The sequence below is a fragment of the Agrobacterium sp. ES01 genome, assembly GCF_050320885.1.
Classification (GTDB): domain Bacteria; phylum Pseudomonadota; class Alphaproteobacteria; order Rhizobiales; family Rhizobiaceae; genus Allorhizobium.
On the sequence record NZ_JBNQTH010000004.1, the window covers coordinates 397174 to 454426 of the forward strand.

49 protein-coding genes and 1 tRNA gene (2 of these 50 running past the window's edge) are annotated in these 57253 nt (G+C 57.0%); 25 read left to right on the plus strand and 25 right to left on the minus strand.

Features of this window, described 5'->3' with window-relative positions; translation table 11 throughout:
* The 3 genes in view from ACQQ2Q_RS14730 to pcaF are tightly spaced (at most 10 nt apart) and all read left to right on the plus strand, a layout consistent with a single transcriptional unit that may run on beyond the window.
* Positions 1-420, plus strand: the 3' portion of a protein-coding gene (locus tag ACQQ2Q_RS14730) for a 3-oxoacid CoA-transferase subunit A (protein WP_428187852.1). 288 nt of this gene lie to the left of the window's left edge; 420 of the gene's 708 nt are visible here — the last part of the coding sequence; its start codon lies off the left edge, out of view; the stop codon is at positions 418-420.
* Positions 417-1103 carry a 3-oxoacid CoA-transferase subunit B gene (locus ACQQ2Q_RS14735; protein WP_428187853.1) on the plus strand — a complete coding sequence of 229 codons (687 nt, stop codon included), beginning with the start codon at positions 417-419 and terminating at the stop codon, positions 1101-1103. The genes ACQQ2Q_RS14730 and ACQQ2Q_RS14735 overlap by 4 nt, the downstream gene beginning before the upstream one ends.
* A gap of 10 nt (positions 1104-1113) precedes the next feature.
* On the plus strand, positions 1114-2319 hold the full coding sequence (gene pcaF / locus ACQQ2Q_RS14740) for a 3-oxoadipyl-CoA thiolase (protein WP_428187854.1): 1206 nt from the start codon (positions 1114-1116) through the stop codon (positions 2317-2319).
* A gap of 149 nt (positions 2320-2468) precedes the next feature.
* Here the strand turns inward: pcaF and ACQQ2Q_RS14745 are convergent, their stop codons facing one another.
* The 4 genes from ACQQ2Q_RS14745 to ACQQ2Q_RS14760 all read right to left on the minus strand — a co-directional run bounded on the left by ACQQ2Q_RS14745 (position 2469) and on the right by ACQQ2Q_RS14760 (position 9820).
* Entirely contained in the window at positions 2469-3812 is a 1344-nt protein-coding gene (locus ACQQ2Q_RS14745; RefSeq protein WP_428187855.1) for an HlyD family type I secretion periplasmic adaptor subunit, read from the minus strand.
* Between the two features lie 12 nt (positions 3813-3824).
* Positions 3825-6008, minus strand: a complete 2184-nt coding sequence (locus tag ACQQ2Q_RS14750; RefSeq protein WP_428187856.1) for a type I secretion system permease/ATPase — start codon at positions 6006-6008, stop codon at positions 3825-3827.
* A gap of 11 nt (positions 6009-6019) precedes the next feature.
* Positions 6020-8020, minus strand: coding sequence for a hypothetical protein (locus tag ACQQ2Q_RS14755; RefSeq protein WP_428187992.1), 2001 nt, complete (start codon positions 8018-8020; stop codon positions 6020-6022).
* A 126-nt stretch (positions 8021-8146) separates the two neighbouring features.
* Complete coding sequence (locus ACQQ2Q_RS14760) at positions 8147-9820, minus strand: hypothetical protein (protein ID WP_428187857.1); 1674 nt, start codon at positions 9818-9820, stop codon at positions 8147-8149.
* An 807-nt stretch (positions 9821-10627) separates the two neighbouring features.
* Here ACQQ2Q_RS14760 and ACQQ2Q_RS14765 point away from each other — a divergent pair.
* From ACQQ2Q_RS14765 to ACQQ2Q_RS14805, 9 genes are all read left to right on the plus strand, one after another.
* Complete coding sequence (locus tag ACQQ2Q_RS14765) at positions 10628-11449, plus strand: LuxR C-terminal-related transcriptional regulator (RefSeq protein WP_428187858.1); 822 nt, start codon at positions 10628-10630, stop codon at positions 11447-11449.
* Positions 11442-11924: a hypothetical protein gene (locus tag ACQQ2Q_RS14770; protein ID WP_428187859.1), complete on the plus strand. Its 483-nt coding sequence runs from the start codon at positions 11442-11444 to the stop codon at positions 11922-11924. Before ACQQ2Q_RS14765 ends, ACQQ2Q_RS14770 begins: the two co-directional genes overlap by 8 nt.
* A 412-nt stretch (positions 11925-12336) precedes the next feature.
* Positions 12337-13095: a hypothetical protein gene (locus ACQQ2Q_RS14775; protein ID WP_428187860.1), complete on the plus strand. Its 759-nt coding sequence runs from the start codon at positions 12337-12339 to the stop codon at positions 13093-13095.
* Entirely contained in the window at positions 13083-13568 is a 486-nt protein-coding gene (locus ACQQ2Q_RS14780) for a hypothetical protein (RefSeq protein ID WP_428187861.1), read from the plus strand. Before ACQQ2Q_RS14775 ends, ACQQ2Q_RS14780 begins: the two co-directional genes overlap by 13 nt.
* 187 nt (positions 13569-13755) lie before the next feature.
* The gene (locus tag ACQQ2Q_RS14785; RefSeq protein WP_428187862.1) at positions 13756-14307 is read left to right on the plus strand and encodes a hypothetical protein; all 552 of its coding nucleotides are present in this window, start codon (positions 13756-13758) and stop codon (positions 14305-14307) included.
* 11 nt (positions 14308-14318) lie between these two features.
* Positions 14319-14858, plus strand: coding sequence for a hypothetical protein (locus ACQQ2Q_RS14790; protein WP_428187863.1), 540 nt, complete (start codon positions 14319-14321; stop codon positions 14856-14858).
* Between the two features lie 100 nt (positions 14859-14958).
* The gene (locus tag ACQQ2Q_RS14795; RefSeq protein ID WP_428187864.1) at positions 14959-15930 is read left to right on the plus strand and encodes a head maturation protease, ClpP-related; all 972 of its coding nucleotides are present in this window, start codon (positions 14959-14961) and stop codon (positions 15928-15930) included.
* A gap of 12 nt (positions 15931-15942) precedes the next feature.
* Positions 15943-16317, plus strand: a complete 375-nt coding sequence (locus ACQQ2Q_RS14800) for a head decoration protein (protein WP_428187865.1) — start codon at positions 15943-15945, stop codon at positions 16315-16317.
* Between the two features lie 3 nt (positions 16318-16320).
* On the plus strand, positions 16321-17370 hold the full coding sequence (locus ACQQ2Q_RS14805; protein WP_428187866.1) for a major capsid protein: 1050 nt from the start codon (positions 16321-16323) through the stop codon (positions 17368-17370).
* A 378-nt stretch (positions 17371-17748) separates the two neighbouring features.
* Here the strand turns inward: ACQQ2Q_RS14805 and ACQQ2Q_RS14810 are convergent, their stop codons facing one another.
* Together ACQQ2Q_RS14810 and ACQQ2Q_RS14815 are read right to left on the minus strand one after the other, a co-directional pair.
* Positions 17749-18288, minus strand: coding sequence for a HEPN domain-containing protein (locus tag ACQQ2Q_RS14810; protein WP_428187867.1), 540 nt, complete (start codon positions 18286-18288; stop codon positions 17749-17751).
* Positions 18281-19360, minus strand: a complete 1080-nt coding sequence (locus tag ACQQ2Q_RS14815) for a DUF262 domain-containing protein (RefSeq protein ID WP_428187868.1) — start codon at positions 19358-19360, stop codon at positions 18281-18283. The genes ACQQ2Q_RS14810 and ACQQ2Q_RS14815 overlap by 8 nt, the downstream gene beginning before the upstream one ends.
* Before the next feature lie 488 nt (positions 19361-19848).
* Here ACQQ2Q_RS14815 and ACQQ2Q_RS14820 point away from each other — a divergent pair, with 488 nt between their 5' ends.
* Positions 19849-22995 carry a type ISP restriction/modification enzyme gene (locus ACQQ2Q_RS14820; protein ID WP_428187869.1) on the plus strand — a complete coding sequence of 1049 codons (3147 nt, stop codon included), beginning with the start codon at positions 19849-19851 and terminating at the stop codon, positions 22993-22995.
* A gap of 365 nt (positions 22996-23360) precedes the next feature.
* On the opposite strand, the gene ACQQ2Q_RS14825 is transcribed toward ACQQ2Q_RS14820, so the two are convergent.
* Positions 23361-23717, minus strand: coding sequence for an Arc family DNA-binding protein (locus ACQQ2Q_RS14825; RefSeq protein ID WP_428187870.1), 357 nt, complete (start codon positions 23715-23717; stop codon positions 23361-23363).
* Between the two features lie 106 nt (positions 23718-23823).
* Between ACQQ2Q_RS14825 and ACQQ2Q_RS14830 the strand changes: the two genes are divergently transcribed.
* Both ACQQ2Q_RS14830 and ACQQ2Q_RS14835 read left to right on the plus strand, forming a co-directional pair.
* Positions 23824-24012, plus strand: a complete 189-nt coding sequence (locus ACQQ2Q_RS14830; RefSeq protein ID WP_428187871.1) for an Arc family DNA-binding protein — start codon at positions 23824-23826, stop codon at positions 24010-24012.
* A gap of 183 nt (positions 24013-24195) precedes the next feature.
* Entirely contained in the window at positions 24196-25338 is a 1143-nt protein-coding gene (locus ACQQ2Q_RS14835) for a site-specific integrase (RefSeq protein ID WP_428187872.1), read from the plus strand.
* Between the two features lie 66 nt (positions 25339-25404).
* On the opposite strand, the gene ACQQ2Q_RS14840 is transcribed toward ACQQ2Q_RS14835, so the two are convergent.
* Both ACQQ2Q_RS14840 and cpdR1 read right to left on the minus strand, forming a co-directional pair.
* Positions 25405-25479 (minus strand) — tRNA-Val (locus ACQQ2Q_RS14840).
* A gap of 96 nt (positions 25480-25575) precedes the next feature.
* Positions 25576-25938, minus strand: coding sequence for a response regulator CpdR1 (cpdR1, locus tag ACQQ2Q_RS14845; protein ID WP_428187873.1), 363 nt, complete (start codon positions 25936-25938; stop codon positions 25576-25578).
* A 209-nt stretch (positions 25939-26147) separates the two neighbouring features.
* Here cpdR1 and ACQQ2Q_RS14850 point away from each other — a divergent pair, with 209 nt between their 5' ends.
* Positions 26148-27023: an N-formylglutamate amidohydrolase gene (locus ACQQ2Q_RS14850; RefSeq protein WP_428187993.1), complete on the plus strand. Its 876-nt coding sequence runs from the start codon at positions 26148-26150 to the stop codon at positions 27021-27023.
* Positions 27024-27293: 270 nt separating this feature from the next.
* Positions 27294-28070 (plus strand): histidinol-phosphatase, encoded by a 777-nt coding sequence (gene hisN / locus ACQQ2Q_RS14855; protein ID WP_428187874.1) that lies wholly within the window; start codon positions 27294-27296, stop codon positions 28068-28070.
* Here the strand turns inward: hisN and ACQQ2Q_RS14860 are convergent.
* Positions 28059-29039 (minus strand): alpha/beta fold hydrolase, encoded by a 981-nt coding sequence (locus ACQQ2Q_RS14860; RefSeq protein WP_428187875.1) that lies wholly within the window; start codon positions 29037-29039, stop codon positions 28059-28061. The two genes, hisN and ACQQ2Q_RS14860, sit on opposite strands and share 12 nt — an antisense overlap.
* A 264-nt stretch (positions 29040-29303) precedes the next feature.
* Here ACQQ2Q_RS14860 and ACQQ2Q_RS14865 point away from each other — a divergent pair, with 264 nt between their 5' ends.
* Positions 29304-29771, plus strand: coding sequence for an Hsp20 family protein (locus ACQQ2Q_RS14865; protein ID WP_428187876.1), 468 nt, complete (start codon positions 29304-29306; stop codon positions 29769-29771).
* 106 nt (positions 29772-29877) lie between these two features.
* Here ACQQ2Q_RS14865 and ACQQ2Q_RS14870 read toward each other — a convergent pair whose 3' ends face one another.
* A complete protein-coding gene (locus ACQQ2Q_RS14870) occupies positions 29878-30924 on the minus strand; it encodes a threonine aldolase family protein (RefSeq protein WP_428187877.1) in 1047 nt (348 codons plus the stop codon).
* A 531-nt stretch (positions 30925-31455) separates the two neighbouring features.
* Here ACQQ2Q_RS14870 and gltB point away from each other — a divergent pair.
* Both gltB and ACQQ2Q_RS14880 read left to right on the plus strand, forming a co-directional pair.
* Positions 31456-36180, plus strand: coding sequence for a glutamate synthase large subunit (gltB, locus tag ACQQ2Q_RS14875; RefSeq protein WP_428187878.1), 4725 nt, complete (start codon positions 31456-31458; stop codon positions 36178-36180).
* A 178-nt stretch (positions 36181-36358) separates the two neighbouring features.
* Positions 36359-37813, plus strand: coding sequence for a glutamate synthase subunit beta (locus ACQQ2Q_RS14880; protein WP_428187879.1), 1455 nt, complete (start codon positions 36359-36361; stop codon positions 37811-37813).
* Between the two features lie 39 nt (positions 37814-37852).
* On the opposite strand, the gene ACQQ2Q_RS14885 is transcribed toward ACQQ2Q_RS14880, so the two are convergent.
* Both ACQQ2Q_RS14885 and ACQQ2Q_RS14890 read right to left on the minus strand, forming a co-directional pair.
* Complete coding sequence (locus ACQQ2Q_RS14885; protein WP_428187880.1) at positions 37853-39049, minus strand: DUF459 domain-containing protein; 1197 nt, start codon at positions 39047-39049, stop codon at positions 37853-37855.
* Between the two features lie 73 nt (positions 39050-39122).
* The gene (locus ACQQ2Q_RS14890) at positions 39123-40334 is read right to left on the minus strand and encodes a lytic murein transglycosylase (protein WP_428187881.1); all 1212 of its coding nucleotides are present in this window, start codon (positions 40332-40334) and stop codon (positions 39123-39125) included.
* Between the two features lie 211 nt (positions 40335-40545).
* On the opposite strand from ACQQ2Q_RS14890, the gene galU reads away from it, so the two are divergent.
* Entirely contained in the window at positions 40546-41433 is an 888-nt protein-coding gene (gene galU, locus ACQQ2Q_RS14895) for a UTP--glucose-1-phosphate uridylyltransferase GalU (RefSeq protein WP_428187882.1), read from the plus strand.
* Between the two features lie 27 nt (positions 41434-41460).
* Here the strand turns inward: galU and ACQQ2Q_RS14900 are convergent, their stop codons facing one another.
* Positions 41461-42942, minus strand: a complete 1482-nt coding sequence (locus ACQQ2Q_RS14900) for an outer membrane beta-barrel protein (protein WP_428187883.1) — start codon at positions 42940-42942, stop codon at positions 41461-41463.
* A gap of 196 nt (positions 42943-43138) precedes the next feature.
* Between ACQQ2Q_RS14900 and ACQQ2Q_RS14905 the strand changes: the two genes are divergently transcribed.
* A complete protein-coding gene (locus tag ACQQ2Q_RS14905; protein ID WP_428187884.1) occupies positions 43139-44134 on the plus strand; it encodes a KpsF/GutQ family sugar-phosphate isomerase in 996 nt (331 codons plus the stop codon).
* Here ACQQ2Q_RS14905 and ACQQ2Q_RS14910 read toward each other — a convergent pair whose 3' ends face one another.
* Both ACQQ2Q_RS14910 and ACQQ2Q_RS14915 read right to left on the minus strand, forming a co-directional pair.
* The gene (locus ACQQ2Q_RS14910) at positions 44135-44593 is read right to left on the minus strand and encodes an NfeD family protein (RefSeq protein WP_428187885.1); all 459 of its coding nucleotides are present in this window, start codon (positions 44591-44593) and stop codon (positions 44135-44137) included. It abuts the gene before it with no gap.
* 3 nt (positions 44594-44596) lie between these two features.
* Positions 44597-45616 carry an SPFH domain-containing protein gene (locus ACQQ2Q_RS14915; RefSeq protein ID WP_428187994.1) on the minus strand — a complete coding sequence of 340 codons (1020 nt, stop codon included), beginning with the start codon at positions 45614-45616 and terminating at the stop codon, positions 44597-44599.
* Positions 45617-45810: 194 nt separating this feature from the next.
* Here ACQQ2Q_RS14915 and queC point away from each other — a divergent pair, with 194 nt between their 5' ends.
* The 3 genes from queC to queE are packed head-to-tail and all read left to right on the plus strand — an operon-like array spanning position 45811 to position 47599.
* Entirely contained in the window at positions 45811-46521 is a 711-nt protein-coding gene (queC, locus tag ACQQ2Q_RS14920; protein ID WP_428187886.1) for a 7-cyano-7-deazaguanine synthase QueC, read from the plus strand.
* Positions 46521-46877, plus strand: coding sequence for a 6-carboxytetrahydropterin synthase QueD (gene queD / locus ACQQ2Q_RS14925; protein WP_428187887.1), 357 nt, complete (start codon positions 46521-46523; stop codon positions 46875-46877). Before queC ends, queD begins: the two co-directional genes overlap by 1 nt.
* Entirely contained in the window at positions 46874-47599 is a 726-nt protein-coding gene (gene queE / locus ACQQ2Q_RS14930) for a 7-carboxy-7-deazaguanine synthase QueE (protein WP_428187888.1), read from the plus strand. The genes queD and queE overlap by 4 nt, the downstream gene beginning before the upstream one ends.
* 27 nt (positions 47600-47626) lie before the next feature.
* Here queE and hemH read toward each other — a convergent pair whose 3' ends face one another.
* The 9 genes from hemH to ACQQ2Q_RS14975 form a co-directional block, all read right to left on the minus strand.
* Positions 47627-48661 carry a ferrochelatase gene (hemH, locus tag ACQQ2Q_RS14935; RefSeq protein ID WP_428187889.1) on the minus strand — a complete coding sequence of 345 codons (1035 nt, stop codon included), beginning with the start codon at positions 48659-48661 and terminating at the stop codon, positions 47627-47629.
* Positions 48662-48789: 128 nt separating this feature from the next.
* Complete coding sequence (locus ACQQ2Q_RS14940; RefSeq protein ID WP_428187890.1) at positions 48790-50703, minus strand: 5'-nucleotidase C-terminal domain-containing protein; 1914 nt, start codon at positions 50701-50703, stop codon at positions 48790-48792.
* Positions 50704-50902: 199 nt separating this feature from the next.
* Positions 50903-51274 (minus strand): outer membrane lipoprotein Omp10, encoded by a 372-nt coding sequence (omp10, locus tag ACQQ2Q_RS14945; RefSeq protein ID WP_428187891.1) that lies wholly within the window; start codon positions 51272-51274, stop codon positions 50903-50905.
* Positions 51275-51463: 189 nt separating this feature from the next.
* Complete coding sequence (locus tag ACQQ2Q_RS14950; protein WP_428187892.1) at positions 51464-52906, minus strand: homospermidine synthase; 1443 nt, start codon at positions 52904-52906, stop codon at positions 51464-51466.
* Between the two features lie 152 nt (positions 52907-53058).
* Positions 53059-53934, minus strand: coding sequence for a heme-dependent oxidative N-demethylase family protein (locus tag ACQQ2Q_RS14955; RefSeq protein ID WP_428187893.1), 876 nt, complete (start codon positions 53932-53934; stop codon positions 53059-53061).
* A gap of 42 nt (positions 53935-53976) precedes the next feature.
* On the minus strand, positions 53977-54261 hold the full coding sequence (locus ACQQ2Q_RS14960; RefSeq protein ID WP_428187894.1) for a YciI family protein: 285 nt from the start codon (positions 54259-54261) through the stop codon (positions 53977-53979).
* Positions 54261-54890: an aminotransferase class IV family protein gene (locus ACQQ2Q_RS14965; RefSeq protein WP_428187895.1), complete on the minus strand. Its 630-nt coding sequence runs from the start codon at positions 54888-54890 to the stop codon at positions 54261-54263. The genes ACQQ2Q_RS14960 and ACQQ2Q_RS14965 overlap by 1 nt, the downstream gene beginning before the upstream one ends.
* On the minus strand, positions 54875-56029 hold the full coding sequence (locus ACQQ2Q_RS14970) for an aminodeoxychorismate synthase component I (RefSeq protein WP_428187896.1): 1155 nt from the start codon (positions 56027-56029) through the stop codon (positions 54875-54877). Before ACQQ2Q_RS14970 ends, ACQQ2Q_RS14965 begins: the two co-directional genes overlap by 16 nt.
* Positions 56030-56060: 31 nt before the next feature.
* On the minus strand, positions 56061-57253 hold the 3' portion of the coding sequence (locus ACQQ2Q_RS14975) for a M3 family oligoendopeptidase (protein WP_428187995.1). It continues 628 nt past the right edge of the window; only the last 1193 of its 1821 coding nucleotides appear in the window; its start codon lies beyond the right edge, outside the window — the gene reads right to left on this strand; the stop codon is at positions 56061-56063.

Consider the following 57253-nt stretch of genomic DNA (forward strand, 5'->3'; position numbering starts at 1 on the left):
TTGGAAATCGTTCCGCAGGGAACGCTGGCGGAGCGTATTCGCGCCGGCGGTGCCGGTATTCCAGCCTTTTATACGCCCACGGCCTACGGAACGGATCTCGCCGACGGAAAGCCCGTTCAGGAGTTCGAGGGCAGGCACTATGTGCAGGAGCGCTGGTTGAAGGCCGATTTTGCGCTGATCAAGGCGGAACTTGGCGATCGGCTTGGAAATCTCACCTACCGGATGGCTGCGCGCAACTTCAATCCACTGATGGCGACGGCTGCGACCCGAACGATCGCTCAGGTGACAAAGATCGTTCCCCCTGGCGGCATTGACCCCGAACACGTTGTCACGCCGGGTATCTTTGTCGATGCCGTTGTCGAAGTGTCCGATCCGAAGCAGGAAGAAATCCTCAACCGCGAGGGAGCTGTCTACCCATGAGCGAAGCACTCGACAACATCAAGCTGTCCAACGAACAGATCGCCTGGCGCGCCGCGCAGGACATTCATGACGGTGCCTATGTCAACCTGGGTATCGGTTTTCCGGAAATGGTGGCCAAGTTCCAGCCCGAGGGCCGTGAGGCGATCTTCCATACGGAAAACGGGGTTCTCGGCTTCGGTGAGGCACCTGCTGCCGGCGAAGAGGACTGGGATCTCATCAATGCGGGCAAGAAGGCGATCACGCTGAAGCCGGGTTCGGCCTTCTTTCATCATGCCGACAGTTTCGCCATGGTTCGCGGCGGCCATCTGGATGTGGCCATCCTCGGGGCGTATCAGATCGCGGAAAATGGTGATCTGGCCAATTGGTCGACGGGCAAGGGCGGCGTGCCAGCGGTCGGCGGTGCAATGGATCTCGTCCAGAGCGCCAAGCGTGTTGCGGTTATCACCGAGCATTATACCAAGAAGGGCGATCCGAAGCTGGTCAAGCGTTGCTCCATGCCGCTCACAGGTGTTGGCTGCGTGACGCGTGTCTACACCTCGCTCGCAGTCGTCGATATCGAAGATGGTCGCTTCGTATTGAAGGAGAAACTGGCTCAAATTTCGCTCGAAGACTTGCAGGCCGTCACCGGGGCCGAGTTGCTGGTCAAAGGCGATATTGCCGAACTCAAAGTGCCAGCACTTTAAGGAGACACGCATGGCTGACGCTTATATCTGCGACTATATTCGCACCCCCATCGGCCGCTTCGGTGGCGCTCTGTCCTCCGTCAGGGCCGATGACCTTGGCGCCATTCCCCTGAAGGCGCTTGCCGAGCGCAATCCGGATCTCGATCTGGAAGCTGTCGCGGACGTGATCTACGGCTGCGCCAATCAGGCAGGAGAAGATAACCGCAATGTTGCGCGCATGTCGTTGTTGCTGGCCGGTTATCCGGTCTCTGTCACCGGTACAACCGTCAACCGGCTTTGCGGCTCCGGGATGGATGCCGTCATCATGGCTGGCCGCGCCATCAGGTCTGGAGAGGCTGACCTGATGATTGCCGGTGGCGTGGAAAGCATGTCGCGTGCGCCCTTCGTCATGCCGAAGGCAGAGAGCGCTTTCTCGCGCAATGCCGAAATTTACGACACCACCATTGGCTGGCGTTTCGTCAATCCCCTGATGCAGAAGCAGTATGGCGTCGATTCGATGCCTGAAACGGGCGAGAATGTCGCCGAAGACTTCAAGGTCAGTCGCGAAGATCAGGATGCCTTTGCCGTACGCTCACAAGCCAAGGCTTCTGAAGCGCAGGCCAACGGGCGTCTGGCGCAGGAAATCACCCCGGTGACCATTCCGCAGCGAAAGGGCGATCCTGTGGTGGTGGATCGGGACGAACATCCGCGCGCAACCACACTTGAAACACTGGCCAAGCTGAAAACACCCTTCAAGAAGGAAGGCGGCACTGTGACGGCCGGTAATGCATCGGGTGTGAATGACGGCGCAGCGGCGCTCATCATTGCATCCGAGACAGCCGTCAAAAGACACGGTCTGACACCGATTGCCAGGATTCTGGGCGGGGCCACGGCTGGCGTTCCACCGCGGATCATGGGCTTCGGTCCGGCACCGGCCTCGAAGGCGCTGATGACGCGGCTTGGGATGACGCAGGACCAGTTCGATGTGATCGAGCTCAATGAGGCGTTCGCCTCTCAAGGGCTCGCAACTCTGCGCGATCTCGGCATTGCCGACGACGACGCTCGCGTCAACATCAATGGTGGCGCCATTGCCCTTGGTCATCCGCTGGGCATGTCGGGTGCCCGCATCACTGGCACAGCGGCCCTCCAGCTTAAACTGGGCGGCGGGCGATATGCATTGTCGACCATGTGTATCGGCGTCGGGCAAGGCATTGCCATCGCGCTTGAACGGGTCTGATCCCCGATCCGGCGCTTCGGCGCCGGATACTGCTTCCACCGACGGAGATAACAGCAACCGCAGGACCGGTGTCATTCAATATTACCCTGCTGCTGTGACCATCTCCCGGTGACAACCATGTCAAATCAGCGGCGTCCCCCGCCGCGTTTTCACTGTTCCGAAAATGCGCGTGACATGCTGTCGGCAACGGGTTTTGCGATGTAGTTGAAGAAGGTCCTCTCATTGGTCTGGATCATCACTTCGGCCGGCATGCCAGGGGTTGGCGTGAAGCCATGCACCCGCGCCAGTTCAGCCGGTGCAATGTTGATCCGTGCCAGGTAAACATCATGCGGGGCGGATGATGCATTGCCCGATTGCTGAAGCGCGTCGGCGGAAAGATACAGGACTTCCCCCTTGACCACGGGTGTCGTTCTCTGGTTCAGCCCGACCAGCCGGATGGTTGCCTGTTGTCCAAGCTTGACACTGTCTATGTCGTTGCGCGAGATCTGGGCCTCGATGATCAGTGGCACGCCGGCCGGCAGGATTTCAAGGATAGCCTTGCCACTTTCGATAACGCCGCCATTTGTGTGATAGTGGATACGGACGACGGTCCCGGCAACCGGTGCGTTGATGGTTGCGCGCTCCAGGACATTGGTCGCTTCCCGCAACTGCTCACGCACCATGTCGCGCTCGCCCTGGATGGATTGCAGGCGCTCCAATGCATCTTCCCGATAGGCGCTTTCCGCGCGCAACACCTCTTGCTCGCCTTTCGTCCGCTGTGCCTGGGTCTCGGCGATTTCTGCCTCCAGTCTACCGATCTGACCGTCCGCCTCGGCTATGGCCCTGAGAAGGGCTTTGACGTCGTTGGCGCGTGCGACGCCTTTTTTTAGCAGGATCTCCTTTGCCTCGAATTCATCCTTCAGAAGATCGAGTTGGCGGATCGTCGCATCGCGTTGCCGTGTATAACCCATCTCGCGAAATTCGAGCGCGCGGATATTCTGCTGCAACAGGGCAACCTCGCTGGACAGTTTTTGTTGCTGACTTCTGAAGTTGAGTTGCTGGCTAACCAGAATTGCCCAGACATCGGCATCGCCGCGATGTTCTTTCAAAAGCAGTGAGAAGTCGAGTTTTTCAACGGTCTCGAACTGAGCCGTCAGCCGTGCTGCGGTGACATCCAGTCGCATGCGGCGCAAGAACAGTTCACGCTTTTTCGCCATTGCAGCGGTCTCGTCCAACTGCACGAGAGCCTGACCTTCGACGACCTGATCGCCCTCGTTGACAAAGATCTGCTTAATTATACCGCCTTCCAGATGCTGCAGGACCTTGTTCTGGCCGGTGGCAACGAAGCTGCCCTGGGCGATGACGGCCGCCGCCAGCGGGGCGGTGGAGGCCCATGTGCCGAAACCGCCAAAAGCGACCGCCATCAGAACAAGACCGACAATCGTCTGCTTGCTGATCGATCGTGGCACTTCGGAATACCACTCGATGTCGTGGACCTTGGCGATGTCTGACATGCCCGTCGCCTCCTACTGCAACTGATGACCGAATGAGCCACCCTCGATATCGATGCCTCGGGCTTGCAACGCATTGAGCACATCCGTGCGCATGCCGAACAAGGCAACCGTGCCGTTGACCAGCAGGAGAATCCTGTCGACGCTGGTGAGCAGGGAAGGGCGCTGGGTGACGGTTATCATCGTGATTTTCTGATCCCTGGCATGCTGCAAGGCGCGCATCAGGGCCACGTCGCCGGCACTGTCGAGGTTGGAATTAGGTTCGTCGAGAACCACCAGATGGGGATCGCCGAAAAAGGCGCGCGCCAGTGCTACGCGCTGTTTCTGACCGCCTGACAGTGGTGAACCATCGGCTGCGACCATGGTCTCGTAGCCATGCGGAAGACCTGCGATCATTTCGTGCACGTCGGCCAGCATCGCTGCTCGGTAGATCTGTTCGTCGTCCGCATCCGATCTCATCCGGGCGATGTTGGCCTTGATCGTGCCGGGGAACAGTTGCACGTCCTGCGGCAGGTAACCGATGTTTTCACCGAACTGTCGCTGGTCCCAGTTGCGCAGGTCCATCAGGTCCAGACGCACATTGCCGGAGGTGGGAAGGATCGATCCGACCAGCATCTTGCCGAGCGTGGTCTTTCCCGCACCGGAATTGCCGATAACAGCGAGCGACTCGCCCGGTTGCAGGGAAAAGGAAATGCCGTTGAGTACCACCCGCTTGGTGCCCTGCGGCACATAGAGCAACCGCTCGACATCGAGCCGGCCCTCTGGCTTGGGCAGGTTGAGGCGCTCGAAATTGAGTGGCGAGGATTTGAGCAAAGCGGCGATCCGACCATAGGCGGCGCGCGACTGGCTGAACTGGTTCCATCCCTCGATCGCACCTTCGATTGGTGCGAGAGCGCGTCCCGCAATGATCGAGGAAGCAATGACCATCCCGCCGGTGAGTTCACCGCGGAGCGAAAGATAGGCGCCCCAACCAAGCATGGTCACCTGCGTCAGAAGACGGACACCCTTCGATATCGCGGCAATGGCGATGTTCCGGTCTTGGGCAATAACCTGCGCTTTCAGCGATGTGGCCGTGTCCTTGCCCCAAATGTGCACTGCCTCAGGGATCATTGCCAGGGCATTGATGATCTGGGAATTGCGGGTCATCGAATCCAGATGCAGGTTCGCCTTGACTTGCGCTGTGTTGGCCTCGGCGAATGGTTCTGCCGTGATGCGCTGGTTTATCTGGGTGAAGATCAACAGCAGGATTGCCGTGACCACGACGATGAAGCCGAGATGCGGATGAATCAGGAAAACCGCCAGCAGGAAGATGGGCGCAATCGGGGCGTCCAAAAAGGCGAGCAGCGTGCGCGAGACGAGGAACGAGCGAACCTGTTGAAGGTCTCCGAGCGTCTGGTATTCACGACCATTGCCCTGCAAAGATGCCCGCGCCGCCGCACTGAGGATCGGCGACCCGAGCTGGGCTGCAACCTCCACGGCGGTTCGCATCAGGATGAAACGGCGCAAAGCGTCGAAGGCGGCCTGCAGAATGATGGCACCGACGATCACGATCGTCAGCATAATCAGCGTATCGGTGGACCGGCTGGTCAGGACCCGATCCGAAATCTGAAACAGATAGATCGGTATGGCCAGCACAAGCACGTTGCTGGCAACGGTAAACACCATGACGATCATCAAGTTACGTTTGACGGCGTGAATCCCGGCCTTCAGGCTGGCATTGAAATCGACCTGCCCAAGTCGCTTGTGGAAGGTGCCGCCCCCGCCAACGCCGCCGCCATTTCCGCTCTTCGATTGCGGTCTGTCAGTGGTTGACGTTTCGATCCTGGTCGGCCCACATTCGCCATCGATCACCTTCATGCCATCCGGCGCTCTGGATTTTAGCGGCTGGATTCGCGGCTCCTCGGAGTCCGGCGCGGGCTCTTGCCTGGCCTCCGCCGCCGGTTCGGCTTCGGAGCTTTCTGTCCTGGGCGGTTGGCTGTAGGCAACGCGCAGGTTGTTGGGGGGCTGGACCGATTTTGCGGCCTCGGATGGTCGCGCTGCGGGGTTGCCGAACACGCCTCTGATGTAATCGTCGACGGCTCGTCCGAGCCTGGCATAGGTGCTGCCCGTGTCATTTGACGCTTCCAACCTTGACGCTCTTGGAGCCGGAGCTTCCACGGGCTCGATTGCCCGGTCAAGGTGTTTGCGGAATTCCGACATTAATGCCCCCTTCAGTGGCCAATCATGCTGTTTACGCCGTCACACGCATGGCCGTCGTAGTCCGACGGCAGACACGAGGCGTCGGATGTCATTGCGTGATCGTCCCGATCGAGCATGGAATCATCGAGAAAGAGCACGGCTTCATTGACCAGTGCATCCGGGTTCGGGTTACCAAAGTCGGGATGGGTCGAGATCATTTCCGCCTGAAAGAGTGTTTCCTGCGAATATTGTTGCCCGCCGATATAGGTCTTTCCCACGGAATCGAGATCGATGATCGTTGCATTGTTGAGCAGAGCATTGGATCCCGTTTCGATCGTCCAGGTGGCGTCGAGATTGGGCGCTATGGCATCCATTGCCAGAGCGATCTGATCGCTGTCGCCGAGGATATTCGTCTGCCGAATGTATTGAAGGTTGATCAGGTCACCGCTGACATAAAGGACCCGCAGACCCTGCAGCCCTGCAAAATCTTCGCTGGACAGGAATTCGGATGCGATGTCGCCCTTGCCATTGGCAAATGATCCCAGGGTGTCGCTCTGCGCCTGCGACAGACTGTCGAAACGGTCGGGATCGCCAAGCGTGGCTATACGCGCCTGGTTCCAGAGCAAGTTGCCTGAGGAAGAAAAAGAACCTTCGCCGGAAGTCTGAAAATCGTCCGTTGCGCCGACAAGATCATTGTCGAACAGGATGTTCATCTGATGGATGATGTTTGCGTCGAAGATGGAGCCGCCTACGATGATCATATCGTAGAAAAATCCCAACTCGAAGACCGAGGCATGGTTGACCGCGAAATTGTCGCCAGCGACCACGCTGGTGCTCACGCCGGAGGCCGACAGAATGCCGACGTCGTTGTCGCTCATGAAAATGATCTGCTCGAGCCAGTTGGTGATCATCAGATCGCCATGGATTTCCGTGACCGCCCAGAATGCAGGATAGCCGTCGTTGGCCCCTTCACCAGATTCGGAACCCCCGGCGGTATCCAGATGCTCGAAGGTTGCAATATTGAACAGCTCGTTTGCGGCTGCGTCCGCAGTCAGATTGCTGACGGATGAGGTAATCGAGTCGGTATCCCACAATGCATTGATCTGGACGATCGCATTGACCTCGATGTGGTCCTCGGCAACCAAAGTGACGGTTCCGCCTGTCCAGAAGTTTTGCAGCACCGCATTGTTAATGAGTGTGTTGCCGCCGGTATGAACCTCCACTGAAACGTCTATGGAGACCGCACCGTTGTCGGATGTCCACGTGCTGGAACTTTCGTCGGTGGCGTCAGTTCCCTCTTCATCCTCGTCGAACGAGTGATAGTCCTCGACTAAAGGCACTTCCTCGACCATTTCGCCGTTGACATAAATCCCGTCAATCGATTTCGCGCTGATGTGGAGCTGAACGGCGTCACTGCCTTCGGGCACATCCTGCAGTCTGTCCATCACCGTGTGGATCACATTGATGAAGTCTTCGTTTGAGCCCGGGCGGACAAGGTCACCCAGAGGCGACAAAGCAAGGGTCTCTTCCACTCCCTGCAGCACAGCCGCGTCATCGATGGCTTGCGGATTGAATGTCAGTCCATGTCCGCCAACGCTGAAATAGTCGTCGTCCGACAGGGAGATTGCCTGGTTGAATTGATTGACGACCGATCCGGGCGGTTCAATCTCTGGAGAGAGATAACGCACCGCATTGTTCGATATATTGAGATCCTGGTCAGGCGCAGCGCGAAATACCCGACTATCGAGCTGGTCGCCGACCAGTCTTCCACCTGTCGAAAGTTGCGTTTCAAAAGGTCTGTTGACGACATACCAGTGATCGGGGGCAGGGGAGCGATAACCAAAGCCTGGCTCAAACCCGAGAAGATCGAATGGTGCTGCAAAATCACTGGTGTGGATTGGCAATTTGTCCAAGGTGACATCGGCCTTGTGGAAGGCGAATTCGTTATAAGCGTCCCGGGCCCGTACAGTCTCGACGTTGATATGGAAGAAGCCGATAAAATGACTGATCTCTTCGGTAAATTTGTCCATCATCGTCAAGGCCGTATCTCCTTGTTTCCAAGGTGCCGCCATGACGTCATGTCATGAGGCACAAGGGAGCTGCGCAGGAAGCCTGCGCAGTTCCAGAGTGTTTGTTATGTCGCTAAGTCCGGTCCCGGCTCACACGCCGTCGTCGCCGTCCTCGCCCACAACCGTGCTGGTCAGGCTGCCGCCGACAATCGTCATGTCGATGGCATTCTGCTGCAGGTTGGCGCCCATGACGATTTCCTGGTTGAAGGCGCTGGTGTCTATGCCGGCATCCGCACTGGCGGAACTCGTGCCGGTGACATATCCGTCATCACCGTTGTCAGACCCCCAGGAACCACCGTCGCCCTCGCCACCGTAACCGGTCGAGGCAGTGCCGCCCATGCCCCCGAAGGAACCGTCGCCGCCATCTGCCCAGCCGCCGACTGCGCCGCCACCGGTGCCGGATGTCCAGGCACCGCTAAGAGCTGCGCCACCATCTCCACCGGTCGCCCAGGCATCACCGCCCCAGGCATCACCGCCGGCTGCATTCCCTGAAGCGCCACCGGCACCATTGCCGGCAGCACCATTGCCGCCGTCACCGCCGACGCCAAATCCAGCGCCATTGCCAGCACCGAGACCGAGGCCCATACCGCCGGCGTCGCCACCGCCACCGCCATTGCCAGCATTGCTGGCCGCACCACTGTTGCCGCTGTCACCACCGGCACCACCGCCAGTCGCCGCGCCGCCTGTGTTGTCGCCGCCGTTGCCACTGCCTCCGGCATTGCCTCCCTCATTGTCGATGAGGATCGGATTGATCAGGCCGAGAGAAAGGCCCAGACCATTGCCGCCGTCACCGCCCGTGGCTTCGCTGTCGCCAGCGTCATCGGCATCGCCACCCTCTGCGTCACCGCCGGCGCCACCGCTTCCGGTGCCACCTGTGGAGTTGTTGCCTGCGGCGCCGGTGCCGCCCATTGCCAGACCGGCACCAAGGCCGAGACCCAGACCGAGGCCGAGGCCCGTGCCGGAACCACCGGTGCCGCCATCGCCGCCGACACCAATGCCGCCGAGCGCTGCGCCAGAGTTCGTGTTGCCCGATGTGGCGCTTGCCCCATCGGCATCGCCGCCTTCGCCTTCGCCACCGTCAGCACCGCTCAGTGCCAAACCACCAAGGCCGATACCGCCGAGAGCCGTGCCACCAAATGCCGCGGCGCCGTCGCCACCATTGCCGCCGTCGGCGTCGGCATTGCTCCCTCCGTTGCCGCCTTCGCCGCCGCCGTTAATGCCATCTTCGGCTTTGGCTGTTCCGCCGTTCGCTTTTGCATTTACCGTGAAGCCGGCTTCATTTCGGACTTCGGCATTGTCCAGCCTGTCGTTGTCTTGAAGATTGGCGATCTGGTTAAAGACATTGCCGACATCATTGCCCGCGCCATCGAGGGCATCATTCATTACATCGTCGAACTGAACGTTGAACATGCCTTCGACCGACGAGCCGCCGGAGACATCGACATCGGCGAAGTCGTCATCGGTGGGGATCAGGTTTTCGATACCGGGATCGACGGTCACGCCAACAGAGACCGTGGTGGTGCTGACATTCTCGTTGTAATTCAGATTGCCGTTCAGGTTTCCGTTGCCATTCAGATTACCGTTGAAGTTGTCAGATTCACTCGATTGGGACTGCTCCTGGCCTTGTCCCTGTCCCTGTCCCTGAGCTTCCATCTGCGCCTGCAGCTGGGCCTGGGCCTCAAGCTGGGCCTGGGCCTGAAGTTCACTCTGATGCTGGTCGTCATCGTTGTGGTGATAATTGTGATGCCTTGAACTGCCTGACATAGTCGTATCCTCCGTTGCCGGATTCCGCGACTGCTTGACCGTTATTCATCTTCTATACGGTCTTCACATGCGAATTCCGGATTTGTCTGCGGTTAAAAGACGAATTGCCTCATGGGGCCACTATTCGTGTCGCCATTCCGGCGATTGTTGATGCTCCTCCAACTGTTCCCCATGAATGCGGTTGAGAGGTGTCGAACTCCGTTCGGGCCGTGTCCTTCAGAGAATCATGCCCAACGCGAACAACAAGGTCGGCGCCTCGAATCTGAGTCTCTACTTGTTGGGGGCCGGAGATAAGCTGATAAATAGAGCTAGTAATGTGCGCTGCGGCATTGATGCTCGGCGATCTAGATTGGCAATGCCGTCGTCATGACTCGCCCTCTCCACGGTCAAGTTCTTGCTGTCTGATCATCGGCTCGAAATGAAACAGTCGATGGCACTGTTGGGCTCAGCCTCGATGTATCAGGCTGGTGCTCATCCGAAGGGGACTGTTCTGGTACGATCATTGGCAGCGCGGATGAAATCGTGCCGTCCACCGCTTGGCAATGAAGTGGTGTAAAGAGAGTAGTTTACCGTCAGAATATCATTCGTTGTGTGTAGACGATCTAGACCTTTGGTTGTGTATGCGACGGTAAAAGGGCTTCGTTTGAAATGTGCTGGAACAATGATCTCGCCCATCATGTCTATGAGCGCGTCCTTTAGATCATTCGGACTATTCCCAATCTTTATTGTTTGGTTTACGTTTTTCTAACGGACCGTAGATTGCATTCGATAAGTGCACTCTGGGATTGTATCGGGGAGGGATGCTGCATGAAACAACTTGCGCCAGACGTCGCAAGCGGTGGCGAGGAGTTGGCGGCTTCTCTTGACGCGATGCCGAATCTTCGAACGCTTCTGTATGTCGGCCCGTCGGACGTTATATCCGGGGCAATGGCTGCGGCCATTCAGAGAGAATTTCCCTTTCTCAGAGTGGCACAAAGTGTCACCATGCGGTCGGTTTTCGAGGAATTCGATATTCCACTGCGACTTGTGCTGGTCGATTTGATCCATGCCCATGAGCTGAGCGAGTGCGCCGACGAATTGCTTGCCCAGCATCCTTCGTCTGCCATTGCGATTGTTACGGACAGCGATTTACGCGGCAGCGTCGAGCGGTTTCATCTCATCGACACCAGCCACGTCCAGGGCGTGCTGCCTTTGAACGTGAGTCTTGATGTCTTGCTTTCAATGCTGCGTATCATCCTGAGGGGAGGAACGTATTTCCCGTTTGTCGCCTATCGAAATCAAGACAGGATCAGTTGGCGAAACGAAAATGACGGCCCATATGACGGGCCGAAACCGCAACTGGTGCAAGAGAAGCAAGGTGCGGTCATGCACCAGTTGACCAAGCGTGAAAACGAGATCTTGGCCAAGATTGCCTTGGGCAACCAGAACAAGATTATTGCCGCAACGCTGGGTTTGTCGGAACACACGGTCAAGATCCATATCCACAACATCATTACCAAGCTCGGCGTTCACAATCGAACCGAGGCTGGTGCCCTTTATTTCGAAAACAGGGACAGGGAGGGCGGCGCTTCGGGTTCCGGCTACGATCATAGCCCGCGTAACAATCCATTGTCGGACGGCGATGCGTAGATTCCAGGATGTGCTGCTGCTGATCGGGCAGTTGAACTATACCTGGACCAATACCGAAAGTCTGTTGATCCATATGATTGCCGGCCTCGCCCAATCGGACAAGGAGACGGCGATCGTCATTTTTCTGACGCTCAATACGCCGCGTGCACGCATCGATCTCGTCGAGCGCCTGGCAAAGATGCAAAAGACGCCGGCAGAGTGTCGCGCGGATGTGCTGGCATCAACGAAACGCCTGTCAGAAGAGGCAAAACTTCGTAACAAATACAACCATTGTATCTATTCGTTCGACCCCGACAGCGGCCGCGGATTGACCCAGTCAATGCGTATTTTCGAAAGCCGGGAAGACATTAAATATGGCAAGATCGAAGAACTCGACGATCAGGAAATAGAGCGTATTCGCGAGAGCATTCGCTCTCTTATCCGGATAAACCAGTCATTCTGGAGCATTACTGAAAAATATGGCTTCCCCAAATGACCCGGCGTGTCCGGTCTTGGCGAGGGACTACCGTGAATTGGCCTGTGGAAAACTCAGGATCGCCGATGAAGATGGAGGGGGCAGGCGCGGAGGTGTGATTTTGGTGGCCCTCTGGCCCAGAGGCGAGGGCCATTGCATGATGTCTCCGCATTCATGCGACGTTTCGTTTTGGCGAATAGCGGACGGGTAAGAAGAGGAAAAGGTAGATTATATCGTCAACCTTGCAGACGCCTGAGACTTCAGGAAGATCGGATGGTGGGCGTGACAGGGATTGAACCTGTGACCCCTACGATGTCAACACGGTGGCCTCACCGGGGAACCGGGCTTCTCTGCTATCCGAGGACACGTCTGTCAACATCCATCAGCCTGTCTGTGATCCTTTTCTTGGGTATATCTTGGGCGGGGTGCCACGATGAGCGGCTTCTCTCCATCGGCGGCATTACTGCGAACCAGCATCGTCAGACGCGCTGCACGCGCAGAGGACAGCTATTTCGAAAGTGGCGCCGGCACCAAGGCTGCAACACGTCCTCATGAGCGTCAGACGGCTGCCAAAGCGGCTGAGCAGGTGACGAAGCGCGTGCGTCGACGCGTCACGACCGAGGAGCGTTCCAGAGAGATCCTGCGCCGCCGCAAATGGAGTGGTGGCAGCAGCATGCCAGCCGAGCTGCGCGGCTATTACTCGGAGGCCGAGCGGGCTGCTCTCTCCGTTATTGCGGATCGCTGCAAGCAGAAAGGCTTCTGTGACCTCTGCCTGGACGAGATTGCTCGTGTTGCAGGCGTGGGGCGAACCTCGGTGCAGAACGCCCTTCGAAAAGCCCGCTCTAAGGAGCTGAGCCATATCTCGGTGCGAGAACGTCCGCAGCGTTCGGGCAAGAACCTCACCAACATCATAAAGATCGTCTCACGGGCTTGGCGGGATTGGATCGTTAGGGCGATAGGGTTCAAAAGATTGAACACCTCAGTGACTTCAGTAAAAACTAAAGGCGTTGAGGTTGCCGAGACGGTGCTGTCGGCTTTTGAAAAGGCAGGCTTTGGCCTCGACCGAGAACCCTCGGAAACGACAGTGCGTTCTGCCAGCGGCAATGAAGCCACTTGGACGCCTTGGAGCGCCTACTCAACGCCGATAGCGCGGCCACCGTCGGCGCAGAGGGGCCGGGAATGGGCGAAGTAGCTCCCTCTGTCTCCAAGAAGCTAAGGAAGCTTCTGCCGTTGCTGTCGAGCAACCATGCCGGTGAGGTCTTCGCGACGGCTCAGGCGCTGCAGCGTACCCTCAAGTCCGCTGGCTTAAGCCTCCATGACCTGGCCGACCTGATCGACAAGAAGCCGCAAGAGCGGATCGTCGAGAAGATCGTCTATCGCGATGTCGTGAAGGTCGAAGAGCGGATCGTCTATCGTGACGCCGAGCCCGTCGAGAATGGTCCTTCGCCGCAGTCACTGCCCGTGGATGACGTGCTAATGCTTACCACCCTTCTGCTTGAGATTGAGGCTTTGTCGAAGCGTGAGCGCGACTTCATTTCAAACATGAGGGAGTGCGCTTCTGTCGGTGGGCAGCTCTTCAACATGACGGAGAAACAGACCGCCTGGCTATGGCGGCTGGCGGCTCGGCATCTCGCAATCAAATATCCGGCAGGTGAGCAACGATGATGCCTGCTCTGCTCGATGTCATCCAGCTCACCCCATCACCGGACACCCCCCGGTTTAGGGACCGTTTGAGCAAATCCACCTTCGACGGGGGCGCGCGACTGCGGGATTTGCCTAGTGCGAACCTTTGCAAGCGGTACACGGATGCACGGTTGCACGCGTGCACTGCACGGATGGGAGAAACGCGCCGATGACGCCGCCAATCTCCCGCTCTCATCCCGGACTTAGGGCTGTTTTCGAGCTCGCGGAATTTCTGGACCACGGCCAGAAACTACCAGAGCAAAGCCGATCGCTTTTGGCTCAAGCACTGCAAGAGTGCATCGCTGACGGCTTCGACACCTCGTTGTTCACGGCTCTTGGCATCACGCAGTGGGGCGGCGTTCCGGCTGTCAAAAAAATCGGCCTTTTGCGCCGGGATCGTGTCCTTCGTCGACTCCGGAGCCGTATCCCTGAATGGGCGTCGTTGTCGCCGAATGCGGCGGCGAAGGAAATGTCTGCCTCGTTCCGTCGGTACGAGACGACGCGTTGGCCGCGAGAACGTCACAGCGCCAAAGGTCCAGCTGCGCAGCCCAATTCTATCTGGTGGGGGTTGCTGAGAAGCGAGCTAGGAGTGCCCGGCGAAAAACGTCTGGCCCAGATCCTCAAAGCGGAAATTCAAGATGGTTTTGAATTTCCCAAAGGCCCCGCCACTGTCGCCGGAACAGGAGAACATCCTGAGAACACCGGAACCAACATACGCTAGCGGAGCCTCTTATGCAGCTTGAACTTATTTCCCTTGATCGCGCCGGAGCCGCAGCCGTCGCCGGCATCACCGAAGCGCATATCGCCGATTGGATGGCGAAGCAGGGTCTGTTTCCCGAAAAGCAGCCAGGCAACGGCGCGCGCGCTCCGTTCATGATCTGGGATGTGATCAGCCTCGCCACGATCAAGGCGCTGCTTGATGCCGGTTTCGTACCTGCAGCCGCCGTCGAGGCCATACGGCCTTACTCGCCATACGGTGCACTCCGCATCGGTGAGGCTTCCGACAGTCCGGCTGTCACGGGAGACTTTCGATTGGCGCAGAACGGCGAGGGCCGATGGGTCGGTCGCGACGGTCCAGATGTGAAAGTTTCCCTGCAGGTTCGTATGTGGCCGATCTTCGACGAGGTCTTTCCACGCTTCTGCGAGCGGGTTTCCCATGATGCCAAGGCAGTGCCCCCGGAGCAGATGCGCCGAGCAATCGAAGAATACCGCGCCGAGATCGCAGAGCGCCGCGCCAATCGATTTGAGCACCACCCTATCCCCGACGCCTGATCGGGTTGAAGTACGCGACTAGTGCCACGCGTCCCTCCTACGAAAAGCAGCCCCCCGGTCTCCGGGTGGCGGCACCTCTTGGAAACTGAAGGCAAGCCGAATGTCCGCGATCTTGATTGGAAAAACTCTGCATCTGCATGGCGCAGTTGGCGACGACATCTTCGACGGCGAAGCGTTTTCCGCCGTCGATGTCTTGTTGGCGGTTCAAGATCTTCCGGCCCGAGATCGTCTCACGGTTCATCTCAACTCTCCGGGTGGAGATGCGTCGGAAGGTGCCGCGATCTACGCGATGCTCGATGCGAGAGCCGGCGGCGTGGATGTCGTCGTCGACGGTATTGCAGCCTCGGCGGCTTCTTTGATCGCCATGGCCGGAGAGACCGTCTCGATGTCTCCCGGTTCCGTCATGATGATCCACGATCCAAGCGCGTTCACCTTCGGCAACTCTGAGGCTCTGAGCCGGACCGTCGAAGCCTTGGAAGTGCTAGCGAAGACATATGCCGGCATCTACGCCAAGAAATCCGGCAAGTCGCCCAAACAATGCCGCGACCTCATGAAGGCCGAGACCTGGTTCTCTCCCGACGACGCTGTCGAAGCTGGGTTCGCGGATGCGGTCGCACAATCCTCAAAGACACTTGCATTCGCGGCCTTCGACTACAGCAAATTCAAGCATGCGCCTCAACAGCTCGTCGCCCTGGCGAGCGAGAAGAATTGGACGGCCTCGAAGCCGCAGCCCGAAAAGGATGCAAAAATGACCAAAGACAATCAGGCGCAAGCCATAGCCACGGCGCGGATCAAAGCCATCATGAAAGCCGACGAGGCTGATGGGCGCGGTGAGCTGGCCGAACACCTGGCCTACGAGACAGCACTATCGCCAGAGGAGGCGATCGCGGTCATGTCCGCAGCGCCGAAAGGGGCGAGCGAGGCCGACGAGCTGGGATCGGCATTTGCCAGAAATCGCGTTCGTGCCGACGGCAAGCTGAACGCCGAGGGCCTCCATAGCCGCTCTCACGGCAAGGGCGAGAGAGAATCTCGGCTAGTCACCTCAATGAAGCAGCGGCACGGCGCGAAGTAAGGAGAAACGGACATGCGAACACTCGACCTCATCCTTGTCGGCGACGTCGTAAAGTACGAAGCCAACCCAGCCTATTCCCGCGACGAGGACACACTCGCGTCAGGATCGGGCATTGTCCAGTTGGGCACGGTCCTTGGCAAAGTGACCAGCACCGGCAAGTTCAAACCGCTCGACCCTGAAGCCGCCGACGGCACGGAAACGGCTGTGGCAGTCATTCTACAGCGATCCGACGCGACCGCCGCCGATCAGACGGTCGTCAATCTGAAGCGGCATGCGCTGGTAGCAAGCCACCTCTTGAAATGGCCGGCCGGCATCGATGCCGCGCAACAGGCAACCGCAATCAATCAACTCGAAGCAGCCGGGATCGTCGCCCGCAATGGAGCCTGACACATGTCTACACCAATGGATTTTCTGACCGCTCCGGACTTCGCTGCCGACGCCCTGACCGAAGCAATCAACATCGCGCCATATCAGACTGGCCGGCCTGCGCAGCTCGGTATCTTCACCGACACGCCAATCAACACCACCTATGTCCGCCTCGGCGTCCAGGAGCGCGACCTCATCCTTATTCCGGCCAAGGAACGAGGCGGCGAAAGCAACCTCAACACCCGTCCCGACAAAAAGGGTGTGGTGGACTTTCATATTCCCCACTTCCCCCTCGATGACACCATCAAGCCCAGCGACATCCAGAACCTCGTCGCCTGGGACAGCGAGTATGTCATGGAGAGCCTGACCAGCGTCTATATGCAACGGCTCGACGACATCCGGGAGAAGCACCACCAGACCCATAGTTGGCTGGATTGGGGGGCGCTCAACGGTATCGTCATCGATGCGACCGGCAAGCAGCTCGCGAACATCTACGAGGAGTTCGACATCGAGCCGGTACAGGTTCTGTTCGATCTCGAAACCGCGACGACCGATATTGCCGAGCTGAACCGGACCGCAAAGGCGATCATCAGAAAGGAGCTTCGCGGGACGCCGGTCACCGGCATGCGCGCCTTGGCCGGCAAGGAGTTCTTTGATCGCTACGTCGGTCACCAGTTCGTCAAAGACCAGCTGGGGCAATACAGCGGACAGACACCCAACCCGAACCGGGACGATGTCGAGGACATCTTCACATTCGCGGGTCTGACGCTCGAACGGATCGACGAGGAATTCCAGTATCTTCAGCCGGATGGAACGTTAGTGACCCGCGAGGCGGTTGCGGAAGACGAAGCCATCCTGGTCCCGCTGGGCAGTCAGTACTTCAAGCGCTACGTCGCGCCGCCCGACACGCTTTCAGGGGCGAACAAGAAGCCGAAAGCCGAAGAGAAAATCCATATCTCGACCAAGGAGCTGGATCACGACAAGGGCATGGATATCCATTCGGAATCGAATGTCCTTCCGCTTTGCCAGCGGCCAAACCTTATGGTTCGGCTCAAGATCGGTGCGGCGATATGAAGCAACTCTGCTGGCACCGTCTCTATCTATGCATAGTTTACTATTGTGTTGCGCCGAGCAGGAGCCATACTCCACCGGTCAGCGGAGAGAAAATTGCTGCGGAATGACTCCCGTAACCGCATCACACTACTTGAAATTTTGTCTGGAAAAATATCGCCCGGTTTGGGGCCGGAAGCGGCCTGACGGCCTACTTTCACCGATTGAGTTAAGCTGTCACTCATCGGCACAAGATGCGTTGCCAATTTCGGCCTCAAGCGGTGATTCGCTCGATCCGCAACGAACGACGTCTTTCAGCTAAAGCGCACATTCATTTCTCTAAGCTGAGTGGAATACAGTAGAATCATATTGCTGACTTAATTTGACGGAGAACAATAGAATTTAGCCCAACTCAAACGCCTTCACAAAAGACCGAATTACATACTGAGCGACTCTATGTGCCTTGTAGACATCGCTGAAGGTTGCTACTGTTGCGCGCTCATGAGCGTAAGCATGCCTCCAAGTGAAAATATTCTCGTAACTTGTTATTAGGTCAGTTCTAAATCTACGTTCGACTATAGTCTTTCTTTGCTCAAGAATTTTATGGAAAGTCGTGGAATTTTTTTTGACTTTATGCCCTACCCATTCTGTCAAGCCAAATCGGCGAGAATAGGCTTTTAGATCATCTAAGGAAATTCGCCCATTTAACCTATCGAAATCCTTCTCGATATGCGATCGGTACTTCGGATGAAAATTGCCAGCATAGCTCACCAAAGTTTCCTTGACGATGCCCTCGTAAGAGGCTGCAATTGTAACTGCGAACATTCCAGCAATTTCGTTTCGCAGCCGTTGTTCCGTACTCGACGTGCCGTTCAGCTTTTCTTCGATGTCTCGAGCCAAGTCGCGAATATGTCTGAAATTTTCATCTAGTATCTCACTCATGTTCAAAAAGTACTTTTTCTGCAATACTTTTCCGTGATGTAACACTATCGGTATCTGAAGTATTCGAGGTTATTGTGCCTTGGAAGCCCTCATCTTTCATCAAAGCATCATAAGCATCTTTCGTAAACTCAGCTTCAGCACCTTGCTCCATTAAAGACACCATCACAGCTTCCAGTGTAGCTGCGTTCAAAAGCCCTCTTGGCCTAAAGGGCTTGTCCAAGACGCTCGTCACCGCCTCAGCAGCCCTAGTGAAGGCAGCGCTGAATTCCTTCGCCCTATCGGTATCAAAGCCCCTATTCTTTGACATTTCACTAGACAGAAAGTCTTTCATAGGCGGCTTGTAGCTTTTCATGTTCTTATAGAATGCTAGCAGTCTTAAAATTAATTCAATGTCTCTTTGCTTAGGGTCAGGCTCTGGCTTCCCGTAAATCTTCCGCCAGTTTCCATCCAAATTTAGCCGTTCAAGTTCAGCCAAGAGTTTGCCTCTATAAACAGCATTCCTAATTTCTTGTGCATTTAGCGGTTGCCCCCCAGTATTCAACCTTTCGAAGATGTGATAAACACTTTCTGGCTGTTCCTCCTTAGGGGTTAATTGCTTGACAGTTACGCCTCGCAAACTGGCGTTCTTAATCCTGCGCTTGGTTCGTTCGTCAAGTTCATCAAATGATTTGCCTTCTAAGTCTTTTCTTTGCTCCAGACCTTTCAGCTTGAAGACTTTTCTTCTGCCTTGCACATCTTCCCCTCCAAAGAACCCTTCGAAAAAATATGCAATAGAGGTTATTCGCTGCTGGCCATCAATGACCTCAAGCTGCCCATCATTGTTTTCGTAGAAAAAAACTTGAGGTACAGGGAGGCCAATTGCAAACGACTCAATTAGTGTCGATGCCCTTCTGATATCCCAAACAAATTTCCTTTGGTAATCCGGAATGATGATGTCACCGCTTTGAAACTTGCTGGCCAAAAGTTCCAGCGTCCAGTCGCTTGACGTAACAACAATGTTAAATTCGACGGTAGAAGTCTCTGTGTCGTCATTGGTTAGATATTCGATTTCGACTTCATTACTTTCGATCACGTTAAATCTACCTCAGTTCATTTGAATCTTTGCAACATGGTATTGAAGCCAATCCGGAAACGTAGCCCCTACAGGCCTTGCGAGCAATGGCTTAATTCTGGTTTGATCCTTATTCCAAAATTTGCTGCAACGTTAATTAGCAAAAATCTATTTCCTACACAGTGCAAATGCCATATCGAAAGCAACCGCATTTCGGTCGTTGGAATGAACTCGGCGTGATCTGAAACGCTGCCGCTGGTTGCGAAATGTTCGAAGGTCTGTTGAGGGGGAAGCGGCCATCTCTCGCAGATGCGAGGTCTCTGATTTAGAGGGTCAAAACGGGCATCTGGGAAAAGGAAAGAAATTTGATGGGGGCCTTCCTCATTTCAAACATGGTTTAGAAGGCAGCGGTATCGACCACGGCTGTGGGCAATGAATGAATGCGGCTGTTGTAGGTCTTCATGTTGACCTAGAGTGGTTCGAAGGCACACTCATAGGTCGGTAGTTCCATGAATATTCAAGAATTTCTCAAAAACATTGATGCGATCTATAAGACCAAGGCTGCGACCGAACACTCCTACCGAGCAGACCTACAAAAGCTCCTTTCGTCCATCAATCCCGCGGTCACCGCCCTTAATGAACCCAAAAGAGTAAAATGTGGCGCGCCTGATTTTATTGTGTCTCAGGGCGATATCGTGATTGGTCACGTTGAGGCCAAGGATATCCCCGTCGGAATCCGTGCTCTCAAAGACAGCAACAAAGATCAGCATAAGCGGTATTTGGCTGCCTTGCCCAACCTGATCTACACGAATTGCCTTGATTGGGACTTTTATCGAGATGGTGAGCTTGTGGCGTCGGTGAGCATTGCCGACTTGCTTGTGAACATAAACCCTCGCCCTCAGGACTTTGCCACCCTCGAAAACCTGCTTCGAGAATTTGTCACACAACGCCCCCAGACTATCACAAGCCCACGTGATCTGGCCGAGCGGATGGCGGGCAAGGCGAACCTGATCAAAGATGTTTTGAGCAAAACCCTGCAGGATGATACTGAGCTACAAAGTGAGCTTTCAGCCCAATATCTGGCGTTCAAAGAGAATTTGATACACGACATTACCCCATCGGATTTTGCCGACATTTATGCTGAAACCATCGCCTACGGCATGTTCGCCGCCCGCCTGCATGACTCAACTCTGGACACGTTCAGCAGACAAGAGGCTTTGGACTTGCTTCCCAAGTCCAACCCCTTTTTGCGCTCTTTGTTCAGCTACGTGGCTGGCTACGACCTCGACGACCGCATCGCATGGATCATCGACGATCTGGCGCGTGTGTTCCGAGCCTGTGACGTGGCAAAGCTCATGGAAGGCTTCGGCAAGCTGACAGGTCAGAACGACCCGTTCTTGCATTTCTACGAGACGTTTCTTGCCGCCTACAACCCTTCAAAACGCAAAGCGCGCGGCGTCTGGTATACGCCCGAGCCCGTTGTGAATTTCATCGTTCGCGCCGTTGACGAGGTCTTGCAGACGGAATTTGGCTTGGCCGATGGACTGGCCGACACGTCAAAAGTGAGCATCGATTGGGATACGGGCCAAAGGGCCATGACCAAGGCGGGAAAGCTTCGAAAAGATGGCAGTAAACATACTGAAAAACGAGAAGTTCACCGCGTTCAGGTACTTGACCCCGCCACGGGCACCGGCACGTTTTTGGCCGAGGTGATCAAGCAGATTGCACCCAAGGTCCAGGGTATCGCACCTACGATGTGGTCGAAGTACATTGAGGATGACCTGATTCCCCGGTTACATGGTTTTGAGCTTCTCATGGCATCTTATGCCATGTGCCATATGAAGCTCGACATGATCCTGACCGAACTCGGCTACAAACCGACCAAGGAGCCACCCCGCCTGTCGGTATATCTGACCAACAGCCTTGAGGAAGGCGAACCTGCCAACCAAACCTTGCCATTCACACAATGGCTATCCCGCGAGGCTAAGGGCGCGAACACGATCAAGCGTGACATGCCGATCATGTGCGTGATTGGAAACCCGCCTTATTTGGGCGAGGGCGGCGTGTCCGAGGGCTGGATCGGTGATCTGATGGAAGATTACAAGAAAGAGCCTGGCGGCAAGATGAAGCTCAAAGAACGCAATCCCAAATGGTTGAACGACCTATATGTGAAATTTATCCGCCTATCCTCGCACCTAATAGAGAAGAATGGCGAAGGCGTTATCGGGTTTATCACCAATCACGGCTATATCGATAATCCAACCTTTCGAGGGATGCGGTGGCACTTGCTGAACACTTTCGACCGCATTTGGGTTCTCGATCTACACGGCAACGCCAAAAAGAGGGAAGTCACGCCAAACGGTAAACCCGACAAGAATGTATTCGACATTCAGCAGGGTGTGTCGATCATTCTGGGCGTCAAGAAAAAGGACGGGAGTAAAGACTTAGCCGAAGTGATGCACGGCAATCTATGGGGTGCACGATCGGACAAGTATGAAGCTCTGCGAACACTCTCCTACCGTGAGGCATCACCAACTAAACTTGCGCCTCATAAACACTATCAGATGTTTTATCCTATAGATAACGCGCTTCTTGACAGTTTCGACCAAGGTTTCAAGCTCGATCAGTTCTTTCTTGCAAATGTTTTGGGATTTCAAACTCATAGAGACAATTTCGCTATTTCCGAAACTAAACATGAACTGTCTTCGAGGCTTGAAAAAGCTTGTGGGGATGAGGGCGCGCGAAGTATGCTGTTAGAACAGTTTCAGTTAAAGGAAACTTCTGCTTTCTCTTTGAAAGCAATTTCAGTACAGCTTGGAAACAGTTCAGTGCGCGACATCGAAGAGTGTCTTTATCGACCGTTCGATAAGCGGTTTGTATGGCTTGACAGGGCACTTGTGGACCGACCTCGACCGCTTCTTCAGGCGAGTTTTGGACAAAACAAAAATCTTTGTCTGTTGGCCTCTCGCCAGTTGGCTGTACCAGGATACCAGCATGTTTTCGTCAGTGACTGTGCACCCGAAAGTTGCGTTGTTTCTTTGAAAACGAAAGAGCAGAATCAGTCCTTCCCCTTGTATCTTTACCCCGAAGAGCAAGACCTCGACAAAAATCGGCGTGTGAATTTTAATCCTAAACTCTGGAAGAAATTGCAACGCTTGGCTAATCACCACGACTACGGTGAGCCGGATGAAGTGCAGACCTTCGACTATATTTACGGCGTACTGCATTGCCCTGCCTACCGTGAGATCTATGCCGAATTCCTCAAAATCGACTTCCCCCGCATACCATGGCCGACCACCCCAGACGAGTTTTGGGACGTGTCTGCCAAAGGCGCAGAGTTGCGAAAGCTCCACCTGATGGAGCCTGCATCTGTTGGCACGACACCATATCCGTTCATGGGCGAGGGAAACAACGAAGTCGCTAAGCCCTGCTTTGAGGGTGGCCATATCTGGATCAATGAGGGCCAATACTTTGCCGACGCACCGGCCGTGTCGTGGGATTTCTACATTGGAGGATATCAACCTGCCCAAAAATGGCTCAAAGATCGCACAGGTCGGTCATTATCATTTGAGGATGTAAAGCACTATCAGCGCATCCTTAAGATCCTGTCCGAGACGCAGAGGATCATGGATAGCATCAAGATGTCGCTTCAATAAAGGTTAGTGTGCAGCCTTGCATTGATATTCGCAACGAATGGCAACTTTCCAGATATCGAAGTCGATCACCCAACTGCCGCAATAAGCCGAAATCGCCTGCACATTCCATAGGCGCGAGTGTCCAGTTCGCCGCGCTCGTTTCCGAAAGCCTACAGTCACCTCACGGCCCCATTACGGTCGTCAACTTGGAGGCCGCTATTATCTCCTTTTGTCGCACTGGCGGCGACGCGTCCATAAAAGCAATGCCTTTTTCGAGTTTAGGCTTAGCCGTCTCCCTGACCGTTTTTAATAGGCTTTGCGGCCTTTACTCTTTTGAATCTCGCCTTAATGATCAGGCGCGTTTGCCCCCCCCCGATTTTCTGGCTTCAGCGCGCTAAAAGCTCCTTAGCCGCGCTCTCAAACTCTTCAGCCAAGAATATCATCGAGCCTCCGGCGGTCCTAGGAGGGGGAATGCGTCCTTGTTGGACGAGGGTGTCCAAGTCTGATTCGGAAACCCCAAGCAGAGATGCTGCGTCTGATTTATTCAAACCAATCGGTTTAATTTTGACGATTTCCACCGGCGTGTTGAACTCTTTGTCGAAGGTTGCTTCTAGCCTTGCGACAATCTCCGCATTCATAGAACGGCCAGCCTGGTCGGCGGCAAGCTTAATATGATCTCGCATGCCCTCAGGTAGGCGAAGCGGGAATTGATCGGAACCGCGTCCGGTTTTGTTTTCAGCCACTGTTGATACCTCGCTTTTGTATATCACTGTAATTTATTCATTTGACAGTCAATAAAATCACGGTAATTTATATCACAGTGATTTATTTCTGTGATGGAGGGCATCTATGCGAACGCGAGAGAAGGGGCACCAGTTGCTCGTGAGGCTTCCGGAGGCGCTAAGGGTTGCGATCAAACGATCTGCCGAAGTGAACCTCAGATCGATGAATTCCGAAATTGTGTATCATCTACAGAACGCCGTTCAACAGCGTGGTGGCATTTGCGTATCTTCCGGCAGGGAGGCGCATGATGCTTGATCCAGGCGTAATTGATGATGATACGCCGCTTCTTTTATCTGTAGCAGCCAAGCTCGCTTTTCCAGATGGTTCAATCGGAAAAAGCTCGCTCCGCACCGAATATCAGAAAGGGAATCTCGCAGTTGAATTGATTGCGGGAAAGTACTTCACGACACTCCGTAACATTAAAGAAATGAGGGCGAAATGCCGCGCAAATCAAAAGGAGCGCGGCTGCACTGGCGCAAGCCGCGATCAGGGCGAGAGGGGCAATGGGTTATCCTCGATGGAAAGATTGAGCGCAGCACAGGCTGCGGCGACCAGGATCGCGCAGGGGCTGAGATCAAGCTCCAGGCCTATTTAGCTGAAAAACACCGACCGGACTGGCGGCGGGGCCAACCAGCGGATGTGGCTGTTGCCGACGTGCTGGCCTTTTACGGCCAGTTGCGTGGCCCTGAATTATCGCACCCTGAGCTTGTGGGGTTCCATTTGGTCAATCTGCTAGAGTCCTTCGGCGACAAGACATGTGACTTCATCGATGGGGCATCATGCCGTGCTTACGTCGAGGCGCGAGTGCGCGGACGAATCGGTAAGCGAGCGGTGAAGGTGGGCACGGCCCGGCGTGAGCTGGAGACGCTTTCTGCCGCACTGAATTTCGCGTACAAAGAAAAGAAGCTCATCTATCCTGTTCCCGTCACCCTCCCGGCTAAAGCGCCTCCTCGTGAGCGCTGGCTCACGAGAAGCGAGGCCGCGAGGCTGCTAGCTGGTGCTTTAGGTATCGTGCCAATCGCCTACGATCTAAAGACGCGAAAAGCGAGCAGATGGGCGCGGCGACACAAACCATCTTATCACGTGGCGCGCTTCATCTTGATTGGTCTGTACACTGCCACCCGGCATGAAGCTATCTTGGCCTTGCGTTGGAGTGTCAACTCATCGGGCGGTTGGTTCGATCTGGAGAATGAAATTCTTTACCGCCGAGGTCAGGGCCAGACGCAAACGAATAAGCGTAAGACCCCTGCTCCGATCCCTGAAAATCTCTATCCGCACCTTCGGCGCTGGCATCGACTGACGAAGGTCGGCCCCGTTGAGTACATGGGAGCGCTCATCAAGAAAGAGAAAACAGGATGGAACCGTGCTCGCGAGCTTGCCGAGCTTGGTGAGGACGTGACGCCGCACATAATGAAGCACACCTGCATCACGTGGATGCTTCAAAGAGGCGTTTCATTTTGGGATGTCTCCGGCTTTACCGGCACATCTGAGAAGACCATTCGGGACGTCTATGGCCATCACTCTCCGCACCACCTGAAGTCCGCCAAAATGCGGTTTCATGGGCGAAACTTGGGTAACTGAAATGAGAGAAGAAAGGCGGGTTATGTCGTCAACCTCGCAAACGCCTGACAAGTCAGGAGAAACGGATGGTGGGCGTGACAAGGATCGAACTTGTGACCCCTACGATGTCAACGTAGTGCTCTCCCGCTGAGCTACACGCCCATCCGATGAGCGGCTTAAGACCACAAAACCGGAGGCCGCGTCAATAGGCTTTTTCCGGTTTTGTGAAGAGTTTTTGAAAGCCGCCGGATTGCGGCCTCAAGCGGCCAGCATCTTGTTCACTTCGTCGACGAGATCGCGCAGGTGGAACGGCTTGGACAGTACCTTGGCGTCCTTGGGTGCCTGCGAATCGGCATTGAGCGCGACGGCTGCAAAACCGGTGATGAACATGACTTTGAGGTCCGGATCGAGTTCGGTGGCGCGACGCGCAAGCTCGATGCCGTCCATTTCAGGCATGACGATATCGGTCAGCAGCAGCGAGAAGGGTTCCTCGCGAAGGCGGTCATAGGCACTTGCGCCATTGTCGTAGGACAAGACCGTGTATCCGGCCTTTTCGAGCGCCTTGACCAGGAAGCGGCGCATATCGTTGTCGTCTTCCGCGAGGAGAATTTTTTGATTCATTGGGTGACCGTAACTCACATCATCTGGGATAAGTCGGATCTCTCCGGCAGTCCACGTTAACCTTTGACCGGTAAACATCCGGTGAAGGCTATGTGGGCAACCGGCTTCAGCCGTTGTGCCTAGTATGGACTTCCCCTGGTCCAACTGGCAACATGTAGCACAAATCAACTTGATGACTTGGTAAAAATTCACAGGGCAAAATGGACCAAATGGAGTGTAACGGCGGGATCTTCGAAGTGCGCGAGCCAGACGAGCAGCGTATTCCCTTCGTTTTCAATTCGCCGCATTCCGGTCGTTGCTATCCTGCGTCGCTGTTGCAGAACTCACGGCTCGACGAGCATGCGATCCGCCGTTCGGAAGATCCCTATGTGGACGAGCTGTTCGGGGCAGCGCCGGCGATCGGCGCTCCACTGCTTCTCGCGCATTTTCCCCGCGCTTTCGTCGACGTGAATCGTGAGCCCTATGAACTCGATCCGCGCATGTTCGATGGGCCGCTGCCGCCTTATGCCAATTCCCATTCTATCCGGGTCGCCGGCGGTCTTGGCACCATTCCGCGTATCGTCGCTGAAAACATGGAAATCTATTTCGGCAGACTTCCTGTGGAAGAAGCGATCATGCGGATCGAGGAGATCTACAAGCCCTATCATGCGCGGCTGCGAAAACTGATTGCGCAGACGCATACGCGTTTCGGTCTGGGCGTTTTGGTGGATTGTCATTCCATGCCCGGCAATCTCAATGCCAGTGGCGGCCGTAACCGGCCCGACTTCATCATTGGCGATCGTTACGGAACCAGTGCGTCGGCAGAACTGTCGCGGGCGGCCATGAGCTTCCTTGAAGACCTCGGTTTTCACGTCGCCCGCAACAAGCCTTATGCCGGCGGTTTCATCACCGAGCATTATGGGCGTCCGTCGCGCGGGCTGCACGCCTTGCAGATCGAGGTCAGTCGCGCGCTCTATGTCAATGAAGCGACGCTTGAGAAGCGGTCGGATTTTTCTGCGCTCGTTTCGGCGATTTCCAGCTTCATGCGGCAGATGGCAGCCTTTGTCGAAGGCTTCGGTGAAGCGACCGCGCTCGCCGCCGAATAGGTTTATCTCTATTTTCAGGACAAAAAAAACCGCGCCAGTGGCGCGGCTAAGTCTAGGGAGGAAACACCCAAGGAGGGTATTTACAGTCGTTAAACTGTGACCTCAGACTATTGTTGCGCTGCACAAGTGTCAATATGTTTTGTCAAAAATTTAAGCACTCCATCCGAGTGCTTAAATACTCATCGTTTTTGCCCTGGTGGGCCGGAATTGCAATTCCGGTAAAAGCGGCTAAGACGGAACCAGTTTCTCAAGCCTTTCCGGATATTTGCCATGCTTCCCGACCGCGACTTTTTCAACCGACTTGCCGAAGCTGCCAAGGCTGAAACCTTGCCACGGTTTCGCTCGCGACTCGATGTCGTCAACAAGGAGCAGGGTGGTTTCGATCCGGTGACCGAGGGTGATCGGGCCGCAGAGGCAGCCATCCGTGCCATCATCGAGAAGGACTTTCCCGAGCACGGCATTCTCGGAGAGGAATTTGGCAATGTTGGCATCGATCGTGAGCATGTCTGGGTCATCGATCCCATCGACGGCACGCGGGCCTTCATTTCCGGTGTGCCGGTCTGGGGAACGCTGATCGGTTTTCAATCGGCCGGTCGTTCGGTGATGGGGCTGATGGATCAGCCATTTACAGGCGAGCGCTATTTCGCCGACGGCGAGCGCTCGTGGTATTCAGGCCCTGGCGGTGACCATCAGCTTCAGGTCCGTGATTGCGGTAGCCTGGAGAATGCGACTTTGTTCACCACCTCTCCGCATCTGTTTGCCGGCGATGCGCTGACACGCTATCGCACCATCGAAAGTCGTTCGCAGCTGTTCCGCTATGGTATCGATTGCTATGCCTATGCTCTGCTTGCCAGTGGCCATATCGATCTGGTGATCGAGAGTGGCTTGAAGCCCTATGATGTGGGTGCACTGATCCCGATCATCGAACAGGCCGGTGGCATCGTCACGACCTGGGATGGCGGACGACCGGAGGAGGCGGGCACCATCATTGCTGCCGGATCGGCAAAGGTCCATGCCGAGGCGCTGGCGATCATGTCAGGGCGCTGACGGTTCCAGTGCCTGTTTTGCTTGCTCCTCGGCCTCGCTGCCGGGAATGAAGGCGGCAATGGCCGCCAAGGCCTGTCCCCTGTAGTAATCGCTCTCCTGCAGGATCTCGTGGCGCGAGCCGGCGACGGGCACAAACTGCGCCGCGCGAAAATACTGCGACATCCGCTCTTCTGCCTCGTAGGACACGACTTCCTCTCGTGTCGGCGCAATCATAACCGTCGGCACTGTGATTGAGTAGAGATGTGCTGGCATGTTGACCCGGTACATGGCCTTCATGCACTCGTACAGCCAGCGGGCTGACGGCGGACCGATTGCGAGTTCGGGTCGTGTCTCTTCGATTTGCTGATTGCGCGTGAAACGCGCGACGTCGGATGTCAGCGCATTGGTGGCAAACTCCTCCAACGGTCCATCCTTCGTCATGGGACGTGCGCCAAAACCGAAAAGACTCATCAGCATGGTCAGCCAATAGACCTTGCTGTTGGAAATGGATTGTTTTGCCAGTCCGACAAAGGGTGCACACAGCACCATGCGATCAATCCGGTTGACGAGGCGAGGCGCAGCGGACAGCGCGATCAGGCCACCGGTGGAATGGGCGAGCATGAAGAAGGGCAGGCGTGTGTCTGGAAGCACGACCTGCTCCAGAAAGATCTCAAGGTCGCGGACATAATGCGAGAAGCGCCTGACGTGTCCAGTTCGCGGGTTCTTCAGCAGGCGTTCAGATCCGCCCTGTCCGCGCAGATCGAAAGTCGCGACCCATAGGCCCCTTGCCGTCAGGTCCTTGATCGTTTCGTAGTATTTCTCGATGGATTCATTGCGGCCCTGAATCAGCACGACGGTGCCCATGGGCATATGTTCTTCGGAGCGGAAGATCGCATAGCGCAGTTTCACACCGCGATAGCCGTCGAAGAAGCCGGCGACATGATTGCCGGGTACGGGGTTTCCGGGTGTGGCGTGCAGTATCTCGTCCATGATGCTCGCCTGTGCTGGAGGCAATGGGGATGCAGGTGTAACCGGGATAAGCGCAAGGCGATTCGAGGTCAAAGGAAAAAGCCGTTTTGTGCGGTCCAGAGCCCACCTGCACGGGCGGTGTATTGCCCTCTTGAACTGGCAAACGGGATTTCCCATCTATTCTTTCGGAGGCCAAAAAGGCTCCGATAACCGCCTCGAACCATCGCCGACACAGGGATGAACGAGGTTTTGACATTCGCAAACCGTCGCTTCCAGGAGGACACCATGCGTCACGTTGATTTTTCGCCACTCTACCGTTCCACAGTCGGCTTCGACCGGCTCTTCACCATGCTCGACAGTCTCGGTCAGCCAGACCAGGCTCAGACCTATCCGCCCTATAATATCGAGCGCACGGGTGAAACGACCTACCGTATCACCATGGCCGTTGCCGGTTTCGATGAATCGGAATTGAGCATCGAAGCGCATGCCCACGTACTGACCGTCAAGGGTGAGAAGGCAGAGGTAGGCTCAGAAGAGCAGACTGAATTCCTCTATCGCGGCATCGCCAAGCGCGCTTTCGAGCGACGTTTCCAGCTCGCCGATCATGTCGAAGTCCAGAATGCTTCGCTGAAAAACGGTCTTTTGCACATCGACCTTCTTCGCAATATCCCCGATGCGATGAAGCCGCGCCGGATCGAGATTGCTGCCGAGCCGGTGAATAGCGCCAAGGCCATCGAGGCTCATGTGAATTAATCCGTATCGCGTTTACGGTGCTGAACGAGCGGCTCTCCTGACGGAGGGCCGCTTTTGTATTTGTATCGCCGTAGTGCTCGGTCTCTCTTCTGAATACCCGCCCGTCTCAGGCCAACGTGAGCAGAAAGCGATCCACCTCTTCAGCCGTGGTCGAAAAGGACGTGACGAGACGAATGATTGTCTCGTGGTCCTTGATTTTGCCCTTGAGTTCCTGCGGCACAGGCCAGTGGTAGAAGCTCGCGCCGCGATCCGTGGCATCTTTGGCGGCGGTCTTGTCGAGAACAGCGAAGACCTCGTTACTGGTGGTTTCCCAAGCCAGGCGACCATTGGGAGAGGCGGTGAAGCCGGCGCGCAGACGGTCAGCCATGGCATTGGCATTGCGGGCGAGATCGAGCCAGAGACCGTTTTCGAAATAGGCGTCGAGCTGTGCCGAGATGAAGCGTGTCTTGGAAAACAGCTGGGCCGAGCGCTTGCGGATGAAGGGCATGTCGGCTGCCATGTCCGGCTTGAAGAAAATGATCGCTTCCGCACACCAGCAGCCGTTTTTGGTGCCGCCAAAGGACAGGATGTCGACTCCGCGCTTCCAGGTCATTTCGGCGGGGCTGGCATCCAGTGCCACCAGCGCATTGGCAAAGCGTGCGCCATCCATATGCACCGGTAGGTCATGCTCGCCGGCAATCGCGCTGATGCGTTCGATTTCCTCAAGGCTGTATACGGTTCCCGATTCCGTGGCCTGGGTCATGGTCACGGCCATGGCGCGGCCCTGATGTACAGCATTTGAGGGATAGCGGGCAATGGAGGCCTTCAGCTGATCGGCGTCGATCTTGCCGTTGCGTCCCTCGACCGGACAAAAGCGTGTGCTGGTGAGGAAATCCGGCGCGCCGCATTCGTCTGCGACAACATGGGCTTCGGAGTGGCAGAAGGTTACGCCGCCCGGCTTTGCCACCGCTGCCAGCGACAGGGAATTCGCAGCTGTGCCTGTTGCGACAAAGAAAACAGCGACATCACGCTCGAAGATCTCAGAGAATTTTTGCTCGACACGCTTGTCGAGATCGCTGGTGCCATAGGCTGCGGCATAACCGGCGGCTTCCCTGGACAGGCTTTCTGCGATAGCGGGATGGGCGCCTGCCCAGTTGTCGGAGGAGAAAAACATGACAGTATGGGTTCCAGTTCGAAGGGGGAGGAATAGATCCTATCCGGAGATTATGTATTTCACCGGTCGGATCAACCGTCATCCGCGTCGTCACATGCCGCCATTGCCAGCAAAGCAACAAGAGCAATTCATTTGCGCCTTCTGACGTAAGAAAATATCGGCGAAGAGCGGCTGGCGGACATCTTTGTCCGCGCGCTTTCCACTTTATTAACGCATGCTCTTGCAGTCGCCATCGGTTTCTGGCATAGAAACTCTCAAATTAGGTCAGTTTTGTTGACCTAATTTCTGATGTGACGATGGCTTTTCTGATCGCTGAAACCTTCCTTCTGGCTGGTTTCGCGGTATAGTTCTGCCAGCATGTATGAGGACTGTCTGTTGTAGGGCGCAAAGTCGAGGGCAAATGCTCCGGTTTTCCGTCATCATTGCAGACGTAGTCCTCACGTCACACCAGACTGTTTTATTGGCATTGCGCGGCTTGCATGAGTTCATGGGTCGTAGAGTGGTGCCGCAAGGTGTTTTGGAGGGAAGTTGATGACCGATACGAGAGCATCCACAGTCGCAGGACAGGTTGCCGCGGACGTGACGGCGAAGGCCGCCAGCGGCGCAATCCGTGCGGGCTTTCCGGAAAAGCAGGGTCTTTACGATCCGGCCAATGAACACGATGCCTGCGGCGTCGGCTTCATTGCCCACATGAAGGGCGAGAAGTCGCATCAGATCATCAAGGACGGGCTTTTCATTCTCGAAAACCTCACCCATCGCGGTGCTGTTGGTGCTGATCCTCTGATGGGCGATGGTGCTGGCATTCTGGTGCAGATCCCGGATCGGTTCTTCCGCGAGGAAATGGCATTGCAGGGCGTGGCCCTGCCAGAGTCCGGCAAATATGCCGTTGGCCACTTCTTCTTCCCGCAGGATGACGGTCAGGTCGATCACTTCAAGAATGTCATCCGCGAAGTGGTCGACGCCGAAGGTCAGCATCTGCTTGGCTACCGCGATGTTCCGGTGGACAATGCGTCGCTCTCCAAGGCCCCAGAGATTGCCGCGACCGAGCCACGCCATATCCAGGTCTTTATCGGTGCAGGCAGCGATGCCGAGACGCAGGATCAGTTCGAGCGCAAGCTGTTTACGCTTCGCAAGGTCATTTCCAACCGCATCTATGATGAAGGCGGTGGCAAGGAAAGTCATGCTTTCTATCCGGTCTCGCTGTCGGCCTCGACCATTGTCTACAAGGGCATGTTCCTCGCCTATCAGGTCGGTGCTTACTACAAGGATCTGTCTGACCCGCGCTTTGAATCCGCTGTCGCCCTTGTGCATCAGCGCTTCTCCACCAACACGTTCCCGTCCTGGAAGCTTGCGCATCCGTACCGCATGGTCGCCCATAACGGCGAAATCAACACGCTGCGCGGCAACGTCAACTGGATGGCGGCGCGTCAGGCGTCGGTCTCTTCGCCACTGTTCGGTGAGGATATCTCCAAGCTCTGGCCGATCTCCTATGAAGGTCAATCGGACACGGCCTGTTTTGACAATGCGCTCGAATTCCTGATGCGTGGCGGTTATTCGATGGCGCATGCCGTGATGATGCTGATCCCGGAAGCCTGGGCGGGCAACCAGTCCATGAGCCCGGACCGGAAGGCCTTCTACGAATATCACGCCGCTCTGATGGAGCCCTGGGATGGGCCGGCTGCCGTTTGCTTTACCGATGGTCGCCAGATCGGTGCAACGCTTGACCGCAACGGCCTGCGTCCTGCACGTTACATCGTCACCAGCGATGACCGCATCATTCTGGCTTCGGAAGCGGGAACGCTGCCGGTGCCGGAAGAGCTGATCGTGAAGAAATGGCGCCTTCAGCCTGGCAAGATGTTGCTCCTCGACATGGAAAAAGGGCGTATCATTTCCGACGAGGAAGTGAAGTCGGATCTTGCCAAGAGCCACCCGTACCGCGAATGGCTCGACCGGACCCAGCTGATCCTTGAAGATTTGAAGCCGGTTGAACCGCGTGCGCTTCGTCGTGACGTGTCGCTGCTCGATCGTCAGCAAGCATTCGGTTATACCACCGAAGACACCAAGATCCTGATGTCGCCAATGGCGACAACCGGTCAGGAAGCAATTGGCTCGATGGGCACCGATACGCCGATCTCGGCGATGTCGATGAAATCGAAGCTGCTTTATACCTATTTCAAGCAGAACTTCGCCCAGGTGACCAATCCGCCGATCGACCCGATCCGCGAGGAGCTGGTGATGAGTCTTGTCTCGTTCATCGGTCCGCGGCCGAACCTTCTCGACCATGAGGGTGCTGCAAACGCCAAGCGTCTGGAAGTGCGCCAGCCGATCCTCACCAATGGCGATCTGGAGAAGATCCGGTCTATCGGCCATACCGAAGACCGGTTCGACACCAAGACACTCGACTTCACCTATGATGTGGAGCGTGGCGCCGAAGGCATGCCGGATATGCTGGAGCGGCTTTGCGAGCGGGCTGAAGCCGCCGTTCGTGGCGGTTACAACATCATCGTCTTGTCTGACCGTCAGGTTGGTCCGGATCGTATTGCGATCCCGGCGCTTCTGGCGACTGCTGCCGTTCATCACCATCTGATCCGCAAGGGGCTTCGTACTTCTGTCGGCATCGTCGTGGAGTCGGGTGAGCCGCGTGAGGTGCACCACTTCTGCTGTCTGGCAGGCTATGGTGCCGAGGCGATCAACCCCTATCTTGCCTTCGACACACTGCTCGACATGCACAAGCATGGCGAGTTTCCAAAGGAGGTCGATTCCGAGGAAGTGGTCTATCGCTACATCAAGGCCGTGGGGAAGGGCATCCTGAAGGTCATGTCCAAGATGGGCATCTCGACCTACCAGTCCTATTGCGGCGCGCAGATCTTCGACGCAGTCGGCCTGTCGTCTGAGCTCGTTGGCAAATATTTCTTCGGCACTGCCACCACGATCGAGGGCATTGGCCTTGCCGAAATTTCCGAGGAAACAGTTTCGCGCCACCAGTCGGCCTTCGGCAAGGATCCGGTTCTGGCCACAACGCTGGAAGTCGGCGGCGAATATGCCTACCGGATGCGCGGTGAAAACCACGCCTGGAGCCCGGATTCGATTGCAGCCCTGCAGCATGCCGTGCGCGGCAACAGCCAGGACCGCTACGGCGAGTTCTCCGAAATGGTCAATGACAGCAATCTGCGGATGAACACCATTCGCGGTCTGTTCAAGATCAAGTCGGCTGAAGAGCTGGGCCGCAAGCCCATCTCGATCGATGAGGTCGAACCTGCTGTCGATATCGTCAAGCGTTTCTCGACCGGTGCCATGTCCTTCGGCTCAATCAGCCGTGAGGCGCATACGACATTGGCCATTGCCATGAACCGGATCGGCGGAAAGTCGAACACGGGTGAGGGCGGTGAAGAAGCCGACCGTTATCTGCCGCTACTTGACGGTTCGGCAAATCCTGAGCGATCGGCAATCAAGCAGATTGCGTCTGGCCGCTTTGGCGTGACGACCGAATATCTGGTCAACGCCGACATGCTGCAGATCAAGGTGGCGCAGGGTGCAAAGCCAGGCGAGGGCGGACAGCTTCCGGGCCACAAAGTGGATGCGACGATTGCAAAAACCCGTCACTCGACCCCGGGTGTCGGCCTGATTTCGCCTCCTCCGCATCACGACATCTATTCGATCGAGGATCTGGCGCAGCTGATCTTCGACCTGAAGAATGTCAATCCGGAGGCCGATGTTTCGGTCAAGCTGGTCTCAGAAGTGGGCGTCGGAACGGTTGCGGCCGGTGTTGCCAAGGCGCGTGCCGACCACATCACCATTTCCGGCTTTGATGGCGGTACCGGCGCTTCGCCGCTGACCTCGCTCAAGCATGCCGGCAGCCCGTGGGAAATCGGCCTTGCCGAAACCCAGCAGACGCTTGTCTTGAACGGACTTCGTTCGCGCATCGCACTTCAAGTCGATGGCGGTCTGAAAACCGGTCGCGACGTGATCGTTGGCGCGCTGCTCGGTGCCGACGAGTTCGGCTTTGCCACGGCACCGCTGATTGCCGCCGGCTGCATCATGATGCGCAAGTGCCATCTCAACACCTGTCCTGTTGGCGTCGCCACCCAGGATCCGGTCCTGCGCAAGCGCTTCAAGGGTGCGCCCGAGCACGTCGTCAATTACTTCTTCTTCGTCGCCGAAGAAGTGCGTGAGATGCTGGCGGCTCTCGGTGTCTCCAAGCTCGATGACATCATCGGTCAGTCCGAGATGCTTGAAAAGGATGAGATGCTGGCGCACTGGAAAGCCAAGGGTCTCGATTTCACACGGATCTTCCACAAGGTCGATGCATCGAAGAACGACACCTTCTGGACCATGCGTCAGAAGCATCCGATCGACGATATCCTCGACCGCAAGTTGATCGAGAAGGCGATGCCGTCGCTGGAAAGCAAGCAGCCTGTCGTCTTTGATGTCGACATCAAGAATGTGGACCGGTCCGCCGGCGCCATGTTGTCGGGTGAACTGGCCAAGCGCTACGGCCACAAGGGGCTGAAGGACGACACGATCCATGTGACGCTGAACGGCACGGCTGGTCAGTCCTTCGGTGCATTCCTGGCACACGGCATCACATTCGATCTCGTCGGCGATGGCAATGACTATGTCGGCAAGGGATTGTCCGGTGGCCGCATCATCGTCCGTCCGCCTGAGAACACCAAGATCGTTGCCGAGAATTCGATCATCGTCGGCAATACTGTTCTTTACGGTGCGATCGAGGGCGAATGCTATTTCCGCGGCGTTGCCGGTGAACGGTTTGCCGTGCGCAATTCCGGTGCCATCGCTGTTGTCGAAGGCGTGGGTGACCATGGCTGCGAATACATGACCGGCGGTGTCGTCGTCGTGCTCGGTCAGACCGGCCGTAACTTCGCAGCCGGCATGTCCGGCGGCGTGGCTTACGTTCTCGACGAGGAGGGTGATTTCGCCAGCCGCTGCAACATGGCCATGGTCGAACTCGAGCCGGTTCCGGAAGAGGACGACATGCTTGAGAAGCTCCATCACCATGGCGGAGACCTCATGCATAAGGGCCGTGTGGATGTGTCTGAAGACATGACACGGCATGACGAGGAGCGTCTCTACCAACTCATCGCCAACCACTACCACTACACGGACTCGGCGCGGGCCAAGGACATTCTGGACAATTGGGCCGCGTATCGTGCGAAGTTCCGCAAGGTCATGCCGGTCGAGTACCGTCGTGCGCTTGAAGAGATGGAACGCATGCGCATGGGTGTCGCGGCTGAGTGAGGCAGCCTGATCCTTCACCGGATCGTTTCTTTGATCCTGGCAATCGCCATTGCGGCGATTGCCGGTCTGGTGAACGGCAGGATTGAATTTGAATTCATTGTGCTAGGGGCGGCAATTGGCTTTGCCTACTGGTACTGGGGCCCGAGTTGGCCACCGCTTTGAAGCAAGGACTGAGAAAATGGGTAAGGTAACAGGCTTCATGGAAATCGACCGGCAGGTGGGCAAGTACCAGCCGGCGTCCGACCGCATCCGTCATTTCCGTGAATTCACCATTCCGATGTCGGATCCCGAAGTGCAGAAGCAGGCAGCGCGCTGCATGGACTGCGGTATTCCCTATTGCCATGGTCCGACCGGCTGTCCGGTTCACAACCAGATCCCCGACTGGAATGACCTGGTTTATAACGGCAACTGGGCCGAGGCGATCCGCAACCTGCATTCCACCAACAACTTTCCCGAATTTACGGGTCGTGTCTGCCCGGCACCTTGCGAAGAAGCCTGCACGCTGAACCTAGAAGACACGCCGGTGGCGATCAAGACGGTCGAGCAGGCCATTGCCGACAAGGCTTATGAGCTCGGCTTCATCGTGCCGCAGCCGGCAACCGTCCACACCGGCAAGAAGATTGCCATCATCGGTTCGGGTCCATCTGGCATGGCGGCTGCTCAGCAGCTTGGCCGTGCTGGTCATGCCGTTCATCTTTACGAGCGTGAATCCAAGGCTGGCGGTCTTTTGCGTTACGGTATTCCCGATTTCAAGATGGAGAAAAACTTCATCGACCGCCGTGTCGAACAGATGCGCGGCGAGGGCGTGACGTTCCATTACGGGGTCAATGTCGGTGTCGACATCTCGATGGAAAAGATGCTGGCCGATCATGACGCCGTTCTCTATTGCGGTGGGTCGGAAACGCCGCGAGAGGCTGGCATTCCGGGTACGGATTTCCACGGCGTTCACGATGCGATGCCTTATCTCGTTCAGCAGAACCGCCGCGTTGGCCGCGAAAACATCGACAGCGTGGGCTGGCCGTCGGATCCGATCCTTGCCGGTGGCAAACATATCGTTGTCGTCGGCGGTGGCGATACGGCGTCGGACTGCGTCGGCACGGCCTTCCGCCAGGGGGCTGTCAAAGTGACCCAGCTCGACATCCGTCCCCGTCCGCCTGAAGTGGAAGACAAGCTTGCTGTCTGGCCGTTCTGGGCAACAAAGATGCGCACCTCGTCCAGCCAGGCAGAGGGCGCTAACCGAGAGTTTCAGGTTGGCACGCTCGAATTTGTCGGTGAAGACGGTGTTCTGACCGGTGTGAAATGCTGCCAGGTGGATGAAAAGCGCCATCCGATTGCAGGCTCCGAATTCATCATCAAGGCCGATCTCGCATTCATCGCCATCGGATTCCGCGGTCCATTCGAAAACAGCGTGCTGAAGGATATGGGCGAAAACCTGTCTCTCAATACCGACCGTCGTGGCTCGACGAATGTCATTGCCAATGACAAGGACTACAAGACGTCGGTCGACAAGCTTTGGGCCGCTGGCGATGTGCGCCGTGGCCAGTCGCTGGTTGTCTGGGCTATCCGGGAAGGCCGCCAGGCGGCGCGCGCAATCGACGAAGCTCTTATGGGCGCGACCGAACTTCCGCGCTGAATTTCGAAGTTGATGGAATGAATAATGCGACGGGGAGCCTCAGGGCTCCCCGTTTTTCTTGGCATCGACTGTTTTTGCCAGTCGGTAGTCATCGACGCGGCCAGTGGGTGCCGGCGACATTTCACCTTTTTCGACAAGCAGATCACGCGGGGTCGGGATGGGTGAGGACGATAGGCTGCTGAGCCCCAACAGTTCGGTGCTGCCGTCAAGATCGGGATCGGACAGATCAATCGGCCGGGTATGCACCAGGTTCTGCATCTCGGAGGGCGGTAATTCGACAAGGCTTGGCAGGTTGCTTTCATCCAGGCGCAAGAGGTCGGGACTTGCCATGTCGCCCAGCAGTCGGCGCAGCGGCTTTTCTGCATAAAATGCCATCTTGCGCTTGCCGGCGGGTGTCATGCCGATCCCGTCCGGGCCGCGCAGGCGCACCTGCTGGCCCTTGATGTCCGACCCGGTGACGATGAAGCGCCCCTCAACGTCGACAAAGCCGTCCCAGATATCGATGAATTCGCCACCGACCTTTGTGACTGTGTTCCGATAAATGCTGTTCAGCGTGATGGCATCGGCGGTCATCTTGGAGGAACTGAAGCTGGGAAGGCCAACCCACATCAGGGGAACATTCCGCTTGGTCACGATCGCGGACAATTCTGCGACACGTTGTTCATAACTGTTCAGCCAGGCATCGGTGCGAAACGGTATCTCGCTCGAAGCGGTGGTGATGGTCTGGCGGTCATTGGCGCCGATTGCGACGACCACGAGTGCCGGTTTCTGGTCGTCGATCAATGCAGGCAGAGCAGAGGGCCAGTCATAGTAGTCCTGGCGAACGAGTCCGGAAGACCCTTTGCTGCTTTCGACAATGACGACACCGGGAGACTCGGCAAAGGCTTCCTTCAGACCATCTGCAAGGGCGCCGGCAAAGAAGTCGCCCACCACCAGAATTTTACGGGCGTTTTCCACCTTCTCGACCGCAGGTGGAGCCTTCGGTACCGTCCTGATGGAGGTCACGCTTTTCGTCGTCTTTCTGGCTCTGACTTTGGGCGTGCTCTTGCGAACCGGTTGTGGAGGCGCTTCCCTTATCTGCGGTGCCTGCCGTCTGCCGAAAAGAAGCTCAAGCAGGGTGGTGCGCTCGCGCTGTTGCGCAAAGGCTGGCGCTGTCGTTTCCACAACCAGTAATGCGACGGCCAGAACGGCCATCGCCTTCATCCATGTGACGGCACCAAATTTCATAGTCTTCATTGCCCGGTTCAAAACCGTGTCAGCCCCAAAGGGCTGGCATCACCGACTTTTCTGAAGCCGGTGATGTCCTTTGTCAATTGCGCAGGGCGTTGAGAAGATGCTTCGACGGTTCGCCGTTCACTTCCATGCCCAGCCGTTGCTGGATTGCCTGGATCGCGGCCTTGGAGCCTGAGCCGAAATTGCCGTCGATCTTGCCGTCGTAATAGCCGAGCGCCTTCATGCGCGATTGCAGTTCGAATTTTTCGCGAACATCGAGACTGTTATGCGGGCGCGGCCAAGACTGGTGCATGCCGCCATAGCCAGCAATTTCGTCCGCCAACAGGCCGACGGCCAGTGCGTAGCTGTCGGCTGCATTATAGCGCTTGATGACAAAGAAATTACGGGTCATCAGGAAGCCCGGTCCGTCCGCTCCAGCCAGCATTTTCAGCTCTGCCCTGTCGCCGGGGCGTGGAAAGCCCTTGCCGTTCGGACGTGCAAAGCCGAGCTTTGCCCATTCGCCCAAGGTCTTGGTCTGGCCGCTATATTTATTGCCGCCGGAGGGGACCACAGCCTCATAGCCCCAGGTCTTGCCGGTCTGCCATCCGTTCTTTTTGAGCAGGTTGGCGGAGGTTGCAAGTGCGTCTGGAATGGAGTTCCAGATATCCTTGTGGCCATTGCCGTCCGCATCGATCGCATAGAGCAGATAGCTCGACGGGATGAACTGGGTGTGCCCCATGGCGCCGGCCCAGGAGCCCAGCAGGCCACTTGCCGATACTTCGCCGTTCTGGACGATCTTCAGCGCTGAGACCAACTGTGTGCGGGCATATTTTGCCCGGCGCTTGTCGGCATAGGCGAGGGTTGCCAGTGCGCGCGGCACATTGTGCAGTCGGTCTTCCTTTTCCAGGACGGCACCGTAGTTTGACTCCATCGACCAGATGGCCAGCAGGATTGTGCGGTCGATGCCAAAGTAATTTTCGAGAGCGGTCAGCGTGCGCGCATGCTTTTGCGCCATCTCGCGGCCGGTCTGAACGGTGAAGGGGTTTACCCGCGAATCGACATAGTCCCAGATATTGGACTTGAATTCGGGCTGATAACGGGCCTTCTCAAGGACAGTTGGATCAGGTTCGGTGACCCCCGCAAACACTTTCTGATATGTGCTCTTGGAAATGCCGCTCTTGGCGGCCGTGGCATAGAACCCGTTGATCCATTTGACAAATCCGGCGTCAGCCCTTGCCTCCATTGGAGCGAGAAGCGCGAACGTCGAGAAGACGATGGTCGGAATGAGTCCGGTGCGGCGTCTGGTCATTTGCATTTGGTCCCGTGTGCTAGGCGGTTTGCGCCTCCCTCATGGAGGCAGGTTTGGTGCGAGCTCACGATACGGCAATCAGGTCAATAAATTCTTTACCATATTGAACCTGGGAAAGGTTGCCTTTTACAATCCGGCCATGATTATACGCTAGATGCTGCCTGCCACACAGTCGTCCTCACCGAATTTCCGGCTCCCCAAGGAGAACAAATTGTCCGAACGTAAAAAGCTGCGCAAAGCCGTGTTTCCTGTTGCAGGTCTTGGCACCCGATTCCTGCCCGCAACCAAGGCTGTTCCAAAGGAAATGCTGACCGTTGTCGACAAGCCTGTCATTCAGTATGTGGTCGACGAGGCCGCCGAGGCCGGCATCGAGCATTTCGTCTTTGTGACCGGTCGCGGCAAGGCGGTGATCGAGGACTATTTCGACATTCAATACGAGCTTGAACAGACGCTGAAGGCCCGCAACAAGAACGCGGAACTGACGCTGCTCAACGACCTGTTGCCGGAGGCAGGTTCGGCAAGCTTCACCCGCCAGCAGGAGCCGCTTGGCCTTGGACACGCTGTCTGGTGCGCACGCGATATCGTAGGACACGAGCCCTTTGCCCTGCTTTTGCCAGACATGATCATGCATGGTGAAAAAGGCTGCCTGAAGGGGATGGTCGAACTCTACAACAAGGTTGGGGGCAACATTATCTCTGTCGAGGAATGCGCGCCGGAACTGACCCACAAATACGGCATTGTCGGCATGGGAGAACAGCTCGACGGCGGCTTCAAGATCACGCAGATGGTCGAGAAGCCGGAGAAGGGCACTGCTCCGTCGAACTACTTCATCAATGGACGCTATATCCTGCAGCCGGAGATCTTCTCGGTTCTGTCGACCCAGGAGCGCGGGACCGGCAATGAGATCCAGCTGACCGACGGCATGTTGAAGATGGCTGCGGAACAGGATTTCGCCGCTTATCCATTCGAAGGCAAGACCTTCGACTGTGGCGCTAAGGACGGTTTTATTCTGGCCAATGTGTTCTTCGCCGTTCAGCGTGCGGACATCCGACCGCAGATCGAGGCTCCGCTGACGGAGCTTCTCGCCGCCCTCAAATAAGGCGTGGCCGCTTGTGGACTCCCGTCCTCAGCGCTTTGCCGTCAGGCCGACAGAGGCTCTTAAAACCTCCGTATCAGCGGAGGTTTTTCTTTGCGTGTATTCATAGCCAAGACCGGCAGTCAGCGCGAGGTAGCGGTTGAACTCGTAGGCCAGCTCGGCATCGGCAGCATAGCTGGTGCTATTGCTGGAGGATGCATCCGGGTAGCGGTTCCAGGTGGTGGTGCCGGTGAGCGTTGCAACCAGATTGTCGCGCAATTGCTGGGCAATCTCGGCATTTGCAGAATAGACCACCGCACCGCCCGTGCCGGCGGTTGTGGCCGGATCAAGCGAGGTTGAAAGACCATATTTGATATCCGTGCCATCGCGCGGCGACCAGTTGATGGTGCCATCGAGGGTCAAGCCGTTGATGTCATTCAGGCGTGCGTCGTCGAAGGTTTCATGGATGTAGCCGACGGCCAGTTCGCCACGCAGTTTCTCGCCGAAATTGAATTCGGCACCGGTCTTGGCTGCATAGATATAGGCAGACCGCTGATATCCGGTCGAATCCGTCTTTTGATCGTAGACCAGTCTGCCGCCAGAGACTTCGATGAAGGGTATCAATGCAGGCGAGATTTCATAGCCCAGCCGTCCGCGGAGGGTTCCCAGAGTGCGTTGCCGGTCCTCAAGCGAGAGATCGGTGCCATTGTTCAAGACTGCATCCGAATAGAGCCAGCGGCTACCATCGAGGCCCACACTGCCACGCAGTCGGCCGACGGCGTGAGCGGCGGTGATGCCACCGTCGAACCTGTGGATGCCATACTGGGTTTTCGCATTAGCGATCGCGTCTTGATCTTCTGCGTCTTCACGCGTGAAGCTGTAACCGCTCGAGAGCGTGACTGTGGTGCCGGCTGCCAGGTCGAGACGAAGGTTTGCATTCACGTCCGCCGATGGATCGGCATCGCCGCTGCCGGACAGAAGCTTTTGCCATGTTCCGGCACCGGTTACGGACAATTCGTGACGTGACCAGTCGGATGTCAGGCTTCCCTTGAGCGTTGTCGAAGAGTAAAGCGCATGTTCCTTCGATCCGCCTGTCTTTGTTGTTTCTGACAGCAGCCGTTCGGAGAGCGAGGGGCGCAGAACCACGGTGCCGAGCCTGATCCCGTCCAGTTCCGGCCTCGTGCCTTTTGGCTGAAGCCTGTCCTCATAATCGACGCTCTTCTGCGGAAGGTTCTGGCGGCGCATGGCCTCCAGATCCAGAGCGTCCTGCTCTTCCGGGGTTAATGCAACATCTTGCGTCTGTCTCAGCGCCAGATCGCCCGTTGCTGTGGTGTCATCCGCGTTCTGTGACAGGTCACTCGAATTTAGGGTCGCTGTCGAGCCAGATTGCGTTGACGCGTATGATTGTCCGGGTGTCACCGTTTGAGCAGCCACAGGCGTTACGGCAAATGCCGCAAGGGTGGCCGCCAATAGCGCGGATGCGCGCGGGCCTTGGGCGCGCTGACTGTCCGCTCCGAGTCGGTGAGCCTTCACCATATTCTCCGGTCTTGCAAAAAGCTGAATTCGTTACCCAAAGGTAAAGCCATGTGGTTAACGTTTGGTTGCTTTTTGTTCGCCCGCATCCATATTTCGCCACCACACGAGCCGCGTCTAACGCCATCACTGGATACAGCACGCGGTTATATTTTGTTTGGTGGACAGTTTTTCGCAAAAGCGTTATTCAACCGACATGATCACACGTGCAGTCAAACTCGTCGAAGCCGGTGCTATCGAAACGGCTATTCGTTCTGTTACCGCAGAGAAAAATGGCCTGGACGCGCTGGAGCGCGCCCTGTCGGGACCGCTGGCCGCGCCCTTTTGCAATGCCATTGATGTCATTGGATCTTCGTCCGGGCGGGTTATCGTCACTGGCGTGGGCAAGAGCCATCATATTGGCGGCAAGGTAGCTGCGACTTTTGCCTCTACCGGCACGCCCGCCTTCTTTATCCATCCGGCCGAAGCCAATCATGGCGATCTGGGTATGATTGCCCGCGACGACGTCATTCTGGCGATGTCCTGGAGCGGCGAGAGTGCGGAACTGCATGGTATTGTCAGCTTTTCGCGGCGTTTCCAGATCCCGCTGATCGCAATCACATCGGGTGAAAACTCTACACTGGCGCGCGAAGCCGACATCGTTCTTCTCTTGCCAAAGGAAGAGGAAGCCTGCCCGCATGGTCTGGCACCGACAACCTCGACCATGATGCAGCTTGCAACCGGCGATGCGCTGGCTCTGGCGCTTCTGGAAGCACGCGGGTTTAGCGCTGTCGATTTCCGCACCTTCCACCCTGGTGGTAAACTGGGTGCCATGCTGTCGCATGTCTCCGACATCATGCACAGCGGCGATGAAATGCCGCTGGTTCCAACTGGAACCCTCGTTCCAGAGGCGATCATCAAGCTTGCGGAAAAGCGGTTCGGTTGTGTGGGTGTGATCGACGCCGCCGGAGCACTGTGCGGCATCATCACAGATGGCGATATTGCCCGCGGTCTGCACCGTAATCTGGCGGAAATGACGGTCGAGCAATTCATGACAGTCTCGCCCAAGACGGTGAAACCCGATTCACTTGCCACAAGTGCCATGGGCATCTTGAACCAGCATAATATCTCGGCGCTGTTTGTGCTGGATGACGAGTCCAGGCCACAAGGCATCGTGCACTTCCACGATCTTCTGAAGATCGGCGTTGCCTGATCAGGCTGCGTCGACGGTCAGATCTCCTCCATGGCTGGACACGATTTTCACGCGAGAACCCGATGGCAAATCAGGTCCGGTAACCGGCCAATAGGTGCCGTCCAGATGAATGCGACCGCGACCCTCCGTGATCGGATCCTTCAAGGTTGCGGTTCGACCGACCAGGCTTGCGCCGCGTTGATTGAGCAGTGGCTCATCCGTCTCGTCACGGCTGCCCGATAAAAATCGTCGTCCGAGCAGGGTTGCAACGACTGCCAGTGCGGCAAAGACCAGCAGCTGAATTTGCCAGCCCCAATAGGGTGCACCCCAGACGGCGAGTGAGATCGTGCCTGTGACGATGGCACCCAAACCGATCCAGACCAGAAAGACGCCGGGCATGATGAGCTCGGCGCCCAGCAGTAGCAGGCCGACCACCCACCAGCTCCAGGGGCCGAGTTCGGTTACGATCGCCTGCAGCATGGGTCAGGTCTCCCGGCGAGGTGGCGCGAAGGGATTGACGACCGGCGTCGTGGAACGCTGAGTATTGGTTTCCGGCGGACGGGGCCTTTGCGAACCATTTGGCTGGTCGCCGAACACTTCGCGCGCCAAGGCGCCAATGCCGCCCAGCGAGCCGATCAGCGACGAGGCTTCCATCGGCATCAGCACGATCTTGGAATTGGGTGCTGTGCCGATCGCGGCCATGGCTTCCGTATATTTCTGAGCGACGAAGTAGTTGATGGCGTTGACATCACCGGCGGCGATTGCCTCGGATACCATTTTGGTTGCTTTGGCTTCGGCTTCTGCCGAGCGTTCGCGGGCTTCGGCCTCGCGGTAGGCGGCTTCGCGCTGGCCTTCAGCCTGGAGAATGGCGGACTGCTTGGCACCTTCGGCGCGCAGGATCTGGGCGTTGCGGAAGCCTTCGGCTTCCAGCACCTGGGCGCGCTTTTCACGCTCGGCCTTCATCTGTCGGCCCATGGCATCGACCAGGTCCTTGGGTGGCTGGATATCCTTGATCTCGACACGGGTGACCTTGATGCCCCAGGGGCCGACCGCCTCGTCGACGACGCGCAGAAGTCGGTCGTTGATCACTTCACGATTGGACAGCAACTCGTCCAGATCCATGGAACCCATGACCGAGCGGATGTTGGTCATGGTCAGGTTCTGGATGGCGTTTTCGAGATTGGTGATCTGGTAGGCTGCCTGGGCGGCATTGAGGATCTGGTAGAAGGCCACTGCATCGGCAGAAACCGACGCGTTGTCCTTGGTGATGACTTCCTGGGTTGGAATATCCAGAACCTGTTCCATGACATTCAACCTTGCGCCGATACGCTCGATGAAGGGAATGATCAGATTGAGGCCCGGCTCCAGCGTTCTGGTATAGCGCCCGAAGCGCTCGATCGTATAACGGGTGCCCTGCGGCACCGTCTTGATCCCGGCAAACAGGACCATGATGACGAGCACCACCAGTGCGATCACCATGATGTCAAATCCGGTCAGCTGCATATTCATGTCGTTTTCTCCAGTGTTGTCTTCAATCTAGTGGTTCGAACGGCAACTCACCAGCCATCTTCTGTCGAATCTGGAAAAGGCGGCCGGTTCCGCGGGAAGAATTTGCCAAAGGCTTGCGACGGCGTTATGAGGCTCCCGGACTTTCACCACCGGTCGCAGCCCACCCGGACAAAACAAGGGATCCATACATGAATACGCTCGTCGTCTGCTCCGGCGGACTGGACTCGGTTTCGCTCGCCCATAAGGTGGCAGCGGAGCAGGACCTCATCGGTCTCATCTCCTTCGATTACGGACAACGCCACAAAAAAGAACTCGATTTCGCCGCTGCCTGTGCGGAGCGGCTTGGCGTTCCACATCAGATTATCGACATTACTGCTATCGGCGCAGGTTTGAGCGGTTCGGCCTTGACCGACGATATCGACGTGCCGGACGGCCACTATGCAGAAGACACGATGCGGATCACCGTCGTGCCGAACCGAAATGCCATCATGCTGTCGGTCGCCTTTGGCGTGGCCGCTGCAAAGAAGGCGGATGCCGTCGCCGTTGCGGTTCACGGCGGAGACCATTTCATCTATCCCGATTGCCGCCCCGGCTTCATCGACGCCTTCCAGGTCATGCAGAACCACGCGCTGCAAGGCTATGCCGAGGTGACGCTGCAGGCGCCCTTCGTGATGATTTCGAAGGCGGATATCGTGACGGAAGGCGCACGTTACGACACACCCTTCGAGATGACCTGGTCCTGCTACAAGGGCGGAGCGCGCCATTGCGGTCGTTGCGGAACCTGCGTCGAACGGCGCGAAGCCTTCCATCTCGCGGGTGTGGCCGATCCCACGGACTATGAAGATCGGGATTTCTGGAAGGCTGTGACTTCCAGCTTTCGCGCCGAGGCTGTGCGCTGATGTACCGGATCACGAAGGAATTTCATTTCTCCGCCTCGCACCAGCTTGCCCATCTTCCGGCCGACCACCAATGTGCCCGCCTGCACGGGCACAACTATATCGTGGTGGTGGAACTGACGTCGCCGGAACTCAACGAGGACGGTTTCGTGCGGGACTACCATGAACTGACACCGCTCAAGTCCTATATTGACGACAACTTCGACCACCGCCATCTGAATGAGGTTCTCGGTCACGCGCGCGTCACGGCGGAACATCTGGCGCGCCACTTCTACGACTGGTGCAAGCTGCGCTTTGCTGAAACGGCTTCGGTGAAGGTCAGCGAAACGCCGAAGACCTGGGCGGAGTATCGCCCGTGAGCGGAGAAATCCGCGTCTCGGAAATTTTCGGTCCAACCATCCAGGGCGAGGGCGTTCTGATCGGCAAGCCAACCGTGTTCGTTAGGACCGGAGGCTGCGACTACCGCTGCTCGTGGTGCGATACGCTGCATGCGGTCGACAGCGAATATCGCCACACCTGGCGTCCCATGTCGGTGGAAGCGATCATGGCAGAAGTGGAGCGTCTTTCAGGCGGCGCGCCGCTGACGGTGTCGCTGTCGGGCGGCAATCCTGCAATCCAGCCGCTGGGGCCGCTGATCGCCGCCGGTAAGGCAAAGGGTTATCGCTTCGCGCTCGAAACGCAGGGGTCGATGGCGAAACCCTGGTTCGGCAAGCTCGACACGCTTGTGTTGTCGCCCAAGCCACCATCGAGCGCGATGGCGATGGATCCAGCGACGCTCGCTGACTGTGTTGCGTCGGCAGGCAAGGAGACGTCGGTCGTGTTGAAGTTCGTTGTATTCGACAAGCCGGATTTTTGCTTTGCACAGGAGATCTCGGCGCTTTGTCCCGGTATCCCTGTCTATCTTCAGCCAGGCAATCACACGCCGCCGCCGCCCGGGGCGGATGATGCCGCCATCGACATCGACGGCATCATGGCGCGCATGCGCTGGCTGATCGACTGCGTCATCGAAGCTCGCTGGTACGACGCGACGGTACTGCCGCAGTTGCATGTCCTGATCTGGGGAAACCGTCGCGGCGTCTGACGCCGCGCCGTTCGGCTGGCTAAGTCTTCAGACCCAGCCCTGCAATTCGCGGCGCACGACATTCTCGATCACGCGCATGCCATCAGGGCTGTCGTTGAGGCAGGGGATATGGCTGAATTTTTCCCCGCCATTGTGGAGAAAGATCTCCCCTGCTTCCCCGGCGATTTCTTCCAGCGTCTCAAGGCAATCGGATACAAATCCGGGGTTCATCACGGCAATGCGCTTGACGCCTTCCTTGGCCAGTTTCTCAACCGTCTTGTCGGTATAGGGCTGCAACCATTCTTCCGGTCCGAAGCGCGACTGGAAGGTGACCATCAACTTCTCTTTGTCCCAGCCCAGCCGGTCGCGCAGAAGACGCGAGGTCTTGTAGCACTGACAGTGATAGGGATCGCCCTTCATGAAGTAGGACATGGGGATACCGTGATAGGAGGTGATGACCAGCTCCGGCTCCCAATCGAGCGTCTTCAGATGGGCTTCGATGGAATTGGCCAGCGCGTCCACATAGACTGCGTCGTCGTGATAGGGCGGGACTGTACGCAATGCAGGTTGCCAGCGCATCTTGAGAAGGGCCTTATAGGCCTCGTCGTTGACTGTCGCGGTGGTGGCGGCTGCATATTGCGGATAAAGTGGATAGACGAGAATCCGTTCGCAGCCGGCCTTCTGCATTTCGTCCATCTTCTTCTGGATCGCAGGCTGACCGTAGCGCATCGCCCAGTCGACGTGAACGTTCGGCAGGTCTTTCAATTGCTCTGCGAGCTTTTCTGCCTGGCCGCGCGTGTAGGTCCGCAGATAGCTTTCATCCAGATCGTTGTTCCAGATGCTCTTATAGGCCTCGCCGACCTTTTGCGGGCGGCGGTTCAACACGATACCATAGAGGATCGGATACCATTTCCAGGGTGACCATTCGATCACGCGCTTGTCGGTCAGAAACTCCGCCAGATATCTGCGCATCGACTTGTAGTCGGTTCCGTCTGGTGTGCCCAGATTGACGAGAAGCACGCCGACCTTGCCGAACCGGACTGCCGGATGATTGGCGGGGAAGTGGGTGGTGTCAGATTTCATGTCGTACAATCCGGCGTTTTGAGGTCTGCTGCGAATTTCCATGGAAACGAGCAATATCTGTCCGTTCTTTTAAAGCAAAAACCGGCCCGGGGAAGCCCGGACCGGTTCTTCAGCTGCGGCCAATCGACTTAGTTGGCGGGAATCTTCAGTTCCTGGCCGATGGCGATCACATTCGGATTGCGTAACGCATTTGTCTCGGCAATCTTCACCCACATCTGGCCGTCTTTCAGCTTTTCCTCGGCGATATCCCAGAGCGTGTCGCCTTCAACCACGACATAGGTATTGGAACCGAAGGCAGAGGCATCCGGGGCCGCCGATGTCAGATCGTTGGATGCTGCTGGCATGTCGGGAAGGGTAATCGTCGGTTCCGGAGCGGTTGCCGTTTCGGCCGGCGCTTCAGTCGACGCTTCCGTTGTCGGGGCCTTAGTCGCCGGCGCTGCTACTGCCGTGATACGACCATCCGTATAAGGCTTGTAGGGGGAGTGGGCGGCAATGAAGTCGGCGACCACGATTTCAAGGCTCGGGCCGTAATCATAGGCGTTGGTACCTGCCGTCGAGAAGATCTTGTAGCCGTCGCCGCCACCACGCATGTAGTTGTTGGTGGCGAGGTTATAGGTCTTTTCCGGATCAAGCGGAGCGAATGCGTCGCCATCCTTCACTTCGACCGATACCACGCGGCTGCCCGGCTCCTTCGACGCGTCGTAGGAAAACTTCATTCCTGAGACCTGAGGGAAACGACCAGCACCTTCCTCGATCTGGCTCAGGCCATTTTCCAGAGCGGTGACGATGTCTGCGCCCTTCAGCTGAAAGGTTGCAAGCGTGTTCTGGAAGGGCAGTACGGTCAGCACTTCACCCATGCTGACGTCGCCGGCATCGATGGAGGAGCGCAGTCCGCCACCGTTCTGGATGGCAATGGTCACGCCCTGGTCCTTGACGCGATCAACCATGGCGTCGGCGACGAGATTGCCCATCGAGCATTCCCCGGCGCGGCAGACATCGCGGCTGCCGTCGATCGGTTCGGAGGTGGAGCCTATGATCTTCTGCTTCAACTCCTCGATCGGGGCGCCCATTTCCTTGACGCGGGCAGCTGTTGCCTCATCCGGCTTGAATTTGGCGTCGACGAGGATCGGGTCTCCGGAGGCTTCCTTGACCACGCCTGCGTCATCGAACACGACCTTCAGGTCGCCGAGATATTTGGTGTAGGATGCGGCCTGAACCACGGGAACCTTGTAGCCACCGGGGTTGTCGACCATGGTCGGATATGGGCCTTCGGCCTTTTCGTCGGTGTTCGACAACAGACTGTGGGAGTGCCCTCCGACAACGACGTCCACATCCGGGATCTTGGCAATGGCTGCGAGGTCACGCGGATAGCCGACATGGGTGAGCGCGATGATCTTGTCGACGCCTTCGGCCTTCAGCTTTTGCACGGCATCGGAAATGGTCGCGACATCCTCGGCGATCATGATGTTGGGACCAGGGGACGACAACTCGTCGGTATCATTGGCCACAGCACCGACGATGCCGACTTTCTGGCCGCCGATATCGAGGACGATGGACGGCTTGATCTTGTCGCCAATCTTGGAGGCATGGCCTGCCAGCACATTGGCCGTGACGACGGGGAAGTTGATCTTGTCGAGAAAGCCGACCAGGCCGTCTTCGCTATCGTCGAATTCATGGTTGCCGACGGTCATTGCGTCAAATTTCATCAGGTTGAGAAATTCCGCTTCGGCCAGGCCCTTGTAGGTCGTGTAGAAGAGGGAACCCTGAAAGTTGTCGCCCGCATTCAGGAGAATGACGTTCTTGCCGTCGAGCGAAGCGCGGGTCTCGTTGATTGCGGTCAGCAGCCGAGCCACGCCGCCAAAGCATTCATCGGCGCTTTCTTCTTCCGCAGAGCAGGTCGAGTCATACTTGTTTATGGACTCGATGCGGGAGTGCAGGTCGTTGATATGAAGGATATTGAGCTCGAAATCTGCCAGCGCAGCGCCGGCGGACAGTGCGAGCACAGACGCGCTCATCAGGCCAAATCGTAAGGTTCTCAACATCGATTCTCTCTCCTGTTTTTGGTTGGTGGCCTGGCGCTCCGGTCTTCGACCTTTCGCCCTTTCCCTAGCCAACAGAAAACGATGTTTCCATTAAGTGCGTGTGACTGCAAGCGAAAAGGCGGCAATAAAAAACCCGGCTTCGTGGCACACGAGCCGGGTCTTCGATCGTTGATATTGCAGCAAATCGGATAACAGTCGGTCAGCCCCGACGCGCCAGCGAGAACTGTGCACCGCTGTCGGACGTGCAGTTCAACTGGTTCGGCGTGACGAGAGCACAATTGACCTTCTGCTGTGTGTTGCGCACCAGCGATGTCATGTTGATTTCCACCAGCCGGTCCGAGACCTGCGTGTAGGTGCCTGAGGCCAGCAGCTGGCTTGTATCGGTCGTGCGGGTCGAGAAGCTGCCTGCCTGGAAGGTCGAGACGATGCCATTGGGATCGACCCATGCGCCATCAATCGCCGGTCCCTGATTGACCGGGGGCAGGGGACGCGGACGGGGGCCACCGCTCGGATAGCAGGCTGTGAGTGCTATGGATGCGACCGAGAGGGCCACAATGGTCTTGAAGTTCATAAAATCGCCTCCAGCGATGCACGTCTGGCACCGAGTCGCTTGCATAGAATTGAATAAACCATGGCGTGAAGGCATGGTGAAAGCAAGGCTGACCGCTGGTGTGCCGGGCATTATCCAAAACGCATCGGCATTATTTTAGTTGGCGCAGGCAAAAAAGCCCGCCGCAAACGCGACGGGCTTGTCTCACGATCAGCGAACGAGAACGTTCTTGAACTGCCAGGGATCCTTTTCGTCGATCTCTTCCGGGAACAGGCCGGGGCGTCCTTCCAATGGCGTCCAGTCGGTGTAGTGTCCTTCGACCGGTCCAAGATAAGGCATCTGAACCTCGAGGCAGCGCTTGTAATCGACCTCGTCGGCCTCGACGATGCCGGCCTTCGGATTTTCCAGAGCCCAGACCATGCCGGCCAGAACCGCAGAGGTTACCTGCAGGCCGGTCGCGTTCTGATAGGGCGCAATGTTGCGGGTCTCTTCCAGCGACAGGCGCGAGCCATACCAATAGGCATTCTTGTCGTGGCCGTAGAGGAGAACGCCGAGTTCATCGACGCCGTCGACCAGTTCATGTTCGTCGAGAACGTGAAGCACCGGCTGCTGGGTGCCGCCATTGCCGAACATTTCATGCAGCGAAAGCACTGCGTCATTGGCCGGGTGGTAGGCGTAATGGCAGGTCGGGCGATAGAGGACCTCGCCGTCCTTTTCGACGGTGAAGTAGTCAGCGATCGAGATCGACTCGTTGTGGGTGACGAGGAAGCCGTATTGCGGTCCGGGGGTCGGGCACCAGGTGCGCACGCGGGTGTTGGCGCCTGGCTGCTCGAGATAGATGGCGGCCTTGCAACCTTTCTTGTGCTTCTTGGCGTTCTTGGGCATCCACTTTTCATGCGTGCCCCAGCCGAGTTCGGCAGGCTGCAGACCTTCCGAGATGAAGCCTTCGACGGACCAGGTGTTCCAGAACACGTTGAGCGGCTTGGGGTTCTTGGCGCGCTGGGTGTCGCGCTCGGCAATGTGAACGCCCTTCACGCCGACCTTCTTCATCAGCTTTGCCCAGCCTTCGCGGTCATCCTGCGTCGGCTCGTCGAACTTGATGCCGAGCTCGTTGGCGACATTGACGAGCGCCTGCTTGACGAACCAGGACACCATGCCGGGATTGGCGCCGCAGGTGGAGACCGCAGTCGTGCCACCCGGGTTCTTTGCCTTTTCCTTGCGCAGGGTCTCGCGCAGCGCATAGTTGGTGCGCTCGGAATTCTTCATGTCCTTGTCGAAATAGAAGCCGAGCCACGGCTCGACAACCGTATCGATATAGAGAACGTCGAGCTTGCGGCAAAGGCGCATCAGATCGACGGAACCCGTATCGACAGACAGGTTCACGCAGAAGCCCTGGCCATCGCCTTCTGTCAGAAGCGGCTTTAGCAGATCCTTGTAATTGTCCTTGGTGACATGGGCCTGGATATGCTTGATGCCGTGCTTGGCAAGGAGTTCGGCCTCTTCATTGCGGGGATCGATGACGACCATCCGGCTCTTGTCGAACTTGAAGTGGCGCTCGATCAACGGCAGCGTGCCGCGACCAATCGAGCCGAAACCGATCATCACGATCGGGCCGGTAATCTCCCCATAAACCGGATAGGCATGTTCAGTCATCTATGTCTCCTTGCCGCGCGGGTGGCAATCCGGCGTTATAGCTAGCGATTGGTCGGCCAGAGTTGATCTCGGGGCGATCTTGGATCGGTCTAGATCACAAAATCCTGACATAATAAAGAGGTTCCAGATAGGCGGCGGGGCGGGAGTTTATTTTACCCGGAACCGACCATCAGGGCATCGACCAATTGCTGCCTCATTTCCGTCAATCCCTTGTATTCCGCCTGTTTCATGTCCAGCGATTGAAGCTGTTCAGCCAGGACAGTTGCGCGCGCCGTCCCGCCCGGACCTGTGGCGATTGCCTTGATTGGATCAAGGTAGATGCGGATGGTGAAGACGATGGCACCAGTCTTTGGCAATTTGCGCAAAGTCTGCCGCTCCACCCGGATGATCGCGTTGGCGACATCGATGTCAGCGGAAAGGGGGCGGGGCGCCGGCGGATGATAGAGAGCGGACGTCCAGTTTACAGACCAGTTGAAGCGCTCGGCTGGCTGTTCGGGCAGAAGATTGTCGAAGATGCGGTTGACGATGGTGGCGTTTCTGGTGCCGGCCTGGAAGCCCGGCACGTGTTCATGCACCTTGTCCATCGGCTGCGAGAATTTTTCAGCAAGCGACCAGGAGGAGGGAAAGGCAAGGTGCGCGGCGGTGATCGTCCAGCCGTCCGGCCTTTTCTGGAGGATGACGAGATCATCCTGGATCAGCGACCCGGCGCGGAAGATCGGCGGGTACCTGGTGTCGGCAATATCGACAATGCGATCGGCAGTAGAGACGACACCGCCCTTACGGCTGTAGAGATGGCCGTGATTATGGGTCATATGGTCGACCAGCATGTCCAGGCATTCCTGCTGCGCCTGCACGCTTTCAGGGGACCATCTCAAGATGTTATGCCGGCGCAGTTCCACCAGCCTGGCCTTTTCATCGAGATAGCGTGGTAGATCCGCGTCCGGCTCTATCCATCGGTTTTCGTCGAGCGGAGACAGTCCGATGGTGAATGGTTTGGAGGAGCCGTCATAAGGTGTGTAAGTGAGCATGGTGACCGCCAAACCTGATCGACTACGAATGGGTGTCTCGTTTCAACCCTTGAGCTTTGCAAGCCCGATCGCGGTTCGGCTGACACTGACTTCGGTAATCTCGTATTGCGCCACACCGGCGACGGCAAAGGGGTCTTCGGCGACATAGGCTTCGATGGTGGCACGGTCGCCGTCTGCCAGAATGACACCGCCCGTTCGGGGTTCTTTACGACCTGAGGCTAGAAACCAGCCCTTGTCATAACCGTGATTAACCCAGGCCATATGCGGCTCGATATGTTGATCGACCTCTTCGAGCGGCTTCACATAGTTCAACGACAGGATCAGCATCAGGCATCCTCCTTCACCAGTTCTGCGCGGATCAGGCCGCGCAGGGAATTGCCGACAAACAGCTTTCGACCGTTAAGATCGGGCAGGCTCAAGACCTGACTTCTCGCCTTTCGCTCTCGGATCAGTTCGGCGCGTAACACGCCGGGCAGGAGACCGCTTGCAAGGGGCGGTGTCAACAAGGTGCCATCCAGATCTTCGGCGAAGATATTGGTGATGGTGCCCTCGCACAATTCGTTACGCTCATTGAGGAGCAGAACCTCATCGGCCTCGTTAGACGGGAATTCTGAACGGGCAGCTTCATAGGGTTCGCGGCGAGAGGTCTTGTGGCGGTAGAGCGTATCTTCGGAGTTCAGTCTGGTGGCCGCAATCCTGACCCGCCAGACGTCATCGTCGCCAAGCGGTGTGAAAGGGGTTGCCGTCACCTCGATCTTGCCGCGATAGGTCATGACCAGGCGGATCCGCAGCGGTTCGTCTCCGACTGCCTTCTCCTCCAGAAGTTCTTTGGCTTTTTGAGGTTGGCGAAAACCCAGCGCATCGGCAGATCTGCTTAGACGACGCAGGTGTTGGTCCAGCCGAAGGAAGCCTTCGCCCGGTTGCCACCGCATGGTTTCGATCAGCGAGAAATCCATTGATCCCCTACCGCAAAGCGCGCCTTCAACAGACATTCCTCGTATTCCGCCTGCGGCTTCGAATCGAAGACGATGCCGCCACCGACATTGAAGACTGCCCGACCGTCTTTGAAAAGTGTGATCGTGCGGATTGCCACTGAAAAACGCATCGGCCCGGCCGGATCGCACCAACCGATCGCTCCGCAATAGACATCACGTGGTTGGTTCTCCAGCGCATGGAGGATAGTCATGGCACTTAATTTGGGCGCCCCCGTGATCGATCCGCAGGGAAATAGCGCTTCCATGATCTGGGGCAATCCGACACCGGGTTGCAGCTTGGCACGGACATGGCTCACCATCTGATGGACGGTCGGGTAGGTCTCGATGTCGAAAAGTTTCGGTACCGACAGCGAACCGACCTCGCTGATGCGGGATATGTCGTTGCGCAGCAGATCGACGATCATGCGGTTCTCGGCCTGGGTCTTTTCGTCCGCCAGCATGGTGGCGATGATCGCCTCGTCTTCAGCCGGCGAATTGCCACGCGCAGCCGTGCCTTTCATCGGATGGGTCTCGATCCATCCGTCCTCATCGACTGCGAAGAACAGTTCCGGGGAGCGGGAGACGATGGCTGGGCCGCCAAGCTCCGCCAGCGCGCCGTAATGCACCGGCTGCCGGTCGATCAAGGACCAGAACAACGTCGCGGCATCGCCGGTCCAGTGGGCCTCGATCGGGATTGTCAGATTGGCCTGATAACAATCACCTTCACGCAGATGCTGGTGGAGCCTTTCGAAATGGCTGGCATAGGAGTCATAATCCCAGGCAGCATGCGGATCGGTGATCAGCGGCGCATTGGGCGGCGGACTTGCAGGCGCTTCTGTCCGCGGATCGGATGTCCCGGTCGGAGCGTCGAACACGCCCATGCAGATCAGCGGTACGTCGCGGTGAGCCGGAGCGAGCGGGTACAGTTTTTCCTCGAAGGCGAAACCGGCCTCATAGGAGATGTAACCGGCCAGCCACCTGCCGGCCTTGCGGTGTTCTTCCAGTTCAACGAGAGCCGTTTTCACATCATCGACGTGCCGCGCGACGATGATATCGCGCGGCTTCGTGAACAGAAGGCTTGTTCCGCGCGGATCGTCGCGGAAGAGGATATAGGCGGACATCGAAAGCCTTCCGTGCCGTTCAGCGTCGTGATCAGGTGGTCTTGTCGAGCGCTTCCAGCTCGTCAATCAGGCCTTCGATCATGGACAAACCACGATCCCAGAAAGAGGGATCGGTGGCGTCGAGGCCGAAGGGGGCGAGCAGTTCGGAATGGTGTTTGGTTCCGCCGGCCTTCAACAGTTCGAAATACTTGTCCTGAAAGCCAGTCTCCGCGTTCTGATAGACCGCATACAGCGAGTTCACCAGGCAATCGCCGAAGGCATAGGCATAGACATAGAAGGGCGAGTGGATGAAGTGGGGAATATAGGTCCACCACGTCTCATAGCCTTCCGAGATCTTGATTGCCGGGCCAAGGCTCTCTTCCTGCACTGAAAGCCACAGCTCGCCGATTTTCTCGGCGGTCAGTTCACCTTCCTTGCGCGCGGTGTGGATCTTGCGCTCGAAATCATAAAAGGCGATCTGGCGCACGACCGTGTTGATCATGTCCTCCACCTTCTGGGCGAGCATTGCCTTGCGCTCGCGCTTGTCGCTGGTCTTGTCGAGCAGCGCCCTGAATGTCAGCATCTCGCCAAAGACGGAGGCGGTTTCGGCAAGTGTCAGCGGAGTCTGGCACATCAGCGCACCCTGTTCTGCTGCCAGTACCTGGTGGACGCCATGGCCCAGTTCGTGGGCAAGGGTCATCACGTCGCGCGGTTTGCCGAGATAGTTGACCAGCACATAAGGGTGGGCGGATGGCACAGTCGGATGAGCAAACGCCCCCGGAGCCTTGCCCGCGCGGGCGGGCGCATCGATCCAGCCGCCATCGAAGAATTTTTCGGCAATGTCAGCCATTTCCGGGGCAAAGCCGCCATAGGCCGAGAGCACCGTATCCTTGGCTTCCGACCAGGGAATGATGCGGTTGGCCGATTCCGGCAAGGGGGCGTTTCGGTCCCAGTAGTTCATCTGGTCCATGCCGAGCCAGCGGGCCTTCATCTGGTAGTAGCGGTGCGAGAGGCGTGGATAGGCTGCCTTCACGGCACTGGCCAGCGCATCGACCACTTCGCGTTCGACGCGGTTTGCCAGATGGCGGCTGTCGGCAATGTCTTCGAAATTGCGCCAGCGGTCGGAAATTTCCTTGTCCTTGGCCAGCGTGTTGGTGACAAGCGTGAAGATACGCTCGTTCTTGCGGAATGTTTCCGACAGGGCCGCTGCCGCTTTCTTGCGCATTTCCGGATCGGGCTCCTGCA

What these genes read in the sequence shown, in the direction of transcription:
- ACQQ2Q_RS14735 (WP_428187853.1), top strand. Translation starts at nt 417, where the DNA reads ATGAGCGAAGCACTCGACAACATCAAGCTGTCCAACGAACAGATCGCC.
- pcaF (WP_428187854.1), top strand. Translation starts at nt 1,114, where the DNA reads ATGGCTGACGCTTATATCTGCGACTATATTCGCACCCCCATCGGCCGC.
- ACQQ2Q_RS14745 (WP_428187855.1), bottom strand. Translation starts at nt 3,812, where the DNA reads ATGTCAGACATCGCCAAGGTCCACGACATCGAGTGGTATTCCGAAGTG.
- ACQQ2Q_RS14750 (WP_428187856.1), bottom strand. Translation starts at nt 6,008, where the DNA reads ATGTCGGAATTCCGCAAACACCTTGACCGGGCAATCGAGCCCGTGGAA.
- ACQQ2Q_RS14755 (WP_428187992.1), bottom strand. Translation starts at nt 8,020, where the DNA reads ATGATGGACAAATTTACCGAAGAGATCAGTCATTTTATCGGCTTCTTC.
- ACQQ2Q_RS14760 (WP_428187857.1), bottom strand. Translation starts at nt 9,820, where the DNA reads ATGTCAGGCAGTTCAAGGCATCACAATTATCACCACAACGATGACGAC.
- ACQQ2Q_RS14765 (WP_428187858.1), top strand. Translation starts at nt 10,628, where the DNA reads ATGAAACAACTTGCGCCAGACGTCGCAAGCGGTGGCGAGGAGTTGGCG.
- ACQQ2Q_RS14770 (WP_428187859.1), top strand. Translation starts at nt 11,442, where the DNA reads ATGCGTAGATTCCAGGATGTGCTGCTGCTGATCGGGCAGTTGAACTAT.
- ACQQ2Q_RS14775 (WP_428187860.1), top strand. Translation starts at nt 12,337, where the DNA reads ATGAGCGGCTTCTCTCCATCGGCGGCATTACTGCGAACCAGCATCGTC.
- ACQQ2Q_RS14780 (WP_428187861.1), top strand. Translation starts at nt 13,083, where the DNA reads ATGGGCGAAGTAGCTCCCTCTGTCTCCAAGAAGCTAAGGAAGCTTCTG.
- ACQQ2Q_RS14785 (WP_428187862.1), top strand. Translation starts at nt 13,756, where the DNA reads ATGACGCCGCCAATCTCCCGCTCTCATCCCGGACTTAGGGCTGTTTTC.
- ACQQ2Q_RS14790 (WP_428187863.1), top strand. Translation starts at nt 14,319, where the DNA reads ATGCAGCTTGAACTTATTTCCCTTGATCGCGCCGGAGCCGCAGCCGTC.
- ACQQ2Q_RS14795 (WP_428187864.1), top strand. Translation starts at nt 14,959, where the DNA reads ATGTCCGCGATCTTGATTGGAAAAACTCTGCATCTGCATGGCGCAGTT.
- ACQQ2Q_RS14800 (WP_428187865.1), top strand. Translation starts at nt 15,943, where the DNA reads ATGCGAACACTCGACCTCATCCTTGTCGGCGACGTCGTAAAGTACGAA.
- ACQQ2Q_RS14805 (WP_428187866.1), top strand. Translation starts at nt 16,321, where the DNA reads ATGTCTACACCAATGGATTTTCTGACCGCTCCGGACTTCGCTGCCGAC.
- ACQQ2Q_RS14810 (WP_428187867.1), bottom strand. Translation starts at nt 18,288, where the DNA reads ATGAGTGAGATACTAGATGAAAATTTCAGACATATTCGCGACTTGGCT.
- ACQQ2Q_RS14820 (WP_428187869.1), top strand. Translation starts at nt 19,849, where the DNA reads ATGAATATTCAAGAATTTCTCAAAAACATTGATGCGATCTATAAGACC.
- ACQQ2Q_RS14830 (WP_428187871.1), top strand. Translation starts at nt 23,824, where the DNA reads ATGCGAACGCGAGAGAAGGGGCACCAGTTGCTCGTGAGGCTTCCGGAG.
- ACQQ2Q_RS14835 (WP_428187872.1), top strand. Translation starts at nt 24,196, where the DNA reads ATGCCGCGCAAATCAAAAGGAGCGCGGCTGCACTGGCGCAAGCCGCGA.
- cpdR1 (WP_428187873.1), bottom strand. Translation starts at nt 25,938, where the DNA reads ATGAATCAAAAAATTCTCCTCGCGGAAGACGACAACGATATGCGCCGC.
- ACQQ2Q_RS14850 (WP_428187993.1), top strand. Translation starts at nt 26,148, where the DNA reads ATGGAGTGTAACGGCGGGATCTTCGAAGTGCGCGAGCCAGACGAGCAG.
- hisN (WP_428187874.1), top strand. Translation starts at nt 27,294, where the DNA reads ATGCTTCCCGACCGCGACTTTTTCAACCGACTTGCCGAAGCTGCCAAG.
- ACQQ2Q_RS14860 (WP_428187875.1), bottom strand. Translation starts at nt 29,039, where the DNA reads ATGGACGAGATACTGCACGCCACACCCGGAAACCCCGTACCCGGCAAT.
- ACQQ2Q_RS14865 (WP_428187876.1), top strand. Translation starts at nt 29,304, where the DNA reads ATGCGTCACGTTGATTTTTCGCCACTCTACCGTTCCACAGTCGGCTTC.
- ACQQ2Q_RS14870 (WP_428187877.1), bottom strand. Translation starts at nt 30,924, where the DNA reads ATGTTTTTCTCCTCCGACAACTGGGCAGGCGCCCATCCCGCTATCGCA.
- gltB (WP_428187878.1), top strand. Translation starts at nt 31,456, where the DNA reads ATGACCGATACGAGAGCATCCACAGTCGCAGGACAGGTTGCCGCGGAC.
- ACQQ2Q_RS14880 (WP_428187879.1), top strand. Translation starts at nt 36,359, where the DNA reads ATGGGTAAGGTAACAGGCTTCATGGAAATCGACCGGCAGGTGGGCAAG.
- ACQQ2Q_RS14885 (WP_428187880.1), bottom strand. Translation starts at nt 39,049, where the DNA reads ATGAAGACTATGAAATTTGGTGCCGTCACATGGATGAAGGCGATGGCC.
- ACQQ2Q_RS14890 (WP_428187881.1), bottom strand. Translation starts at nt 40,334, where the DNA reads ATGACCAGACGCCGCACCGGACTCATTCCGACCATCGTCTTCTCGACG.
- ACQQ2Q_RS14905 (WP_428187884.1), top strand. Translation starts at nt 43,139, where the DNA reads ATGATCACACGTGCAGTCAAACTCGTCGAAGCCGGTGCTATCGAAACG.
- ACQQ2Q_RS14910 (WP_428187885.1), bottom strand. Translation starts at nt 44,593, where the DNA reads ATGCTGCAGGCGATCGTAACCGAACTCGGCCCCTGGAGCTGGTGGGTG.
- ACQQ2Q_RS14915 (WP_428187994.1), bottom strand. Translation starts at nt 45,616, where the DNA reads ATGCAGCTGACCGGATTTGACATCATGGTGATCGCACTGGTGGTGCTC.
- queC (WP_428187886.1), top strand. Translation starts at nt 45,811, where the DNA reads ATGAATACGCTCGTCGTCTGCTCCGGCGGACTGGACTCGGTTTCGCTC.
- queD (WP_428187887.1), top strand. Translation starts at nt 46,521, where the DNA reads ATGTACCGGATCACGAAGGAATTTCATTTCTCCGCCTCGCACCAGCTT.
- hemH (WP_428187889.1), bottom strand. Translation starts at nt 48,661, where the DNA reads ATGAAATCTGACACCACCCACTTCCCCGCCAATCATCCGGCAGTCCGG.
- ACQQ2Q_RS14940 (WP_428187890.1), bottom strand. Translation starts at nt 50,703, where the DNA reads ATGTTGAGAACCTTACGATTTGGCCTGATGAGCGCGTCTGTGCTCGCA.
- omp10 (WP_428187891.1), bottom strand. Translation starts at nt 51,274, where the DNA reads ATGAACTTCAAGACCATTGTGGCCCTCTCGGTCGCATCCATAGCACTC.
- ACQQ2Q_RS14950 (WP_428187892.1), bottom strand. Translation starts at nt 52,906, where the DNA reads ATGACTGAACATGCCTATCCGGTTTATGGGGAGATTACCGGCCCGATC.
- ACQQ2Q_RS14955 (WP_428187893.1), bottom strand. Translation starts at nt 53,934, where the DNA reads ATGCTCACTTACACACCTTATGACGGCTCCTCCAAACCATTCACCATC.
- ACQQ2Q_RS14960 (WP_428187894.1), bottom strand. Translation starts at nt 54,261, where the DNA reads ATGCTGATCCTGTCGTTGAACTATGTGAAGCCGCTCGAAGAGGTCGAT.
- ACQQ2Q_RS14965 (WP_428187895.1), bottom strand. Translation starts at nt 54,890, where the DNA reads ATGGATTTCTCGCTGATCGAAACCATGCGGTGGCAACCGGGCGAAGGC.
- ACQQ2Q_RS14970 (WP_428187896.1), bottom strand. Translation starts at nt 56,029, where the DNA reads ATGTCCGCCTATATCCTCTTCCGCGACGATCCGCGCGGAACAAGCCTT.